The sequence below is a fragment of the Xanthomonas sp. CFBP 8445 genome (assembly GCF_025666235.1).
GTDB classification, from domain to species: Bacteria; Pseudomonadota; Gammaproteobacteria; order Xanthomonadales; family Xanthomonadaceae; genus Xanthomonas_A; species Xanthomonas_A indica.
Genome location: NZ_CP102594.1, coordinates 4,130,882 through 4,186,528, shown reverse-complemented (window position 1 = coordinate 4,186,528; position 55,647 = coordinate 4,130,882). Strand labels below are relative to the sequence as shown.

50 protein-coding genes and 1 riboswitch (2 of these 51 only partly in view) are annotated in these 55,647 nt (G+C 69.9%); of the genes, 21 read left to right on the top strand and 29 right to left on the bottom strand.

The genetic code is table 11. The features are described from left to right. The 6 genes from NUG21_RS17965 to NUG21_RS17940 all read left to right on the top strand — a co-directional run. Positions 1 to 278 carry the 3' portion of a F0F1 ATP synthase subunit delta gene (locus NUG21_RS17965; protein WP_019796080.1) on the top strand. The gene continues 250 nt to the left of window position 1, outside the view, so 278 of the gene's 528 nt are visible here — the last part of the coding sequence; its start codon lies off the left edge, out of view; the stop codon is at positions 276 to 278. 147 nt (positions 279 to 425) lie between these two features. Next, positions 426 to 1,973, top strand: a complete 1,548-nt coding sequence (gene atpA, locus NUG21_RS17960) for a F0F1 ATP synthase subunit alpha (protein WP_026143773.1) — start codon at positions 426 to 428, stop codon at positions 1,971 to 1,973. 116 nt (positions 1,974 to 2,089) lie between these two features. After that, on the top strand, positions 2,090 to 2,953 hold the full coding sequence (atpG, locus tag NUG21_RS17955; RefSeq protein WP_160946285.1) for a F0F1 ATP synthase subunit gamma: 864 nt from the start codon (positions 2,090 to 2,092) through the stop codon (positions 2,951 to 2,953). Between the two features lie 146 nt (positions 2,954 to 3,099). Continuing rightward, positions 3,100 to 4,506 carry a F0F1 ATP synthase subunit beta gene (atpD, locus tag NUG21_RS17950; protein WP_017910295.1) on the top strand — a complete coding sequence of 469 codons (1,407 nt, stop codon included), beginning with the start codon at positions 3,100 to 3,102 and terminating at the stop codon, positions 4,504 to 4,506. Positions 4,507 to 4,649: 143 nt separating this feature from the next. After that, entirely contained in the window at positions 4,650 to 5,072 is a 423-nt protein-coding gene (locus NUG21_RS17945; protein ID WP_019796279.1) for a F0F1 ATP synthase subunit epsilon, read from the top strand. 296 nt (positions 5,073 to 5,368) lie between these two features. After that, the gene (locus tag NUG21_RS17940; protein WP_160946286.1) at positions 5,369 to 5,947 is read left to right on the top strand and encodes a chorismate mutase; all 579 of its coding nucleotides are present in this window, start codon (positions 5,369 to 5,371) and stop codon (positions 5,945 to 5,947) included. A gap of 606 nt (positions 5,948 to 6,553) precedes the next feature. On the opposite strand, the gene NUG21_RS17935 is transcribed toward NUG21_RS17940, so the two are convergent. Then, positions 6,554 to 6,937 (bottom strand): GtrA family protein, encoded by a 384-nt coding sequence (locus tag NUG21_RS17935; protein ID WP_160946287.1) that lies wholly within the window; start codon positions 6,935 to 6,937, stop codon positions 6,554 to 6,556. Between the two features lie 140 nt (positions 6,938 to 7,077). Between NUG21_RS17935 and glmU the strand changes: the two genes are divergently transcribed. Continuing rightward, positions 7,078 to 8,445 carry a bifunctional UDP-N-acetylglucosamine diphosphorylase/glucosamine-1-phosphate N-acetyltransferase GlmU gene (gene glmU, locus NUG21_RS17930; protein ID WP_160946288.1) on the top strand — a complete coding sequence of 456 codons (1,368 nt, stop codon included), beginning with the start codon at positions 7,078 to 7,080 and terminating at the stop codon, positions 8,443 to 8,445. Positions 8,446 to 8,448: 3 nt separating this feature from the next. Further along, on the top strand, positions 8,449 to 8,970 hold the full coding sequence (locus NUG21_RS17925; RefSeq protein ID WP_263391580.1) for a GNAT family N-acetyltransferase: 522 nt from the start codon (positions 8,449 to 8,451) through the stop codon (positions 8,968 to 8,970). A gap of 127 nt (positions 8,971 to 9,097) precedes the next feature. On the opposite strand, the gene NUG21_RS17920 is transcribed toward NUG21_RS17925, so the two are convergent. From NUG21_RS17920 to NUG21_RS17855, 14 genes are all read right to left on the bottom strand, one after another. Then, complete coding sequence (locus tag NUG21_RS17920) at positions 9,098 to 10,453, bottom strand: sensor histidine kinase (protein ID WP_019797852.1); 1,356 nt, start codon at positions 10,451 to 10,453, stop codon at positions 9,098 to 9,100. Beyond that, positions 10,450 to 11,787: a sigma-54-dependent transcriptional regulator gene (locus NUG21_RS17915; protein WP_160946290.1), complete on the bottom strand. Its 1,338-nt coding sequence runs from the start codon at positions 11,785 to 11,787 to the stop codon at positions 10,450 to 10,452. Before NUG21_RS17915 ends, NUG21_RS17920 begins: the two co-directional genes overlap by 4 nt. A gap of 102 nt (positions 11,788 to 11,889) precedes the next feature. Then, positions 11,890 to 13,125 (bottom strand): ABC transporter permease, encoded by a 1,236-nt coding sequence (locus NUG21_RS17910; RefSeq protein WP_160946291.1) that lies wholly within the window; start codon positions 13,123 to 13,125, stop codon positions 11,890 to 11,892. Continuing rightward, positions 13,122 to 14,453 carry an ABC transporter permease gene (locus NUG21_RS17905; protein ID WP_160946292.1) on the bottom strand — a complete coding sequence of 444 codons (1,332 nt, stop codon included), beginning with the start codon at positions 14,451 to 14,453 and terminating at the stop codon, positions 13,122 to 13,124. The genes NUG21_RS17910 and NUG21_RS17905 overlap by 4 nt, the downstream gene beginning before the upstream one ends. Positions 14,454 to 14,489: 36 nt before the next feature. Beyond that, a complete protein-coding gene (locus NUG21_RS17900) occupies positions 14,490 to 15,710 on the bottom strand; it encodes an ABC transporter permease (RefSeq protein ID WP_160946293.1) in 1,221 nt (406 codons plus the stop codon). A 37-nt stretch (positions 15,711 to 15,747) separates the two neighbouring features. After that, entirely contained in the window at positions 15,748 to 17,049 is a 1,302-nt protein-coding gene (locus tag NUG21_RS17895; protein ID WP_263391579.1) for an ABC transporter permease, read from the bottom strand. Positions 17,050 to 17,098: 49 nt separating this feature from the next. Next, positions 17,099 to 18,325: an ABC transporter permease gene (locus NUG21_RS17890; protein WP_263391578.1), complete on the bottom strand. Its 1,227-nt coding sequence runs from the start codon at positions 18,323 to 18,325 to the stop codon at positions 17,099 to 17,101. A gap of 46 nt (positions 18,326 to 18,371) precedes the next feature. Further along, positions 18,372 to 19,667 carry an ABC transporter permease gene (locus tag NUG21_RS17885; RefSeq protein ID WP_263391577.1) on the bottom strand — a complete coding sequence of 432 codons (1,296 nt, stop codon included), beginning with the start codon at positions 19,665 to 19,667 and terminating at the stop codon, positions 18,372 to 18,374. A 13-nt stretch (positions 19,668 to 19,680) separates the two neighbouring features. Beyond that, a complete protein-coding gene (locus NUG21_RS17880) occupies positions 19,681 to 20,922 on the bottom strand; it encodes an ABC transporter permease (protein WP_263391576.1) in 1,242 nt (413 codons plus the stop codon). Then, positions 20,919 to 22,229 (bottom strand): ABC transporter permease, encoded by a 1,311-nt coding sequence (locus NUG21_RS17875; protein ID WP_263391575.1) that lies wholly within the window; start codon positions 22,227 to 22,229, stop codon positions 20,919 to 20,921. Before NUG21_RS17875 ends, NUG21_RS17880 begins: the two co-directional genes overlap by 4 nt. A gap of 12 nt (positions 22,230 to 22,241) precedes the next feature. After that, entirely contained in the window at positions 22,242 to 23,456 is a 1,215-nt protein-coding gene (locus NUG21_RS17870; protein WP_263391574.1) for an ABC transporter permease, read from the bottom strand. 15 nt (positions 23,457 to 23,471) lie between these two features. Continuing rightward, complete coding sequence (locus NUG21_RS17865; RefSeq protein WP_263391573.1) at positions 23,472 to 24,794, bottom strand: ABC transporter permease; 1,323 nt, start codon at positions 24,792 to 24,794, stop codon at positions 23,472 to 23,474. 25 nt (positions 24,795 to 24,819) lie between these two features. Beyond that, entirely contained in the window at positions 24,820 to 25,536 is a 717-nt protein-coding gene (locus tag NUG21_RS17860; RefSeq protein WP_160946301.1) for an ABC transporter ATP-binding protein, read from the bottom strand. Positions 25,537 to 25,664: 128 nt separating this feature from the next. After that, entirely contained in the window at positions 25,665 to 26,933 is a 1,269-nt protein-coding gene (locus NUG21_RS17855; RefSeq protein ID WP_160946302.1) for an efflux RND transporter periplasmic adaptor subunit, read from the bottom strand. A 375-nt stretch (positions 26,934 to 27,308) separates the two neighbouring features. Between NUG21_RS17855 and glmS the strand changes: the two genes are divergently transcribed. Further along, on the top strand, positions 27,309 to 29,141 hold the full coding sequence (gene glmS, locus NUG21_RS17850) for a glutamine--fructose-6-phosphate transaminase (isomerizing) (protein ID WP_263391572.1): 1,833 nt from the start codon (positions 27,309 to 27,311) through the stop codon (positions 29,139 to 29,141). Between the two features lie 120 nt (positions 29,142 to 29,261). Here glmS and NUG21_RS17845 read toward each other — a convergent pair whose 3' ends face one another. Next, entirely contained in the window at positions 29,262 to 30,392 is a 1,131-nt protein-coding gene (locus NUG21_RS17845; RefSeq protein ID WP_263391571.1) for an FAD-dependent oxidoreductase, read from the bottom strand. Positions 30,393 to 30,497: 105 nt separating this feature from the next. On the opposite strand from NUG21_RS17845, the gene NUG21_RS17840 reads away from it, so the two are divergent. Together NUG21_RS17840 and NUG21_RS17835 are read left to right on the top strand one after the other, a co-directional pair. After that, a complete protein-coding gene (locus NUG21_RS17840; protein WP_263391570.1) occupies positions 30,498 to 31,214 on the top strand; it encodes a TetR/AcrR family transcriptional regulator in 717 nt (238 codons plus the stop codon). A 172-nt stretch (positions 31,215 to 31,386) separates the two neighbouring features. Beyond that, positions 31,387 to 31,860, top strand: a complete 474-nt coding sequence (locus tag NUG21_RS17835) for a hypothetical protein (RefSeq protein ID WP_263391569.1) — start codon at positions 31,387 to 31,389, stop codon at positions 31,858 to 31,860. Between the two features lie 294 nt (positions 31,861 to 32,154). Here the strand turns inward: NUG21_RS17835 and NUG21_RS17830 are convergent, their stop codons facing one another. The 3 genes from NUG21_RS17830 to NUG21_RS17820 form a co-directional block, all read right to left on the bottom strand. Next, positions 32,155 to 33,357 (bottom strand): copper resistance protein B, encoded by a 1,203-nt coding sequence (locus NUG21_RS17830; protein ID WP_263391568.1) that lies wholly within the window; start codon positions 33,355 to 33,357, stop codon positions 32,155 to 32,157. Then, on the bottom strand, positions 33,354 to 35,162 hold the full coding sequence (locus NUG21_RS17825) for a copper resistance system multicopper oxidase (protein WP_263391567.1): 1,809 nt from the start codon (positions 35,160 to 35,162) through the stop codon (positions 33,354 to 33,356). The genes NUG21_RS17830 and NUG21_RS17825 overlap by 4 nt, the downstream gene beginning before the upstream one ends. Positions 35,163 to 35,283: 121 nt before the next feature. Further along, complete coding sequence (locus NUG21_RS17820; protein WP_263391566.1) at positions 35,284 to 35,691, bottom strand: CopL family metal-binding regulatory protein; 408 nt, start codon at positions 35,689 to 35,691, stop codon at positions 35,284 to 35,286. Between the two features lie 117 nt (positions 35,692 to 35,808). Between NUG21_RS17820 and NUG21_RS17815 the strand changes: the two genes are divergently transcribed. The 6 genes from NUG21_RS17815 to NUG21_RS17790 all read left to right on the top strand — a co-directional run bounded on the left by NUG21_RS17815 (position 35,809) and on the right by NUG21_RS17790 (position 43,582). Next, entirely contained in the window at positions 35,809 to 36,249 is a 441-nt protein-coding gene (locus tag NUG21_RS17815; protein WP_263391565.1) for a heavy metal-responsive transcriptional regulator, read from the top strand. Continuing rightward, entirely contained in the window at positions 36,246 to 38,684 is a 2,439-nt protein-coding gene (locus NUG21_RS17810) for a heavy metal translocating P-type ATPase (protein WP_263391564.1), read from the top strand. Before NUG21_RS17815 ends, NUG21_RS17810 begins: the two co-directional genes overlap by 4 nt. 34 nt (positions 38,685 to 38,718) lie before the next feature. Beyond that, the gene (locus tag NUG21_RS17805; RefSeq protein WP_184502392.1) at positions 38,719 to 38,934 is read left to right on the top strand and encodes a heavy-metal-associated domain-containing protein; all 216 of its coding nucleotides are present in this window, start codon (positions 38,719 to 38,721) and stop codon (positions 38,932 to 38,934) included. A gap of 122 nt (positions 38,935 to 39,056) precedes the next feature. Continuing rightward, positions 39,057 to 40,160 carry a PLP-dependent cysteine synthase family protein gene (locus NUG21_RS17800; RefSeq protein WP_048492234.1) on the top strand — a complete coding sequence of 368 codons (1,104 nt, stop codon included), beginning with the start codon at positions 39,057 to 39,059 and terminating at the stop codon, positions 40,158 to 40,160. Positions 40,161 to 40,221: 61 nt separating this feature from the next. Beyond that, positions 40,222 to 42,246, top strand: coding sequence for a M3 family metallopeptidase (locus NUG21_RS17795; protein WP_263391563.1), 2,025 nt, complete (start codon positions 40,222 to 40,224; stop codon positions 42,244 to 42,246). A 463-nt stretch (positions 42,247 to 42,709) separates the two neighbouring features. Next, positions 42,710 to 43,582 carry an SH3 domain-containing protein gene (locus NUG21_RS17790; protein WP_263391562.1) on the top strand — a complete coding sequence of 291 codons (873 nt, stop codon included), beginning with the start codon at positions 42,710 to 42,712 and terminating at the stop codon, positions 43,580 to 43,582. Between the two features lie 46 nt (positions 43,583 to 43,628). Here the strand turns inward: NUG21_RS17790 and fabB are convergent, their stop codons facing one another. Together fabB and fabA are read right to left on the bottom strand one after the other, a co-directional pair. After that, entirely contained in the window at positions 43,629 to 44,837 is a 1,209-nt protein-coding gene (gene fabB / locus NUG21_RS17785) for a beta-ketoacyl-ACP synthase I (RefSeq protein WP_263391561.1), read from the bottom strand. Further along, complete coding sequence (gene fabA / locus NUG21_RS17780) at positions 44,837 to 45,352, bottom strand: 3-hydroxyacyl-[acyl-carrier-protein] dehydratase FabA (RefSeq protein ID WP_242159698.1); 516 nt, start codon at positions 45,350 to 45,352, stop codon at positions 44,837 to 44,839. Before fabA ends, fabB begins: the two co-directional genes overlap by 1 nt. A gap of 208 nt (positions 45,353 to 45,560) precedes the next feature. On the opposite strand from fabA, the gene dinB reads away from it, so the two are divergent. Then, positions 45,561 to 46,622 (top strand): DNA polymerase IV, encoded by a 1,062-nt coding sequence (gene dinB, locus NUG21_RS17775; protein WP_263391560.1) that lies wholly within the window; start codon positions 45,561 to 45,563, stop codon positions 46,620 to 46,622. 259 nt (positions 46,623 to 46,881) lie between these two features. Continuing rightward, entirely contained in the window at positions 46,882 to 47,535 is a 654-nt protein-coding gene (gene gph, locus NUG21_RS17770; RefSeq protein ID WP_263391559.1) for a phosphoglycolate phosphatase, read from the top strand. 82 nt (positions 47,536 to 47,617) lie between these two features. Here gph and NUG21_RS17765 read toward each other — a convergent pair whose 3' ends face one another. Genes NUG21_RS17765 through NUG21_RS17755 form a run of 3 tightly spaced genes read right to left on the bottom strand, consistent with a single transcriptional unit; the run spans position 47,618 to position 49,354 of the window. After that, on the bottom strand, positions 47,618 to 48,460 hold the full coding sequence (locus NUG21_RS17765) for an MBL fold metallo-hydrolase (protein ID WP_263391558.1): 843 nt from the start codon (positions 48,458 to 48,460) through the stop codon (positions 47,618 to 47,620). A gap of 14 nt (positions 48,461 to 48,474) precedes the next feature. Continuing rightward, positions 48,475 to 48,801, bottom strand: a complete 327-nt coding sequence (locus NUG21_RS17760; RefSeq protein WP_263391557.1) for a hypothetical protein — start codon at positions 48,799 to 48,801, stop codon at positions 48,475 to 48,477. 7 nt (positions 48,802 to 48,808) lie between these two features. Continuing rightward, positions 48,809 to 49,354, bottom strand: coding sequence for a hypothetical protein (locus NUG21_RS17755; protein WP_019796397.1), 546 nt, complete (start codon positions 49,352 to 49,354; stop codon positions 48,809 to 48,811). 162 nt (positions 49,355 to 49,516) lie between these two features. Here NUG21_RS17755 and NUG21_RS17750 point away from each other — a divergent pair, with 162 nt between their 5' ends. Further along, entirely contained in the window at positions 49,517 to 50,416 is a 900-nt protein-coding gene (locus tag NUG21_RS17750; RefSeq protein WP_263391556.1) for a LysR substrate-binding domain-containing protein, read from the top strand. Between the two features lie 40 nt (positions 50,417 to 50,456). Here the strand turns inward: NUG21_RS17750 and NUG21_RS17745 are convergent, their stop codons facing one another. The 4 genes from NUG21_RS17745 to NUG21_RS17730 form a co-directional block, all read right to left on the bottom strand. Beyond that, entirely contained in the window at positions 50,457 to 50,912 is a 456-nt protein-coding gene (locus NUG21_RS17745) for a GNAT family N-acetyltransferase (protein WP_263391555.1), read from the bottom strand. Positions 50,913 to 51,092: 180 nt separating this feature from the next. Further along, positions 51,093 to 52,964 (bottom strand): TonB-dependent vitamin B12 receptor, encoded by a 1,872-nt coding sequence (btuB, locus tag NUG21_RS17740; protein WP_263391554.1) that lies wholly within the window; start codon positions 52,962 to 52,964, stop codon positions 51,093 to 51,095. A 113-nt stretch (positions 52,965 to 53,077) separates the two neighbouring features. Continuing rightward, positions 53,078 to 53,295, bottom strand: a riboswitch (cobalamin riboswitch). A 25-nt stretch (positions 53,296 to 53,320) separates the two neighbouring features. Then, positions 53,321 to 53,749: a TfoX/Sxy family protein gene (locus tag NUG21_RS17735; protein ID WP_263391553.1), complete on the bottom strand. Its 429-nt coding sequence runs from the start codon at positions 53,747 to 53,749 to the stop codon at positions 53,321 to 53,323. Beyond that, positions 53,746 to 54,228: a free L-methionine (R)-S-oxide reductase MsrC gene (locus NUG21_RS17730; RefSeq protein ID WP_160948164.1), complete on the bottom strand. Its 483-nt coding sequence runs from the start codon at positions 54,226 to 54,228 to the stop codon at positions 53,746 to 53,748. Before NUG21_RS17730 ends, NUG21_RS17735 begins: the two co-directional genes overlap by 4 nt. Positions 54,229 to 54,348: 120 nt before the next feature. Between NUG21_RS17730 and bioD the strand changes: the two genes are divergently transcribed. Then, positions 54,349 to 55,038, top strand: coding sequence for a dethiobiotin synthase (gene bioD / locus NUG21_RS17725; RefSeq protein ID WP_263391552.1), 690 nt, complete (start codon positions 54,349 to 54,351; stop codon positions 55,036 to 55,038). Positions 55,039 to 55,307: 269 nt separating this feature from the next. On the opposite strand, the gene NUG21_RS17720 is transcribed toward bioD, so the two are convergent. Beyond that, positions 55,308 to 55,647, bottom strand: the 3' portion of a protein-coding gene (locus NUG21_RS17720; protein WP_263391551.1) for a phasin family protein. Its footprint extends 38 nt past the window's final position; only the last 340 of its 378 coding nucleotides appear in the window; its start codon lies beyond the right edge, outside the window; it ends in the stop codon at positions 55,308 to 55,310.

Below are 55,647 nucleotides of genomic sequence, written 5' to 3'. Positions count from 1 at the left end.
TGCCGCTGCTGCCGGAGATCGCCGGTCTGTACGACCAGCTGCGAGCCGAGGCCGAGCGCGTGGTGCAGGCCAACGTGACCTCCGCGACGGCGCTGAGCGATGCCGAGGTGGCCTCGCTGAAGGTGGCGCTGAAGCAGCGCTTCGGCCGCGAGGTCGAGATCACCACGGCGGTGGACGCTTCGCTGATCGGCGGCGCGGTGATCGACGCCGGCGACGTGGTCATCGACGGTTCGTTGAAAGGCAAGCTCTCGCGTCTGCAGTCCGCACTGGCCCACTAAGAAACGGGAATGGCGAATAGAGAGGAGAGAACCCGGCCCGGCGGCGACGCCACCCGCGATTCCCGATTCCCCATTCCCGATTCTCAAAGAAGCTAACCACACGTCGCCATCCGCCGTTGCGCGATGGACGATCCGAAGGAAACCAAGATGGCAACCACGCTCAACCCCTCCGAAATCAGCGAACTGATCAAGAACCGCATCGAGCAGGTCAAGCTGGCCGCGGAGTCGCGCAACGAAGGTACGGTCACCAGCGTGTCCGACGGCATCGTGCGCATCTTCGGCCTGGCCGACGTGATGCAGGGCGAAATGATCGAACTGCCGAACGACACCTACGCCCTGGCGCTGAACCTGGAGCGCGACTCGGTCGGCGCCGTGGTGCTCGGCGACTACGAGAACCTGCGCGAAGGCGACGTGGCCAAGACCACCGGCCGCATCCTGGAAGTGCCGGTGGGCAAGGAACTGCTGGGCCGCGTGGTCAACGCGCTCGGCGAGCCGATCGACGGCAAGGGCCCGCTGGGCACCAGCCAGACCGCGCCGGTGGAGCGCGTGGCGCCGGGCGTGATCTGGCGCAAGTCGGTCGACCAGCCAGTGCAGACCGGCTACAAGTCGGTCGACGCGATGATCCCGATCGGCCGCGGCCAGCGCGAGCTGGTCATCGGCGACCGCCAGACCGGCAAGACCGCCCTGGCCATCGACGCGGTGATCAACCAGAAGAACACCGGCATCAAGTGCGTGTACGTGGCGATCGGGCAGAAGGCCTCGACCGTCGCCAACATCGTGCGCAAGCTGGAAGAGAACGGCGCGCTGGCGCACACCATCGTGGTCGCCGCGACCGCCTCCGAATCGGCGGCGATGCAGTACATCAGCGCCTACGCCGGCTGCACCATGGGCGAGTACTTCATGGACCGCGGCGAAGACGCGCTGATCGTGTACGACGATCTGTCCAAGCAGGCCGTGGCCTACCGCCAGATCTCGCTGCTGCTGAAGCGCCCGCCGGGCCGCGAAGCCTACCCGGGCGACGTGTTCTACCTGCACAGCCGCCTGCTGGAGCGCGCCGCGCGCGTGTCCGAGGAGTACGTGGAGCAGTTCACCAAGGGCGAGGTCAAGGGCAAGACCGGTTCGCTGACCGCGCTGCCGATCATCGAGACCCAGGCCGGCGACGTGTCCGCGTTCGTGCCGACCAACGTGATCTCGATCACCGACGGCCAGATCTTCCTGGAAACCGACCTGTTCAACGCCGGCATCCGCCCGGCGGTGAACGCCGGTATCTCGGTGTCGCGCGTCGGTGGCGCCGCGCAGACCAAGATCATCAAGAAGCTCTCCGGCGGCATCCGCATCTCGCTGGCGCAGTACCGCGAGCTGGCGGCGTTCGCGCAGTTCGCCTCGGACCTGGACGAAGCCACCCGCAAGCAGCTCGAGCGCGGCCAGCGCGTCACCGAGCTGATGAAGCAGAAGCAGTACATGCCGATGTCCATCGCCAACCAGGCGCTGTCGATCTACGCGGTCAACGAGGGCTACCTCGACGACGTGCCGGTCAACAAGCTGCTGGCGTTCGAAGAGGGCCTGCACGCCCACTTCGCCAACACCCAGGGCGAGCTGATCGCCAAGGTCAACGACACCGGCGACTGGAACGGCGACATCGAGGCCGCGTTCAAGAAGGGCATCGGCGAGTTCAAGACCACGGGTAGCTGGTAAATCAGTTGCAGGGAATCGGGAATAGAGAATAGGGAATCGTAGGAGCGGGATCCGGGCTTGCCCATTTCCGATTCTCCATTCCCCATTCCCACGAAGCGAGCAAAGCGAGCGAGAGCATGGCAGGCGGACGCGAAATCAAATCCAAGATCAAGAGCGTGCAGAACACCCGCAAGGTGACGCGCGCGCTCGAGATGGTCTCGGCCTCCAAGATCCGCAAGGCGCAGGATCGGATGAAGACCTCGCGTCCGTACGCGCAGGCGATGAAGCAGGTGATCGGACATCTGGCGCAGGCCAGCACCGACTACACCCATCCGTTCCTGGTGCAGCGCGAGTCGGTCAAGCGCGTCGGCTACATCGTGATCTCCTCCGATCGCGGCCTGGCCGGCGGCCTGAACAACAACCTGTTCCGCAAGATGCTGGGCGAAGTGCGCCAGTGGCAGGACCAGGGCGCGGGCGTGGACGTGGTCACCATCGGCCAGAAGGCCTCGGTGTTCTTCCGCCGGCTCAAGGTGGACATGGTTGGCAGCGTCAGCCACCTGGGCGACCAGCCGCGCGTGGAGCAGCTGATCGGCGTGATCAAGGTGATGCTGGATGCGTTCACCGAAGGCAAGCTGGACCGCGTGTATCTGGTCTACAACCGCTTCGTCAACACGATGACGCAGAAGGCCAGCTTCGACCAGCTGCTGCCGCTGCCGGCGGCCGAGAGCCAGGTCGCGCACCACGACTGGGACTACCTGTACGAACCCGATGCCGCGAGCGTGCTCGAGCACGTGATGACGCGCTACATCGAGTCGCTGGTGTACCAGGCGGTGCTGGAGAACGTGGCCTCCGAGCATGCGGCGCGCATGGTCGCGATGAAGGCGGCCAGCGACAACGCCAGCAAGCTGATCAGCACCTTGCAGTTGGTCTACAACAAGGCGCGTCAGGCCGCGATCACCCAGGAAATTTCCGAAATCGTCGGCGGCGCGGCGGCGGTGTAAGTGCCGGGATTCGGGATTGGAGAATCGGGATCGGCAAGAGCAGCGAAGCGCGCTTTTGCGAATCCCGAATCGCGAATCCCCAATCACGAAATCCATGGGATGGCGCAGGCCATCCGGACAGAACTAAAGCTAACCGGAGCAGCAAAATGAGTCAGGGCAAGATCGTTCAGATCATCGGCGCGGTCGTCGACGTCGAATTCGCGCGTGCCGATGTGCCGAAGGTGTACGACGCACTGAAGGTCGACGGCACCGCCATCACGCTGGAAGTGCAGCAGCAGTTGGGCGACGGCGTCGTGCGTACGATCGCCCTCGGCTCCACCGACGGCCTCAAGCGCAACCTGGTCGCCACCAACACCGGCCGTGCGATCTCGGTGCCGGTCGGCGCCGGCACGCTGGGCCGCATCATGGACGTGCTGGGCCGCCCGATCGACGAGGCCGGCGACGTGCAGGCCACCGACCATTGGGAAATCCACCGCGCGGCGCCGACCTACGAAGACCAGTCCTCGGCCACCGAGCTGCTGGAGACCGGCATCAAGGTCATCGACCTGATGTGCCCGTTCGCCAAGGGTGGCAAGGTCGGCCTGTTCGGCGGCGCCGGCGTCGGCAAGACCGTCAACATGATGGAACTGATCAACAACATCGCCAAGGCGCACTCGGGTCTGTCCGTGTTCGCCGGCGTGGGCGAGCGTACCCGCGAGGGCAACGACTTCTACCACGAGATGAAGGACTCCAACGTCCTGGACAAGGTGGCGATGGTGTACGGCCAGATGAACGAGCCGCCGGGCAACCGCCTGCGCGTCGCGCTGACCGGCCTGACCATGGCCGAGTACTTCCGCGACGAGAAGGACGCCTCGGGCAAGGGCAAGGACGTGCTGCTGTTCGTCGACAACATCTACCGCTACACCCTGGCCGGTACCGAAGTGTCGGCGCTGCTGGGCCGCATGCCGTCGGCGGTGGGCTACCAGCCGACCCTGGCCGAGGAAATGGGCGTGCTGCAGGAGCGCATCACCTCGACCAAGTCCGGCTCGATCACCTCGATCCAGGCCGTGTACGTGCCCGCGGACGACCTGACCGACCCGTCGCCGGCGACCACCTTCGCCCACCTCGACGCCACCGTCGTGCTGTCGCGTAACATCGCCTCGCTGGGTATCTACCCGGCGGTGGACCCGCTCGACTCGACCAGCCGCCAGCTGGACCCGAACGTGATCGGCCACGAGCACTACGACACCGCCCGCCGCGTGCAGTCCACCTTGCAGAAGTACAAGGAACTGAAGGACATCATCGCGATCCTCGGCATGGACGAACTGTCCGAAGAGGACAAGCAGGCCGTGTCGCGCGCGCGCAAGATCGAGCGCTTCTTCAGCCAGCCGTTCCACGTGGCCGAGGTGTTCACCGGTTCGCCGGGCAAGTACGTGTCGCTGAAGGACACCATCCGCGGCTTCAAGGCCATCGTCGACGGCGAATACGACCACCTGCCGGAGCAGGCCTTCTACATGGTCGGCGGCATCGAGGAAGCGGTCGAGAAGGCCAAGAAGATGGCCGAGAAGGCGTAAGAGCCGGGATTCGGCATTCGGGATTAGGGATTCGCAAGGCGGCATCGAGGAGAAGGGGTTCGAAGTGAGGGCGAGCGGTGCGACCGTCTTGGCTAATCTCGAATCCCCACTCCCCAATCCCGCCTCGCGCCAGCGAGGTAACCATGAGCACCATCCGTTGCGACATCGTCAGCGCCGAGCATGAGATCTACCACGGCGACGCCACCCTGGTGGTCGCGACCGGCGAACTGGGCGAGCTGGGCATTGCGCCCAAGCACGCGCCGTTGATCACCCGGCTCAAGCCCGGCAAGGTGGTGGTGACCACCCCGAGCGGCGAGCAGCTGGATTTCGCCATTTCCGGCGGCATCCTCGAGGTGCAGCCGCAGGTGGTGACGATCCTGGCCGACACCGCGATCCGCGCCCAGGACATCGACGAGGCGTCGGTGCGCAAAGCCAAGGAAGAAGCCGAGCGCCTGCTCGCCAACCGCGGCGAAGGCATGGACGTGGCCGAGGCGCAGGCCAAGCTGGCCGAAGTCACCGCGCAGTTGCAGGCGCTGGAGCGTCTGCGCAAGAACCTCAAGCACTGAGTTCCGTGCCACGCGGCCGGTGGCCGCATGCGCGACGACAACGCCGGCGCTTGCCGGCGTTGTCGTGTCTGCAGATGTGGGGCGCTCCCCGTTTACGCGCGGCGTCTGCACGCGCGCCGGATCAGCGTCGCGGAATGCGACGTGGCGCACGGCGCTGGCTTGCTGGTCGCTGACTCGGCTGCGATGTCATGCGACAAGACGCGGGCGTGGTCATCGTCCGGTCCGTGGACTACGGCAAGATGGCGGCCCGATCTGCGGCCCATCCCCCATCCGCAGACGGTTACCGGAGAATCGAGATGAGCCTGTCCGCTTCCGTTCCTCGTCCCTGCGTCCATGCGCTGACCGCCATGCTGGCCGGCGCCATGTTGATGGGATGCGCCTTGCCCGCGCGCAGCGCCACCCCGTTGGAGCCGCTGCTGGACCGTATCGTCGAGCGCAATGCGATCGGCGACCAGGTCGCGTTGAGCAAGTGGGACAGCGGCAAGCCGGTGCTGGATGCCACGCGCGAGGCCGCGGTGCTGGCCAGCGTGCGCGAGCAGGCGCCGGCCCATGGTGTGGACCCGGACGATGCGGCGCGCTTCTTCGGCATGCAGATCGAATCCAACAAGCTGGTGCAGTACGAACTGCTGTCGCGTTGGCACCTGCGCGGCCGCGCGCCCAACAGCCCGCGCCCGGACCTGACCGCACTGCGTGCGCGCCTGGATCAGTTGCAGGGCGAGATGCTGGATGCGCTGCAGGCCAGCGCCGCAGTGCGCCAGTCGCCCGACTGCCCGGCCACGACCGCGCGCGCGGCCGAGGCCTATGCGTTGCGCTGGCAGCTGGATCAACTGCACCGCACCGCGCTGGTGCGCAGCCTGGGCGATTTCTGCCACTGAGGCGCGGAGAGCCTGGCCGGCGACGTCTGGCCTGGGTCGGAGCGGCGGAGTTGGTTTGGCGCTCCGCGCTCCTGATGTGGGTCCGACGGCCGGGCTCCACTCGTCGCGACCGAAGTCGCTCCCACAGGGATACTCCTGGCGTCCGCTGGGCCTGTTGTGGGAGGGCTTCAGCCCCGACAGCCGTCGACGCTGATCATTGCCCGGTCTTGGTTCTTCTCGGCTGAAGGCAGCTCCCGTAGCGATAGAAGGCACGCTCGTAGGAGCGGCTTCAGCCGCGACACGCTCTACCCGTAACGCCCTGTCGCGGCTAAAGCCGCTCCTACGGTGCACCATGGTGATTGGCGGAAAAGGTGGAGGGAGGCGACCTGAAGCCGCTCCCATGGGAGCATTGCTGTGTCTGGTTGGTCTTCTGCGCGAGGAGTGTTCAGTCCAGCAGCTTTCGACGTCGGCCTTTGCCCGTTCTTTGCTCGTCGCGCCTGAAGTCGCTCCCACACGGATGCTTCCGACATCCGCTGGGCCTATTGTGGGAGGGGCTTAAGCCCCGACAGTCGCCAGCGAGGATCGCGTCAATCGGAGACGCCTTTTTGCCTGCCGCGCATGCCAGCGCTAGCGATAGACCAGCTGTCGGCCCAGGAAGAACGACACCACCGCCAGCATGCCTTCGACCAGCGGTTTGGCCAGCCAGGCCAGGCGCAGCCCAAGCGCGTGCGCGCACAGCGCCACCAGCCAGGTGCTGAGCGCGGTGAGCACGAGCCACATGGCCATGAAGCGGCCGAAGCGGCGCCAGCCCAGGCGCGCATCGTCGCCGTTGGCGAAGGTGATGCGGCCGTTGAGCCAGAACCCGAGCAGGGCGCCGCAGACGCGGCCCAGCACGTTGCCCGGGACCGTGGGCATGCCGGCCGCGGTCGCGGCGACGAACACGCTCCAGTCGACCAGCAATTGCAGCAGGCCGATCAGCAGGAACTGGCTGCCCTGGCGCAGGAGACCCATGAACATCCGCAGGAGAAGACGATCGCGCATGCTAGCGCTTGCCGCGTCGATGTGCAGCCCGCCGCGCGTGCTGCGGCCGTGACGGCAAGCGCGGCCGGCACCCTCTAGAATTCGTCGTCCACCCGCAACGGAACCGCCCCATGAGCCTGCCCCTGCATGTCGTGATCCTCGCCGCCGGCGCGGGCAAGCGGATGAAGTCGGTCAAGCCCAAGGTGCTGCAGCCGATCGCGGGCCGGCCGATGCTGGCGCATGTGATCGAGACCGCGCGCCACCTGCAGCCCGATGCGATCCACATCGTCCATGGCCACGGCGGCGAGGAAGTGCTGGCGGCCTTCGCCGACCAGCCGGATCTGCTGTGGGCCGAGCAGGCGCAACAGCTGGGCACCGGCCACGCGGTGCAGCAGGCGATGGCGGCCGTGCCCGACGCGGCCACGGTGCTGGTGCTGTACGGCGACGTGCCGCTGATCCGCGCCGAGACCCTGACCCGCTTGCTGCATGCGCCGGGACGCGTGGCGGTGCTGGTCGCCGAACCGGAGGATCCCACCGGCTATGGCCGCATCGTGCGCGACGCCGCCGGCAAGGTCGCGGCGATCGTCGAGCAGAAGGATGCCGACGACGAGCAGCGGCGCATCCGCACCATCAATACCGGCATCGTCACCGCCGAATCCACCGCGCTGCGGCGCTGGCTGGCGCAGCTGCGCAACGACAACGCGCAGGGCGAGTACTACCTGACCGACGTGTTCGCTGCCGCCGCCGCCGAGTTCACCCCGGCGGAAATGGTGCTGGTGGCCGATCCGATCGAGGCCGAGGGCGCCAACGACCCGTGGCAGCTGGCGCAGCTGGAACGCGCCTGGCAACTGCGCGCGGCGCGGGCGCTGTGCGAACAGGGCGTGCAACTGATCGACCCGAGCCGCCTGGACCAGCGCGGCCGCGTGCGCGCCGGCCACGACGTGCGCATCGACGCCAATGTGATCCTGGAGGGCGAGGTGGAACTGGGCGATGGCGTCAGCATCGGCCCGTTCGTGCGGCTGAAGGACGTGGTGCTGGGACCAGGGACGGAGGTGCGCGCGCATTGCGACCTGGAAGGCGTGGTGGCCGAGGGCGCGGTGCAGATCGGCCCGTTCGCGCGGCTGCGCCCGGGCACGGTGCTGGCCGACGGCGTGCACATCGGCAACTTCGTCGAGACCAAGAAGGCGGTGCTCGGCGTCGGCAGCAAGGCCAATCACCTGACCTACCTGGGCGATGCCACCATCGGCAGCGGCGTCAACATCGGCGCCGGCGTCATCACCTGCAACTACGACGGGGTCAACAAGTCGCAGACATCGATCGGCGATGGCGTGTTCGTCGGCTCCAACAGCGCGCTGGTGGCGCCGCTGGAGATCGGCGAGGGTGCGACCATCGGCGCCGGCTCGGTGATCACCCGCAGCGCGCCGGCCGGCAAGCTGAGCGTGGCGCGGGTGCGCCAGGAAACGGTCGAGGGCTGGAAGCGCCCGGGCAAACGCGACTGAGGCATGGCCGGACGCATTCGTTTGGCGCGCGAGCAGGAGCTGGCGCGGTTGCTGGAGATCGAGCGGGGCGCCGGCGCCCTGTTGCAGGGCCATGCGGCACAGGCCGTGTTCGCGGCGCACACGCTGGATGCGCAGGCGCTGCGCGCGGGGCTTGCACGCGGGCAGCTGTGGGTGGCGCTGGACGAAGACGGCCGTTGCGCCGGCTATCTGCTCGGCGGGCGGCTGGACGACGGCTTCCATGTGCAGCAGATGGATGTGGACCCCGATGCAGGCCGCCGTGGTCATGGTCGTGCGCTGCTGCGGCATGCGCGCGCGGCCGCGATGGAGGCCGGCTTCCCGTGCATGCTGCTCACGACCTTGCGCGATGTGCCGTGGAATGCCCTGTTCTACGCCAGCGAAGGCTTCGCCGAGCTGCCGCCTGGGCAATGGGGGCCGCAGTTGCGCGCCACCTGGCAACAGGAAGCCGCGCTCGGCTTCCCGATGCACCTGCGGGTGGCGATGCGTTGCCCGTTGCCGTCGCCCTGAGCTTCGCGGCCGGCTCGCCGCTTCTCAGCTCGCCGCAACCGCTGCATTCCTAGGGAGCCGGATCTTCCATCCCGAATCCCCAATCCCCAATCCCCAATCCCCAATCCCCAATCCCGGCCCAAAAAAATCAGCCGCGCTCCCCCTGCGGCAACTGCACGGTCACGCATAACCCGCCTTCGTCGCGGTTGTGCAGCGACAGGCGGCCGCCGTGGGCCTCGACGATCTCGCGGGTCAGGGCAAGGCCCAGGCCGGTGCCGTTGCGCTTGGTCGAATAGAACGGCATCAGGGCGTTGTGCAGTACCGCCTCGTTCATGCCGCTGCCGCGGTCCAGCACTTCCAGGCGCAGCCAGTCCGGGCGGGTGGACACGCGCACGCGCACGCCGTCTGCCGGCGTCTGTCCTTCCGGCAGGGATTCGTGCGCGTTCTTGACCAGGTTGAGCAGGGCCTGCTGCAGTTGTGCCGGATCGACGCGGCTGTGCAGGTCCGGCGCCTCGAGTTCCAGCGCGAACGGGATGTGCTGCTGCAGCCCGGCCAGGAACTGCGCCCAGTGCACGGTCTGCAGCTGCGGCTGCGGCAGCTTGGCGAAACGCGCGTAGCCGCGGATGAAGCCTTCCAGATGCCGCGCGCGTTCCTCGATGGTGCCGAACACCTCTTCCAGCCTTTCCACCTTCTGCCGCCGCACCAGCTCGGCACCGGAGTGCGCCAGCGAGGCGATCGGCGCCAGCGAGTTGTTGAGCTCATGGCTGATCACCCGGATCACCTTCTTCCAGGTGTGCACTTCCTGGCGACGCAACTCGGCGGTGAGCAGGCGGATCAGCAGCAGCTCGTGCGGGCGGCCGTTGAGATGGAAGCGGCGCTGCGACAGGTGGTAGATCTGTTCCTCGTCCGGATCCTCGTCGCCGCCTTCGATGGCGAACAGGCTGTCGCCGCCGCGCGAGATCGCTTCGCGCAGCGGCGCCGGCACGCCCAGCAGCAGGTCGTCCAGGCGCTGGCCTTCCAGCTTCCAGCCGCTGTGCAGCAGCTTGCGCGCGGCCAGGTTGGAGAACACCACGCGGCGCAGGCCGTCGCCGCCCTTGGAGGTGAGCAGCATCGCCACCGGGGTGTTCTGCACCATGGTGTCGAGCATCAGTTCGCGCTGCGCCAGGCCCTGGCGCTGCTCGCGCAGGATCTCGCCGAGCTGGGCGTGTGCGGCGACCATCTCGCCGAGTTCGTCGTCGCCGCGCCAGTGCACGCCGAAGTTGTATTCGCCGTCGCGGTAGCTGCTGACGGTGCCGGCCAGGGCGCGGAACAGCGAGCGCATCGGCGCGGTGGCACGGCGCAGGGTCCACCACATCAACAGCAGCAGGGCCAGCGCCGAGGCTGTCACCACTTCCCAGCCGCGGTCCATCCAGTAGGCCAGCAACCACGGCAAGGCGGCGGCCAGCGCCAGCACCGGCAGCAGGCGCAGGAACAGCATGACGGTGAAGGAGCGGCGCAGTTTCATTCGCGCGGGATGCCGTAGCGGTCCATGCGCCGGTACAGCGCCTGCCGGCTCATGCCCAGTTCGGCGGCGGCCTGGGCGATGACGCCGTGCGCACGGCCCAGTTCCGCCACGATGCGCTCGCGATCGGGTTCGGCGGCGGCGGTCACGCGCGGCGCTGCCGGCTTCGGCAGGTTGAGGTCGGTGGCCTCGATCTGTGTGCCGCCGGCCAGCAGTTCGGCGCGCTGCACCACGTTGCGCAGTTCGCGCACGTTGCCGGGCCAGGCGTGGCGCTGCAGCGCCTGGCAGGCGCCGGCCGACAGCGGCTTGTCGCCGGACAGGAAGTGCTCGGCCAGCGGCACGATGTCGCCGGGGCGCTCGGCCAGCGCCGGCAGCGACAGTTCCACCGCGTTGAGCCGGTAGTACAGATCCTCGCGGAACGTGCCCTCGCGGATCATCGCGGTCAGGTCGGCATTGGTGGCGCTGATCACCCGCACCTTGACCTGCCGCTCGCGGTTGGAGCCCAGGCGCTCGAAGCGGCCGGTCTCCAGCACCCGCAGCAGCTTCATCTGCCCGGCCAGCGACAGGTTGCCGATCTCGTCCAGGAACAGGGTGCCGCCGTCGGCGGCCTCGAACTTGCCCTCGCGCACCTTGTTGGCGCCGGTGTAGGCGCCGGCCTCGGCGCCGAACAGCTCGGCCTCGATCAATTCGGCCGGGATCGCGCCGCAGTTCAGCGCCACGAACGGGCCGCGCCGCACCGAGGAGTTGGCTTGGATGATCTGCGCGATCTTCTCCTTGCCGCTGCCGTTGGGGCCGGTGATCAGCACCGGCAGTTCCGAGCGCGCGACCTGGCAGGCCAGGGCGATCGCGCGCTCGCTGGCGGGGTCGGCGAACACCGCGCCGCACAGGTCGTAGCGCTGCGCCAACTGCTGGCGGTGGCGGCGCTCGCCGTCGCGGCGGCGCTCCAGTTCGCGGCGGGTCTCGGACAGTTCCAGCAGGTTGTTGACCGTGGTCAGCAGCTTGCGGTCGTCCCAGGGCTTGGCCAGGTAGTCGGCGGCGCCGGCCTTGACCAGTTCCACCGCGCTGCTGAGCTGGGTCCAGGCGGTCAGCAGGATCACCGGCAGGTCCGGGTGGCGCGCGCGGATCGCATCGAACAGGGCCACGCCTTCCTCGCCGGAGGTGGTGTCGGCGGTGAAGTTCATGTCCTGCAGCACCAGGTCGATGTCGCCCTCGCTCAGGCGCTGCAGGCCGGCCTGCGGGCTGTCGGCGTAGACGGTATCGATGTCGTGCAGGGAGAACAGCACTTCCAGCGCGGTGGCGACTGCGGGGTTGTCGTCGATGATCAGCAGGCAGGGCATCGTGCACCTTGGGCGCGGGCGGGCGCGCTGGCGAAGAAAAACGGACCAGGCGGCATCATCGCAGTCCGCGCGCGGCTTGTCGTGCCTGCGTGCATCGGCGCCTCAGACACTGCGCGTGGCCACCGCCGGCGGCACCGCGGCGGCGCGGCGGGCGGGCGCCAGGATCGCCAGTTGGCCGAGCAGCAAGAGCGTTGCAGCGACGGTCGGCAGGTAGCCCAGCGGCAGGCGTGGCAGATCGTAGCGCTGCAACAGCGCTTGATTGAGCAGCACCGCCAGCACCATGCCCGCGGCGCTGCCGGCGCTCACGATCAGCAGGTTTTCGGTCTGGAAATGGCGCAGGATGTCGCGACGGGTCGCGCCGATGGCGCGGCGGATGCCGATCTGGCGCGTGCGTTGCTGCACCCAGAAACTGGCTAGTCCGCCGATGCCCAGGGCGGTCACGAACAACAGGCCGGTGGTCGCCGCGAGCAGCAACCCGATCATGGTGGCATCGCGCTGGAAATAGCGCTGCCGCAGCTGGGAATAGCTGCGGCGCCCTTCGGCCGGAATCAGCCGCAGCGGTCCTGCCTGTGCCAGCGCGCCGGCCGCTGCGGCCAGGATCCGTTCGCGGTCCTGCGGCGCGCTGCGCAACAGGTATTGCACCTGGTTGCCCGCGGGCAGCTGCGGCGACAGCGCGGCCAGATGGTCGACCGCTGCGCCGCGCAGCGTCGTGCGCAGCAGATCGTCGACGACACCGACGACGATGGCGCCGTGGACTCCGCCATACAGCGTTTTGCCGACCGCAGGTTGACCTGGCCACAGTTGCCGCGCCAGCGCGCGGGTGACGATCACGGCGCTCGGTGTGGCGGTGGAATATTCGTCGGCACGGAAGTCGCGGCCAGCGACCAGGTGCGCGCCCATGGCCTGCACGAAACCGGGCGAGCCGGAGTAATACGTGGCCTGGATGCACCCTGTATTGTCCATCGACTGCTGCGCCATCGCGCGGTCCAGCGTCTGCCGGTCGGGGCAACCGCCATAGTCGTTGGCGCCGCCGGACAGCGGCAGGCTGAAGCCGATCGCGGCGGCCGCGGTGACACCGGGAATGCTGCGCAACGCCCGCAGATCGGATTGTTGCTGGGCCAGCGCGTTGCCATCGCTCTGGACGCCGCGCACCGAGATCAGCGAAAGTTCTTCCTCGGGCAAGCCGCTGGAGACCCGCAGACGTTCGATGCGCCCATCGATCAGGAACACGGCGTTGGCGACGAAGGCGCAGGTCAGCGCGACCTGCAGCGCCAGCAGCGCGGCGGTCAGGCGGTGATGCTGCAGGCTGGAGAGGATGGGACGGATTGGCAGATTCATGTCAGGTCCTTGATCTGCAGGGCGGGGTCGATCCGGCTGGCCCGCCAGGCGGGCAGCAGGCCCGCCAGCAGTGCGGCGATCACCGCCAGTGCCACGGTGGCGAGCAGCATTTGCAGGTCCATCCGCGCCAACCTGGCGTAGTCGTCCGGGCGCTGCCGCACGCTCCACAGACCCAGTTCGGCGATGGCGATGCCCACTGCGCCACCGAGCAGTCCGATCAGCGCGGCCTCGCTGCCGAACTGCAGGAACACGTGGCCGCGGCGGGCACCGAGCGCGCGCCGCACGCCGATCTCGCCGCCGCGGCGCAGGAATTTCGCCAGCAGCAAGGCGATCACGTTGACCAGGCAGATCCACAGGAAACCCAGCGCCAGCAGCGTCTGCAGGCGCACATCGTCGGGCACCATCCGCAGGTGGCGCAGCCAGTCCATCAACGCATACAGGCGCGCCCGCTCCGGCGGCCGCTGGAAGCGGCCGCTGGCGTGCTGTGTCGCGGCGTAGTCGTAGAGCAGGCGCTGGTAGGCGGCGACCTGCTGCGGCGTGTCCAGGCGCACCCAGAACTGCAGCCAGCTGGTCGACGGATCCTTGCGTCGCGCCGCGTCGTCGCCGTTGAAGCTGTTCCAGCTGCTGATGTTGCTGTTGACGTCCAGTGCCAGTTCCATCGCGGTCGACAGGGGCAGGAAGAAATCGTCGCGCTGGCCGAAACTGCCCTTGCTGCCAGGGTCGGCGTAGAACAGCGGTTGCGGATCCCATTGGCCGGTCACGCCGATCACCTGGAAGCCGATGCGCTTTTCCCCCAGCGCCACCCGCTGGCCGATCGGATCGCGCGCGCCGAACAGGGTGTTGGCCAGGGTGCGGCTCAGCACGATGACGCGGGCGTGGCTTTGGTCGTCCGCCGCGCTCCAGCCGTGGCCGCGCTGCAAGGGGATGCCGAACAGGGCGAAGAACCCGGCGCTGGTGTAGCGGCCGCTCAGGTCGAGCGGCGCTTGCGCCGCGCGCGGCGGCCACAGCAAGACCTGTCCGCCGGCCATCGCCGCCTGCGGCGTGGCGGGTGCGGCGCGTAGCAGCGCCATGGCGTCGGGCCATGTGAGGTTGTCGGCCGGATCGCCCCACTCGTGGTTTTCTGGATAGCTGGACGGCAACGGATCCAGGTGCGGGGTGTAGAGCGCATCGCTCTTGCCTGGCAGCGGATCGCGCGACATCACGTGCAGCACCGTCAGCATGGTCATGCTCGCGCCGATGCCCAGGCCGATCGCCAGCACCATCAACGCAGTGGCGACCGGCGTGCGCAGCAGGCTGCGCCAGGCCAGCGGCAGGTAATAGTTCAGCATCCCGCGTCTCCTCGCTCGATGGGGGGCCGCGCTCGCTCAGACACTGCGCGTGGCCACCGCCGGCGGCACCGCGGCGGCGCGGCGCGCGGGCGGCAGCACCGCGAGCTGGCCGAGCAGCCACAGCACCACCGCGCCGACCGGCAGGTACCACAACGGCAGCCGCGGCAACTCGTAGGCGCTCATCAGGTACAGGTTGGCGGCGTAGGCCAGCAGCATGCCGAGCACGATGCCGGTACTGGCGAGCAGAAAGTTCTCCAGCTGGAAATGCCGCAGGATCTGCGTGCAGGTGGCGCCGAGCGCACGGCGGATGCCGATCTGCTTGGTGCGCTGCTGCACCCAGAAACTGGTCAGGCCGACGATGCCCAGCGCGGTGACCAGCAGCAGCGCCGCGCTCACGCCCACCAGTAGCCAGGCCATCGCCTGGTCGCTGCGGTAGTAGTCCGCGCGCGCCTGCTCCAGGGTCTTGGCGCTCCTGACCATGCGCCGTGGGCCCTGCTGCTGCAGCACCGCCTTGGCCTGCCGCAGCACCGCCTCGCGTTGCGCCGGGTCGCGTACGCGCAGCAGGTAGGTGCTCCTGGAGGAGGCCACGTTCACCGGGAACAGCATGGCGAAGTCGTACTGGGACTCGGCGCCCATGTCGCGCGGCTGCACCAGGCGCTCGACCACGCCAACCACGCGATGTTCGCCGAACACATAGAGTTTGCGGCCGACCGCGTCCCGGCCGGGGAACAGGCGCTGCGCCAGCGCCTGGCTAAGAATCACCGCCGGCGGCGCGCGCTTGTCGACGGTGCTGGTCAACTGCGCTTCGTCGACGAATTCGTCGGCGCGGAAACCGCGTCCGGCGATCAGGCGCAGCCCCAAGGTGTCGAGCAGATGCGCATCGCCGAAGTAGTGCACGGCATGCAGGGTGCTGCGCTCCTGGTCCGGCTGCAGTGACACGCCGCTGTAGCCGATCGAATCGCCGAACAGCGCCATGTTGATGCTGCTGGCATCGCGCACGCCGGGAATGCGCCGCAGCGCGTCCAGATCGGACTGGGTCAATGCGGCGCTGTTGCCGTCCTTGACCACGCTGCGGGTGCGCAGTTGCACCAGCTCCTGCTCGGCGACGCCGCTGGGCCGGTGCATGCGCTCGAGCCGTTGGTCGATCAGGAACAGCGCATTGCAGACCACAGCGCAGCTGAAGGCGATTTCCAGCACGATCAGGCTGGCCGCGACGCGGTGGTTGCGCAGGCTGGAGAGAATGGGATGAAGGGACACGGCGGGAGTCCTGGCTGAGAGGGGCGCACGCGGCGCGTCATTGCGACTTGAGTTGCAGGGCGGTGGGCACGCGCATCGCCTGCCAGGCCGGCAGCAGGCCGGCCAGCAGGCTGCTGCCCAGGCTCAGGCCAAGCGCGAGCAGCAGCATGCGGCCATCCAGGTGCGCCAGCGACGCGTACTCGGCCGGCTGCTGCCGCACTAGCCAGGTGCCAATCCAGGCCAGCAGCAGGCCGGCGCTGCCACCGGCCACGCCGATCGTCGCTACCTCGACCAGGTGCTGGGCGAAGATCGCCCGGCGCGAGGCGCCCAGCGCGCGGCGCACGCCGATTTCGCCGCTGTGGCGCAGGAACTTGGCCAGCATCAGGCCGGCGGTGTTGAGCAGGCAGATGCCCAGGAACGCCAGCGCCAGCCACACCTGCAGACGCACGTCGGAGGGCACCGCGTGGTTGCGGTCCAACCAGGTCATCACGTCGCTGAGGCGGATGTCCGGCGGATGGCTGAAGCGGCCAGCATCGCGCTGCTGTTGCGCATACGCTTGCAGCGCGTCCAGGTAGGCGACGCGTTTGCCGGGGCTGTCCAGTTCCACCCAGTACTGGATCCAGGCGCACGGCGCGTTTTCGCTGGTCTTGCCATCGGCCGTGTCGCCCCAGCAGGACATCGAGCCGCTGACGTCCAGGTCCAGGTCGCGTGCGGTGGAGAACGGCACGAAGACGTCCTCGCTGTTGCCGTACTCGGTATTGGTTAGGTCGTAGAAGCGCGGATTCATGTTCCAGTCGTCCATCACCCCAACCACCCGCAGCGTGCTATCGCCGAGCTGCAGTTCGCGGCCGACGCTGTCCACGTCGCCGAACAGTTGCGCGTTGAGGCGTTGCGAGATGACCACCACGCGCGCGCGCCGGGCATCGTCGTCCGCGGTCCAGGCGTGGCCGTAGCGCATCGCCACCGCGAACATGGGGAAGAAATCGGCACTGGTGTAGCGCGCTTCGGCGCCGAACGGGGTCTGCGCCGCTTGCGCAGGGATCACGGTCACGCCGCCGGCCGACATCATCGCCTGGCGGTCGCCGCGCCGGTCGCGCAGCAACGTCTCGGCATCGCGCCGGCTCAGTTGCTGTGGATCGGTGTCGTTCGGATCGTAGTGGTCGTCCGGCTGAAGATTGAGTTCGACGTTGAACAGCTGCGCACTTTTGCCGGGAATGGGATCGGCCGCCAGCACGTGGAACACGGTCAGCGTGGTCATCGACGCGCCGATGCCCACCGCCATCGCCAGCACCATCAGGGCGGTGAGCAGGCGATTGCGACGAAAACTGTGCAGCGCCAGTTTGCAGTAGTAGCCGAGCATCGTGCGTCCTGATGAAAAAAGGCCGGCCGAAGCCGGCCAAGGGGATGGGTCAGGTGCTGCGAGTGGCGACGGCCGGCGGCACGTCGGCGGCGCGACGCGCCGGCGCGAACACGGCGAGCTGGCCGAGCAGCCACAGCGTCACCGCACCGATTGGCAGGTAGGACAGCGGCAGCCGCGGCAGTTCGTACTTGCCCATCAGCCATTGGTTGATGGCGTAGGCCAGCAGCATGCCGAGCACGATGCCGGTGCTGGCGAGCAGGAAGTTCTCGGTCTGGAAGTAGCGCAGGATCTGCCCGCGGGTGGCGCCGAGCGCGCGGCGGATGCCGATCTGCTTGGTGCGCTGCTGCACCCAGAAACTGGCCAGGCCGACGATGCCCAGCGCGGTCACCACCAGCAGCGCCACGCAGACCGCGCCGAGCAGCCACACCATCGCGCGGTCGCCCTGGAAGTAGGCGTCGCGAATCTCGCTGTAAGTCTGCTGCTTGAGCACCAGCCGGCTGCTGTCGACCTTCATCAGCGCCGCGGTGGCCGCGTTCAGTACTTCCTGGCGCCGTGACGGGTCGGTGACCCGCAGCACGTACAGCCCGTCGGTGTAGTTCAGGCGAAACGGCAGCAGCATCGCGTAGTCGATCTCGGCCAGGCCGCTGGTGGCGGTGGGCCGCGCCAGGGTCTCGACGATGCCGACCACGCGGGCGCCCACCGGTCCGGTGTAGACGGTCTTGCCCAGCGCGTTCTGCTCCGGGAACATCTTTTCGGCGGTGGCGCGGTTGAGGATGATGGCGGTGCCTTTCTCCTGGATCCGCTTGTCGGTCTGGGCGGCTTCCAGATCCATGTATTCGTCGGGGGCGAAATCGCGCCCGGCCACCAGCTTCAGGCCCAGGGTCTTCAGCGTGCCTTCCTCGGCCATGTACTGCGCCGCGTTGAGCGTGGGCCGCTCCTGGTCCGCGGTCAGCGACAGGCTGGTGTTCCAGGAGTAGTGCACGAACGGCACCTGGTTGAGCAACGTGGCGCTGCGCACGCCGGGCACCGCGCGCAACGCGGCCAGGTCCTCGCGGGTGCGCGCGGCGGCGTTGACCTGCTGGCCGATCCCGCCCAGCGAGATCGTCACCAGTTCCGACTCGGCGATGCCGCTGGGCCGGTGCAGGGTCTCGATGCGGTTGCCGATCAGGAACAGCGCGTTGCAGACGATCGCGCAGGCCAAGGCGATCTCCAGCACGATCAGCGCGGCGGCGGTCTTGTGCCGACGCAGGGTGGACAGGATGGGGCGGATATCCATGGCGATGACCTTGTGAGGATGCGTGGAAGGCGCAGGGCGCGCAGGATCAGGACTTGAGCTGCAGGGCGGGGGCGACCTGGATGGCGCGCCACGACGGCAACAGGCCGGCGAGCAGGCTGGCGCCCACCGCCATCGCGAAGGTCAGCGCCAGCATGCTCGGATCCAGATGCGCCAGCTTGGCGTAGCTGGCCGGCTGCTGGCGCACGGCCCACAGCCCGAGCGTGGCCAGTCCCAGGCCGGCCATGCCGCCGGCCAGGCCGATGGCGCCGGCCTCCACCAGGCATTGCGCGAAGATCGCCCCGCGCGAGGCGCCGAGTGCGCGGCGCACGCCGATCTCGCCGCTGCGGCGCAGAAACTTGGCCAGCAACAGGCCGACGGTGTTGAGCAGGCACACCAGCAGGAAGCCCATCGCCAGCCACAGCTGCAGGCGCACGTCGCCGGGCACCACTTCGTTGTGGTCCAGCCACTGCATGACGTTGCGCAGGCGCACGTTGTTGGGGCGCTGGAAGCGGCCGGCGGCGCGCTGCTGGGCCGAATAGTTCTCCAGGTAGGCCTTGTAGTCGGCGGCCTGCGCCGGGCTTTCCAGTTCCACCCAGTACTGCACCCAGGTGCAGGGCGCGTTGAGCGCGGTCTGGTCGCCGTTGCTGTCGCCGAAGCAGTTCATGCTGCCGTTGCGGTCCATCTTCAGGTCCATCGCCACCGAGAACGGCAGGTAGGCCTGTTCGTCCGACCCGTAGGTGTTGGTGACGTCGTAGAAGCGCGGTTTGGGGTCCCAAGCGTCGAGCACGCCGACGATGCGGAAGGTGTTCTGGTCCACGCGCAGTTCGCGGCCGACGCTGTCGGCGCCGTCGAACAGTTTCTCGTTGAGCGTCTTGCTGATGACCACCACGCGGTCGTGGCGCTCGTCTTCGGTGCCGGTCCAGCCGTGGCCGTACAGGAACGGCGTGTCGAACATCGGGAAGAAGTCCGCCGAGGTGAAGCGCACTTCCGACTTGAACGGTTTCAGGCCGCTCTTGCGCGGTTCGATCGCCACGCTGCCACCGGTCATCAGCGCCTGGCGCTTGGCGCGCTTCTCGCGCAGCAGGGCCTCGGCATCGAAACGGGTGTTCTGCGAATCCGGTTCCTCGCCCGGCTGGTAACCCGACTTGGGCTGCGCATCCACCTGCACGTAGAACAGGCGGTCGCTCTTCTGCGGGATCGGGTCGCCGGAGAGCACGTGGAACACGGTCAGCGTGGTCATGCTGGCGCCGATCCCCAGGGCGATGGCCAGCACCATCAGCGCAGTGAGGACGGTGTTGCGGCGGAAGCTGTGCAAGGCGAGGCGGACGTAGTAGCCGAACATGGGAACTCCGGGGTCAGGCGCTGCGGGTGGCGGTGGCGGGCGGGACGGCGGCGGCGCGCAGGGCGGGGCCGAGCACGGCGCACTGGCCGAGCAGCCACACCGCGACGATGCCGGTCAGCACGGTGGGCGAAGACAGCCGCTCCAGTTCGAAGCGCTGCATCAACCACTGGTTCATGACGTAGGCGAGCACCGCGCCGAGCAGCGCGCCGCCGCCGACGATCAGCAGGTTTTCCAGCTGGAAGTAGCGCAGGATGTCGCCGCGGGTGGCGCCGAGCGCGCGGCGGATGCCGATCTGCCGGGTGCGCTGCTGCACCCAGAAGCTGGCCAGCCCGCCGATGCCCAGCGCGGTGACGGTGAGCAGGATCAGGATGATCGCCAGCAACATGCGCGCCACCGCACTGTCGCTCTTGAAGTAGTCGGCCCGCAGCTCCTGCATGGTGGCCACGCGCTGCTGCACGTAGGTGGGGTTGGCGCGCTGCATCGCCGCCGCCGCAAGCGGCAGCACCCGCGCCAATTGCCCCGGCTTGCTGCGGATGACGTAGCCGCCGCCCCAGCCTTCGCTGCCGACGTGGATCTCGCTCAGTAGCGCATCGGCATCGTCGTCGTGCCCGGTGATCTCGCCGCGCAGCGGCGCCATCACCCCGACGATGTCCAGCCGCACCGGCTGATTGAAGGTGCTGGTGTAGAGCGTGCGGCCCAGTGGAGAGACCCCGGGGAACAGCTTGGCGGCCAGCGAGGGCGTGATCAGCGCCGGTAGGCGACGCTCGATCTCCGGTGGCGCGCCGAACAGGGCCGAGGCGCCAGGCAGTTCCGCATCGCGCAGGTCGCGGCCGGCGACGATGCGGATGCCCAGCGTGCGGTTCAGGCCCTGGCTGCCGAGGAACAGGCTGGCACGGGCAACCGGTTGCGTGGCCTGCGGCTCCAGGAACAGCTGCGCCTGCGCCGGGCCCCACAGCGGCGGCGTGCCGAACGCCGCTGCTTCCACGCCCGGCACCGCCTGCAGGATGTCCAGGCTGCGGCCGACGCTGCTGACGCTGCCCGGCTCGCCGATCACGCCGATGCTCTGGATCAGGCCGATGTCCTGCTCCATCACCCCGGTGGGCGTGTGCACGCGCTGGTAGGTGCGGGCGATGATGAACACCAGGTTGCACAGCACCGCCAGGGTCAGGGCGATCTGCAGCGCCATCAGCACCACCGCGGCGCGATGGCTGCCCAGCGCGGACAGGATGGGGCGTACCGGAGGCAGCGAGGTCATAGCGATTTCACCTGCAGGGCGGGGGCGATGCGCGAGGCGCGCCAGGCCGGCCACAGGCCGGCGGCCAGCGCCGACAGCGTGGCCACGGCCAGGGCGATGCCCAGGATCGCGGGATCCGCATGCGCCTGCTGCGCATAGGCCACCGGTTGCTGGCGCACCAGCCACAGGCCGATCCAGGTCAGCGGAATGCCGAGCAGTCCGCCCAGGCAGCCGATCAGCGCCGACTCGGCCAGGCATTGCGCGAACACCGCGCGGCGGCTGGCGCCGAGCGCACGGCGCACGCCGATCTCGCCGGCCTTGCGCATGAACTTGGCGACCAGCAGGCCGACCGCATTGAGCAGGCACACCAGCAGCACGCCGAAGGCGATCCAGGTCTGCATGCGTACCGTGGCCGGCACCACCCGCTTGTAGTCCAGCCACGCGACCAGGCTGCGCAGGCGCGTGTTGGGCGTGCGCTCGAAACGGCCGAGCTGGCGCTGCTGCGCGCTGTAGGCGTCCAGCGCCGCGCGGTAGCGCCGCACCTGCTCCGGCGTGTCCAACCGCACCCAGTACTGCACCCAGGTGCATTGCGCGGCCTTGGGGTCGTGCAGGCCAGCCTCGCCATCCTTGCCCCAGCACTGCATCGGCCCGTAGCCGTAGTCCTGCGGCAGGTCTAGCCAGGTCTCGAACGGCATGTACAGCGCCTCCGGCGGCGTGTACGCGCCGGAGTTGAGATCGTAGAAGCGCGGCTGCGCATCCCAGGCGTCGATCACCCCGATCACCCGGAACGGGCGGGTGGCGATGGTCAGGGTCTTGCCGACGCTGTCCGCACCGCCGAACAGCGCGTCGTTGAGCTGGCGGCTCAGCACCACCACCGGCGCGCGCTGCGTATCGTCGCGATGGCTCCAGCCGCTGCCGTAGAGGAAGCGCATGCCGAACATGCCGAACAGATCGGCCGTGGCGGCGCGGGTGGTGAGCATGCGCAAGGGGCTGTTGGGCACGGTCTGGCGCACCGGCAGCCAGTTCCCGCTGGTCATGGTCTGCGCCGGCGCCGCCTGCGCCCGGTACAGCGCGGTCGCGTCCTGCCAGGTCAACTCGTCCGGCGGCTCGGGGTCGGCACTGGGCAGGTTGCGCGGACGCGGATCCAGCTGCGGGTGGAACAGCGTGGCGCTGCGCCCGGGCAAGGGATCGCCGGAGAGCGTGTGCAGCACCGTCAGCATGGTCATCGACGCGCCGATGCCCAGCGCCACGGCCAGCACCATCAGCGCGGTGAGGATGCGGTTGCGGCCGAAGCTGCGCAGCGCCAGGCGGAGGTAGTAAGCGAACATGCGGACTCCGGGTCAGGCGCTGCGGGTGGCGATGGCGGGGGCGACCGCGGCGGCGCGCAGGGCCGGGCCGAGCACGGCGAGCTGGCCCAGCGCGCACAGCAGCAGCGCGCCCACCGGCAGGTAGCTGGCCGGCAGCCGTTCCAGTTCGAAGACGTGCATCAGCAGCACGTTGCCGCCGTAGGCCAGCAGCATGCCCAGGGCCACGCCGGCGCCGACCAGCAGCAGGTTCTCGGTCTGGAAATAGCGCAGGATGTCGCGGCGGGTGGCGCCGAGCGCGCGGCGGATGCCGATCTGCTTGGTGCGCTGCTGCACCCAGAAGCTGGCCAGGCCGACGATGCCCAGTGCGGTCACCAGCAGCATCGCGACGATGATCGCGATCAGCAGCCCGGTCATCGCGCGATCACTCTGGAAATACGTCTGCTGCAGTTCGTCCAGCGGCTGGCTGGCGGCGTTGTCCAGCACCGCCTCGGGCACCGCCCGTGCCACCGCCGCGCGCGCCTGGGCCAAGACCCGCGGCAGATCGCGCGGATCGGCGCGCAGCACGTAGGTGCCGGACTGCGCGGCCTCGCGCACCGGGATCACCACCGACCAGTCGCTGCCGATCACGCCGTCCTCGCTGCGGCCCGGATCGGGGCGCGCCAGGTGATCGAGCGTGCCGATCACGCGAAAGTGGCCGCCGGCCCAGAACTCCTTGCCCAGCGGATCCTGGCCCGGCCACAGGTGCGTCGCCAGCGCCCGCGTGATCCACACGCCGGCCGCGACCGGGATGCCGTTGTCGAGCGGCTGGTAGTCCGCGTCGCCGAACGCGCGGCCGCTGTCCGGCTTCAGCGCCAGTGCGGCGACCGCGCCCGGGCTGAGCATGTAGAAGTGCGGCACGCCGCCGACCTGGGTGCAGTCCTGGTCCAGGCACAGCCCGTTGTTGAACGCCGGTGGCGCGAACGGAACCGTGTTGATGGCGCCGGCCGCGCGCACGCCGGGCGTGCGCCGCACCGCATCCAAGGCGCGGGCGTTGACGTCGGCATCGTTGCAGCCGTCGCAGCCGGACAGCGTCACCAGGCCCAGTGCGGCTTCGTCGATGCCGCTGCGCAGGTGCACCAGTTGCAGGCGGTTGCCGATCAGGAAGAAGGCGTTGCACAGCACGGCGCAGGCAAGCGCCACTTCCAGCGCGATCAGCGTCGCGGCGACGCGGTGGCGCGACAGCGCGCTGAGGATGGGAGTGATCTGCATCGTCGCGTCCCCCGCTTACAGACTCTTGAGTTGCATGGCTGGCGCGATACCGCTGGCGCGCAGGGCGGGGAACAGGCCGGCCGCGAGGCTGCAGGCGATCGCCAGTGCGAAGGTGCCGGCGAAGGTCGTCAGGTCCAGATGCGCCAGGTCGGCGTAGGCGGTGGGCTGCTGGCGCACGCTCCACAGGCCGAGCAGGGTCAGCAGCCAACCGCCGATGCCGCCGATCAGGCCGATCACGCTGGCCTCGGTCAGGCACTGCGCGAAGATCGCGCGGCGCGAGGCCCCCAACGCGCGGCGCACGCCGATCTCGCCGCCGCGGCGCAGGAACGTGGCCAGCAGCAGGCCGACGCTGTTGAACAGGCACAGGCCCAGGAACGCCAGCGCCAGCCAGCTCTGCAGGCGCACGTCGCCCGGCACCACGCGGTTGTGGTCCAGCCATTGCGGCAGCGACAGCAGGCGTGCGGTGTCGGCGCGGCCGATGCGTCCGGCGGCGTGCTGCTGCGCGGCGTAGTCGGCCAGCAACCGGCGGTAGTCGGCGACCTTCGCCGGCGTGTCCAGTTGCACCCACAACTGCAGCCACACGCACGGGGCGCTGCGCAGGTCCATGTTGGCCTCGGGCTTGCTGAAGCAGGTCCACGGCTGGATGTGGCCGTCGTTGACCTCCAGGCTGCTGGACAGCGGCATGAACACGTCCTGCGTGCGTCCATAGAAGCTGGCGGTATCGCCATGGGCGAAGCTGCCGCCGGCCAACGTGTAGAACAGCGGCGACGGCCGCCACGGTGCCAGCACGCCGACGATGCGCACCGCGGTGCCGCGCACCAGCAGGCTGCGGCCGACGCTGTTGCGGCCCTGGAACAGCTTGGCGTTGAGGTCGGACGAGATCACCGCCACCCGCGCCCGATCCTGATCGTCGCGCGCGCGCCAGCCGCTGCCGTAGGCGAACGGCACCTGGAACATCGGGAAGAAATCGGCCTGGGTCATCAGCAACTGGGTCATGAAGGGCGGGGCGGCGCTGTCCGCCGCATGCACCTTGATCTGGCTCTCGGCGACCATGGCCTGGCGATCCGCGCGCCCGCGCTTCCACAGGTCCATGGCCGAGGGGTAGTCGAGCTTGTCGTACGGCGTCTGGTTGGCGCCGTTGCTGGGGCGCGGATCCAGTTGCGCGAAGAAGATCTGCTGGCTGCGCCCCGGCAGGGGGTCGCCGGACAGCAGCCGCATCACCGTCAGCGTGGTCATCGCCGCGCCGATGCCCACCGCGATGGACAGCGCCATCAGCGCGGTAAGCACCGGGCTGCGGCGCAGGCTGCGCCACGCTTGCTGGAAGTAGTAGCCGAGCATGCCGGTCCCTGCCCCGTCGTGCCGCTCAGCGCACGGCCGCGGCGTCGCTGCCGCCGTGCGCCAGCACCGGTTCGCGCTGCAGGTCGGTGGCCTGGCCGTCGACGATGTGCACGTTGCGCTGGGCGCGCGCGGCCAGTTCCGGATCGTGGGTGACCATGACGATGGTCGAGCCCTGCGCGTTGATCTCCTCCAGCAGTTCCATCACCCCACGCGCCATCTGCGAGTCGAGGTTGCCGGTCGGTTCGTCGGCCAGCAGCAGGCGCGGGCTGCCGGCCAGGGCGCGGGCGATCGCCGCACGCTGCTGCTGGCCGCCGGACAGTTCGGACGGATAGTGCTTCATGCGCGAACCCAGCCCGACCCGGCTCAGCGCCTCCTCGATGCGTTGCTTGCGCTCGGCCGCGCCCATGCCGCGGTAGCGCAGCGGCACGTCGACGTTGTCGAACAGATTGAGATCGGGGATCAGGTTGAAGCCTTGGAAGATGAAACCGATCTTCTGGTTGCGCATGCGCGAGCGCGCATCGTCGTTGAGGTTGCTGACATCCTGGCCATCGAGCAGGTACTGCCCACTGGTGAAGGTTTCCAGCAACCCGGCGATGTTGAGGAAAGTGGTCTTGCCCGAGCCCGACGGCCCGGTGACGGCGACGAACTCGCCCTCGCGGACATGCAGGTCCAGCGAGCGCAACGCATGCGTCTCGACCTGTTCGGTGCGGAAGACCTTGGAGACGGCGCGCATTTCGAGCATGGCATGAGTTCCTGTGGTGGTGGAGCGGGGATTGGAGATGGGGATGTCGGGATTCGAGCGCGGTGGCCAGGAAAGGGAAAACGAGAGGGGCTTACGAATCCCCAATCCCGACTCCCCAATCCCGGCTTTCAATGCACCGTGACCTGCGGTGCGTCGCCGAACAGATCGCTGCCGGAGACCACCACGCGGTCGCCCGGCTGCAGGCCCGAGCGCACTTCGACTTCGCCCAGGCTGGTGACGCCCAGTTCGACCGGGCGGCGCACCGCCGAGTCGCCGTCCATGACGTAGGCGTAGCGGCCGCCGGACTGCTCGACGAACGGGCCGCGCTCGAGCTTGAGCACGTTCCTGCGGGTGTCCAGCAGCACCCGCGCGCTCATGCGCTGGCTCTGGCGCAGGCCCGGCGGCTGCTTGTCGGTGAAGCGGATGCGCGCGTTGACCTCGCCGTTGACCACTTCCGGCGACACCGCCGAGATCGCCCCGGCGAACGGTTCGCCGGCGCCGCTGGTCAATTGCGCCGGCATGCCGATCGCCAGGTCGCGGGCGAAGCTCTCCGGCACCTTGATCTCCAGTTCGAACTTGGACAGATCCACGACGCTCAGCACCGGCGCGTTGGCGGCGACGTTGGTGTGCTGCGAGACCTGCACCTGCCCGACCTGGCCATCGAACGGCGAGCGCAGGGTCAGCAGGTCGACCTGGCGCTGCACCTCGGCCACCACCGCGCGCTGGCGCTCGGCGAGCAGGCGCTTGTTGCGCGCGTCCAGCGACGCGCCCTGCGCCTGCAGGCCGGAATCCTTCTGCGCGTGGCTCATCGCGATGTCGGCCTTCTTCAGCGTGTCCTGGGCCTTGGCCAGTTCCACCTGCGGCACCGCGCCGCCTGCGTAGCCGCGCTGGTAGCGCTCCAGGTCGCGGCTGGCGGCCTGCCGCTCGATCTGCGCCTGGTCGATCAGCTTGCTGGCATTGGCGCGGGCCAGGGTCGCGTCCAGGTCGGCGCGGCCGGCCTCGGCCTGCAGGCCGGCCAGGGTCGCCTCTTCCTGGGCCAGCTTGCTGCGCAATTCGGGGCTGTCGATCTCGGCCAGTTCCTGGCCCTGCTTGACCACGTCGCCGGCGACCACCTTCAGGGTCACGGTGCCGCCGGAGATGGCGTACAGGGTCGGGCTGTTGGCGGCGATCAGGCGGCCGTCGGCGGAGATGTCGCGGACCAGGTCGCCGCGGGTCACCGTGGCGATGCGCACGCGTTGCGCGTCGAAGGAGCGGCTGCCGGCGATCCAGCCGCGTGCGGCGAAGGCGATGCCCAGCAGCACCAGCGCGACGATCAGCCCGGGCCACAGCCAGCGGCGCCAGGCCGCGGAGCGGGGGCGGGCGAGAACCTGGTCCTGGGCGGAGGTGTCACGGATCATCGGTACGATCGCAGCGGTGAGGACGGGAACTCCAAAGCACGGTGCGTGCCAACTGCAAGCCATTGAATTGCATGGAGGTGGCCGGCGCGGACAGGTGTCCGGGTGTCCGCGGACACGTTCGCGGACACTGGGGCGTGTCATCCATTCCCGAGCATCGCGGCCCTTCGGGTTGGGCGTGGCAGGCGCGTAGCCGGCGCCGCGGGGCTTGACCTGACGGCCAGTCAGGCGCTGCGCCCCGCAACGCCGGCTGCGCGCCTGCAGACCCAACGCGGCATGTTCGGGAACTGGTGACTGCCCTAGGTCCGGTAGCGGACAGCGGCGAGACATTCAGCGGACTTGGCTAGAATGGCGGACTTTTCGGCGAAGGACGTGGCTATGTGCGGTATCGTCGGTGCGATTGCGGATCGCGATGTGGTTCCGGTCCTGATCGAAGGGCTGAAACGCCTGGAATACCGGGGCTACGACTCGGCCGGCATCGCCGCCATCGCCGACGGGCAGGTGCGCCGGGTGCGCCGCACCGGCCGCGTGGCCGAGACCGAGAGCGCCGCGCTGGCCGAGGGCCTGCACGCACCGCTGGGCATCGGCCACACCCGCTGGGCCACCCATGGCGGCGTCACCGAGGCCAATGCGCATCCGCACGTGAGCCATGGCGACCTGGCCCTGGTCCACAACGGCATCATCGAGAACCACGAACAGCAGCGCGAGCGCCTGACCGCGCTGGGTTACGTGTTCGAGTCGCAGACCGACACCGAGGTCATCGCCCACCTGATCCATCACTACATCGCCCAGGGCCGCGACCTGCTCGGCGCGTTGCAGGCGGCGGTGAAGGAGCTGACCGGCGCCTATGCCGTGGCCGCGGTCAGCAAGTCGCGCCCGGATCTGCTGGTGTGCGCGCGCATGGGCTGCCCGCTGCTGATCGGCCTGGGCGAGGGCGAGAACTTCATCGCCTCCGACGTCTCGGCGGTGATCCAGGCCACGCGCCGGGTGATCTTCCTGGAAGAAGGCGATACCGCCGAGCTGCGCCGCGACGGCGTGCAGGTGTACGACGCGCAGGACCAGCCGGTGCAGCGCGAGCCGCACGTCTCGGATGTGTCGCTGGCCTCGCTGGAACTGGGCCCGTACCGCCACTTCATGCAGAAGGAAATCCACGAGCAGCCGCGCGCGCTGGCCGACACGCTGGAGGCGCTGTTCGACGCCGGCGGGTTCGACACCGCGCTGTTCGGCAGCAAGGCCGAGGCGCTGCTGACCGACGTGGACGCCGTGCAGATCCTGGCCTGCGGCACCAGTTACTACGCCGGCCTGACCGCGCGCTACTGGATCGAAGGCATCGCCGGGCTGCCGTGCAGCGTGGAGATCGCCAGCGAGTACCGCTACCGCGACGCCTGCGCCAATCCGCGGCAACTGATCGTGACCATCTCCCAGTCCGGCGAAACCCTGGACACGATGGAGGCGCTCAAGTACGCCAAGTCGCTGGGCCATGCCAAGACCCTGTCGATCTGCAACGTGCCCGAGAGCGCGATCCCGCGCGCCAGCGCGATGGTGCTGTACACCCGCGCCGGCGCCGAGGTCGGGGTGGCCTCGACCAAGGCCTTCACCACCCAGCTGGCGGCGCTGTTCCAGCTCACCTGCGTGCTGGCCAAGCGCCGCGGGCGGCTGAGCGCGGAGCAGGAGGCCGACTACCTGGAACAGTTGCGCTACCTGCCCGGCAGCGTGCAGCACGTGCTCAACCTGGAGCCGCAGATCGCGGTGTGGGCCGAGCGTTTCGCCGACAAGCACAACGCGCTGTTCCTCGGCCGCGGCCTGCACTACCCGATCGCGCTGGAAGGCGCGCTCAAGCTCAAGGAGATCACCTACATCCACGCCGAGGGCTACCCCGCCGGCGAACTCAAGCACGGCCCGCTGGCGCTGGTCGACGCCAACATGCCGGTGGTGGTGATCGCGCCCAACGACACCCTGCTGGAGAAGGTCAAGTCGAACATGCAGGAAGTGCGCGCACGCGGCGGCGAACTGTTCGTGTTCGCCGACCAGGACAGCAACTTCAACGAATCCGAAGGCGTGCACGTGATCCGCACGCCGCGCCACGCCGGCGTGCTCAGCCCGGTGCTGCACACCGTGCCGGTGCAGTTGCTGGCCTACCACACCGCGCTGGCGCGCGGCACCGACGTGGACAAGCCGCGCAACCTGGCCAAGTCGGTGACGGTGGAATAAGCGCGTCCAGGCGCGTTCGGCGCGCCAGCGACGGCTGGCGTGCGCGGGCGCCATGACGGTGCGAGGTGGACGGCGCCATGGTGATGTCCGCCGCAGCGCCGCTCGGGATGTCGCTGGCGGCTACGTGGCGATGCTGTTGAAGAAGTCGACCAGGCTCTGCGGCGCTGCGTCGTCGAAGAACAGGGCGAGGTTGCGCTGGGATTCGCGGGCGAACGGCGCGCTGCGGGCGAACAGCTGGGTCTCGTACCCGGACAGTGCGGCCTCGATCGCGCCGGGATGCGCGGCGATGGCCTTGCCCAACTCGGCACCATCGTAGAGCGCGAGGTTGGCGCCTTCGCCGGCGAACGGCGACATCAGATGCGCCGCGTCGCCGAGCAGGGTCACGCCGGGGATGCGTTCCCAGCGATGCTCGACCGGCAAGGCATGGATGGGACGCAGCACCGGCGGTGTGTCGCTGGCGGTGATCAACGCCGTCAGCGCCGGCGCCCAACCGGCGAACTCCGCGGCGATGCGCGTCATCGCGCTCGCCGGCACGGCCATGTCGATGCCGTCGAACCACGCCTGCGGCCGGACCAGCGACACGTAGACATGCAGCGTGCCGTCGGCATAGCGGTGCGCGAACAGGCCCTTGCCCGGTGCGACCGCCATCAGCGTTCCGTGGCCGACCAGCTGCGCGCTGGCCGGATGCCGGGTATCTGCGTCCAGCAGGCGGGTCTCGACGAAGGTGGTGCCGCTGTAGGCGGGCACCGCAGCGGACAGCAATGGCCGCACCTTCGACCAGGCGCCGTCCGCGCCGACCAGCAGGTCGGTGGTCACCGTGGCGCCATCGCCGAAGAGCAGCCGATGCCGCCCATCGGCGAGCGGCGACACGCCGGCGAGCTTGCAGCCCCAGCGCACCGCGCCGTCAGGAAGCGCATCGAGCAGCAGGCGGCGCAACTGCCCACGATCCACCTCCGGCCGATTGCCGGCGCCGGTGTCCGGCCGCTCGATCAGGAGGGTGCCATCGCGGTCGACGACCCGTTTCGCATCCGCGCCGGGCAGCACCAGCGCGCGGAACTGCGGATACAGCCCGGCGTCCTTGAGTGCCAGTTGGCCGTTGTAGTCGTGGATGTCGAGCAGGCCGCCCTGCGGGCGAGCATCGGCCGAGGCCTCGGCTTCGTAGAGGGTCGCGGCGATGCCGTGGAGGTGCAGGACGCGGGCGAGCGCAAGCCCGCCCAGTCCGGCGCCGATGATCGCGATGGGTGTGTGCATCCGGAACCTCGAGGGAGCGGTGCGTGCAGCGATGCGCGCGGTACGTGGTGATGGAACGTTGTTCCATCATCTTGGAATGGCGTTCCATCCGTGTCAAGATCGGCCATGGCCAAGCCACGCCCCAGCCCGTCCCGCCGCGATGCCGCGTTGTCGCGCGAGCAGATCGTCGACGCGGCGATCGTCCTGCTCGATCGCGACGGCGAAGCCGGCCTGACCTTCCGCGCGCTGTCCGAACGGCTCTCCACCGGACCGGGCGCGCTCTACGGACACATCGCCGACAAGCGCGATCTGCTGACGGCCGCCTGCGACGCCGTCATCGCGCGCAGCCTGCCGTCGGCACCCGCAGGCGCCACGCCGCAGGCGGCCATCCGCACGCTGGCCCTGGCCATGTTCGATGTGATCGATGCGCATCCCTGGATCGGGTCGGCGCTGTGGCAGGCGCCGGGACAGTTGCCGATCGTGCGCATCATCGAAGCCCTCGGCCAGCCGCTGCGTGCGCTCGGTGTGGCCGACACGGCACAGTGGGCGGCGGTGTCCGCCTTGCTCAACTACATGCTTGGCGTGAGCGGGCAGAACGCGGCCAATACCCAGCTGGCGCTCACCCAGGGCCTTGTCCGCGACGAGACCCTGGCCGCAATGGCGAGCACGTGGTCGCGGCTCGATCCGCTCGCCTATCCCTTCGTGCGCAGCATGGCCGGCGCACTGCAGACGCACGACGACCGTCTGGATTTCATCGCCGGGATCGACCTGATCCTCGCCGGCATCGTGGCGCAGCGCGATGCGCTGGCGACCGGCGGCGGCCGCAAGCGCCGCGGGTCCTGAACGATCCGGGCACCGAGCGCTGCGCGAGGTGGCACCTAGCACGCAGCTGCGAGCGCCGCATGACGCCGCTGATCACGACGCGAACGCTGGCACTTGTGCGTGGACATTGCCAGCAGTGTGGCCCGGGTTATGCATAAGCTTCCTGCGAGGGTTCCACCACGCAGGAGGACGCATGTACGAGTCTTTCAGACAGGGGGCGCCGGCCGAGCTGTGGCAGGCGCTGGTGCACGAGGCCGGGCAGCGCCTGGGCCGGCCGCTGGACGAATCGCGCGAGCACTATCTGGTGTTCGTGCTGCTGCGCTACCAGCGCGATGCGCAGTTGCTGGCGCGCATCCAGGCACTGGCCTGGCTGCATGCGCAGGAGCAGGTCGGGCGCGCCCGCGCCGATGCCTTGCGCGAGGTCGGTGACGGTTGCCTGCTGATCGCCGGGCTGTTCCCGGGCGTGGCGGCGCGGCGCCGGGTCAGCGTGGACTATTTCATCGATCTCGGCCGCGGCGCCTATGCCGAAGTCGCCGAGAGCCGGGACAGCGATGCGGGGTTGTTCGCGCAGCTTGCGCGCAGCTACCGCGAGCTGGTCGGCACGCTGGGAGCGTTGCGCCCGCCACGGCGCGAGGTGGAGGCGCTGCAGGCGGCGCTGCACGCGTGAGCGGTCGCGAGGCGCGTCGCCCGCCTTTCGCCGTCCATGCGGGATGCGCTGTGCCGCGACTCGGTTCGGTGTGTCGTAGGAGCGGCTTCAGCCGCGACGGGCATTCCCGGTAACGCCGGTCGCGGTTGAAACCGCGCCTACAAATGCACAGCCGTTCGCCGTGGCTGGGTGGTGGCGATGGACGCACATGCACCTGGCGCATCGCGAGCGTCGGTTTGGCGGCGATGCCTGCGTCCTGCGGCGGCGCATTTTCCGCGCCGCCGTTCGCCATGTCCTACGGCGCGCCGCTGCCGCTCAGAACCAGAACCGCAGGCCGGCGACCCAGCGCGTCTCGCGTGCCGCTTCGCCGTCGGCGCGGCGCAGGTCGGCGGTATCGCCAAAGCTGCGGACGTGGTCCACGCCGATGTAAGGCGCGAAGCGGCGGGTGACCTCATAGCGCAGGCGCACGCCGCCTTCGACGGTGGTCAGCCCGCTGCCGGCGCGATGCGCCGCATCGTCGCGCGCGGCCAGTTCCGCCTCCAGGCGGGGCTGCAGGATCAGGCGATTGGTCAGCAGCACGTCGTACTCGCCTTCCAGGTGCAGGCTGGCCTGGCCGCCTTCGCCGACGTAGAGCATGGCCGACACCTCGAACTTGTACGGCGCCATGCCCTGCACGCCGAACGCGGCCGAGGTCCGCGCGCGACCGGGCGCGAACGCCTGCCTGGCGCCGACCAGCACGTCCCACCACGGCGAGATCGCGTGGCCATAGGCCAGTTCCAGCGTCGACGCCGTGGTGCGGTCGCCCTCGTGCTCGCCGTCGCTGCGCAGCCACAGCCGGTCGATGTCGCCGCCGTACCAGCCGCGCGCTTCCCAGGCCTGGCCGCTGCCGTGCGCGTTGTCCCAGCCCTCCAGGCGGTCGACCAACAGGTAGCCGGTGCGCGACGCGCCATGCGCCATGCCGTGGTCGCGCAGCACCGGGAATGCGGCGGCACGGTCGGCGGCGGTGATCGGCGGGATGGGTTCGCGCGGCAGCGGCGTGCCGGCACGCGCAGGACACTGGCACGCGCTCGCGGTCGGTGCCGGCGCGGTGGGCATCGCATGGCCCATGCCGTCGTGATCCATGCCGTCGTGTGCAGCATGTGCGTGTTCGCGGTGATCGCCCTGCGACGGCGGTACTGCCTCGTGGTCCATCGTGGCGTGGTCCATGTGCTCGTGCGACAGGGCGTCGGCGTGCTCTGCCGTGGTCTGCGCGACAGGCGCGCCGTGCATGGCCGGCGCCTGCGTGGCATGCCCCATGGCTGCATGGTCCATGGCGCCGTGCATTGCCGTGTCGGGTTGTGCCGCCTCCGCGTTCGCCATGGGCATGGTGGCAGTGGACGCCGGGCAGGCGCAGCGCGCTACCGGTACGTCCGTGCCGTTGTCGGCAGCGTGGACATGCTGCGCATACACCGGCGCGTGCGCGAGCAGCAGCGCCAGAGCGGTGGCCTGCGCGAGCGGCGACAAGTGGAAACGGTTCATGCGTCCACCCGCACTTCGCGCATCATGCCGCCGTCCATGTGATAGAGCAGGTGGCAGTGGTAGGCCCAGCGGCCCAGCGCGTCGGCGCGCACGCGGTAGCTGCGGCGCGTGCCCGGCGGCATGTCCACGGTGTGCTTGCGCACCTGGAAGCGGCCGGCGGCGTCCTCCACGTCGCTCCACATGCCGTGCAGGTGGATCGGGTGCTGCATCATCGTGTCGTTGACCAGCACGATGCGCAGGCGCTCGCCGTAGTTGAGCCGCAGCGGTTCGGCGCTGGCAAAGGGAATGCCGTCGAACGACCAGGCGAACTTCTCCATGTTGCCGGTCAGGTGCAACTGGATCTCGCGCCCCGGCTCGCGTCCGTCCGGATCCTCGAACAGGCTGTGCAGGTCGGCGTAGGTCAGCACGCGGCGGCCGTTGTCGCGCAGGCCGATGCCCGGGTCGTCCAGCCGCGGCGCAGTGGCGGAGGACTGCATGTCCACCAGCGGATTGCCGCGTTCGCTGCGCGGATGCGCAGGTGCGGCGGCAGGCGCATGCGCGGCGTGCTCCATGCCCGGCATGGCGGCCATGTGCATGTTCGCGCCACAGCTGCCCTCCATGCCGTGCATGGCCGTGCCCGCGCCGTGGTCCATGCCGGCGTGTCCGGCCATCGCATGGCCCATGTCCTGCATGCGCAGCAGCGGGCGCGGATCGTTCGCCGGCACCGGCGCCTGCAGCCCCTCGCGCACGGCCAGGGTGCCGCGCGCGTGGCCGGTGCGGCCCATGTCCTGGGCGAATACCGTGTAGGCGTCCTGGCCGCTGGGTTCGACCAGCACATCAAAGGTCTCGGCGGCGGCGATGCGGAACTCGTCCACGCTCACCGGATGCACGTACTGGCCGTCGGCGGCGACCACGGTCATCTTCAGCCCGGGGATGCGCACGTCGAAGTAGCTCATGCTGGAGGCGTTGATGAAGCGCAGCAGCACCTTTTCGCCGGGGCGGAACAGCCCGGTCCAGTTGCCGGCCGGGGTCATGCCGTTGAGCAGGTAGGTATAGGTGTTGCCGTTGACGTCGGACAGATCGGTGGGGGTCATGCGCATGCGCCCCCACATGCCGCGGTCGGCGAGGGTGGCGCGCAGCCCATCCTCGCGCGCGTCGCGCAGGAAGTCGCCGACGGTGCGCTGGTACAGGTTGTCGTAGGACGGCATCTGCTTCAGCCGCCGGAACAGCGCCGCCGGGTCCAGGTCGGTCCAGTCCGACAGCAGCAGCACGTGTTCGCGGTCGTAGCGGTACGGCGGCGGCTCGCGCGGGTCGATGACGATGGCGCCGTACAGCCCGGCCTGCTCCTGGTGCAGCGAATGGCTGTGGTACCAGTAGGTGCCGGACTGGCGCAGGGCGAAGCGGTACTGGTAGGTCTCGCCGGGGTAGATGCCGTCGAAGCTCATGCCTGGCACGCCGTCCATGTTGGCCGGCAACAGCAGGCCGTGCCAGTGCACCGAGGTCTGGGTGTGGCCGGGCAGGCGGTTGGCCACGCGGATGGTCACCGTGTCGCCTTCGCGCCAGCGCAGGAGCGGCGCCGGCACGCTGCCGTTGACGGCGATGGCGGGGCGCTCGCGCCCGGTGAAGTTGACCCGTGTGCTGCCGATGCTCAGGTCCAGGTCGGTGCTGTGCAGCACATAGGGCGAGGCGCCGTTGCGCGCCAGTGCGCTGGCCTGGGCGTGGCGCAGCGGCAGCCCGGTGAGGCCGGCGGCGGCGCCCAGCGCCAGTCCGGTGACGAAGCGGCGCCGCGACGGCAGCGCCGGCAGGCCGGAAGAAGATGCGTTCATGTGCGATGTCCGTAAGCGGATGCGATGCGCCAGGCAGCGCCGATGGCGGCGCTGCAGGCACGGGCGCGGCAGCGCCTGTACGCCGCCGCCAGGAGGCCGCCTAGGGGGCGGCCGCATGCGCTCAGGCGCTGGGAGGACGTTCCAGCCGCGGCAGGCCGGGCGCGCCGTGCGCGGCCTGGGGCGCGGCGGCGACCAGGTGGCGGGGCATGCGCGGCAGTGCCAGCGGCATCGCCAGCAGCGCCGGCAGCGGTTGCGCGTGCGGGCATTGGCAGCCTGCCATGCCGCCGCAGCCGCCATGCTTGCCGGCATGGTCGTGGCAGTGGCCGTCGTGATCCGCGGGCGGCGGTGGCGCCTGCTCGTGACAGGGCATCGCCGAATGCGCTGGCGCCGCGCTGGCGACCGTGACAGCCGTGTCGTGCATCGAGGTGCCGTGCGCCGCCATGCCCGGCATCGCCATGGCGGCCGCGGTGCCGTTGAGCAGCAGGCTCAGGCACAGCAACAGGCGCATCAGGACGGCGAAGGTCGGCACAGGCAGCAGCGTGGCGGCGGGTAGCCACAGAGGATACCGAAGCCGGCGTGGGCGGCAAGCGACTGCGGCGCGGCGAGGCTTGACTCTGGACCCGACTCCAGGGAGTAGGGTGTGCGCATGCGATCCGACCCCGCCACCGCCCGCTTCACCATCGGCGCGCTCGCCCGCCAGGCCGACGTCACCATCGATACCGTGCGCTACTACGAGCGCCAGGGGCTGTTGCCGCCTGCGCCGCGCCGCGCCTCCGGCTACCGCGAGTACGACGCCGCGGCGGTGCAGCGGGTGCGCTTCATCCGCCGCGCCAAGGAGCTGGGTTTCTCGCTGGAGGAGATCGGCGAGCTGCTGGCCTTGCAGGACGACCAGGTGCACGGCGTGGAGGGCATCAAGCAGCGTGCCAGTGCGCGCCTGCAGGCGCTGGACCGGCGCATCGCCGAACTCACGGAGATGCGCGACACCCTGGCCGCCCTGGTCGAGGACTGCCCCGGCCGCGGCGTGCCGGACGCCTGCCCGATCCTGGGCGACATCCGCGGCGATGCCGCCGGCGATCCGCCGCGATGAGCACGGACCGGACCACCGCCTCGCTGACCCTGCCGGTGCAGGGCATGACCTGCGCCGCCTGCGCGGCTGGCGTGGAGAAGGCGCTGCAGCGCCTGCCCGGGGTGGCGGCGCAGGCCAGCTATGCCGGCGCGCGCGTGCAGGTGGACTACGACCCGCAGCAGGTGGACCTGCCGACGCTGCGGCAGCGCATTGAGCAGGCTGGCTACGCCGTACCGACCCAGACCCTGACCCTGGAACTCAGCGGCCTGCAGTGCGCCTCCTGCGTGGCGTCGATCGATGCCGTGTTGGCCAAGACCCCGGGCGTCCTCAGCGGCCACGCCAACCTGGCCTCGGCCAAGGCGCGGGTGGAGATCCTGCCGGGCGCGGTCGCGCCGGCGGAGCTGATCGCGCGGATCGCACGCGCCGGATTCGGTGCGCGTGTCGCCGAGGCCATGGACGCGGCGCAACTGGCCGAGCGCGAGCGCCGCGAGCGTCGTGCCTGGCGGCGCGAACTGGGCATGTTCGCTGCGGCGGTGCTGCTGACCTTGCCGTTCTGGGGGCAGATGCTCGGCATGCTGGACGGCGACGCCCTGCGCGGTGCGCATGCCGAGCCGTTGCCGCGCTGGCTGCAGCTGTTGCTGGCAACGCCGGTGCAGTGCTGGATCGGCGCGCGCTTCTATCGCGCCGGTTACCGCGCGCTGCGCAACGGCAGCGCCAACATGGACGTGCTGGTCGCGCTGGGCACCGGCATGGCCTATCTGTACAGCGCCGTGGTCACCGTGGCCGGCCTGCACGGCCAGCACGTGTACTTCGAGGCCAGCACCAGCGTCATCACCCTGGTGCTGCTCGGGCGCCTGCTGGAGGCCCGCGCCAAGCGCCGCACCACCGCGGCGGTGCGCGCGCTGCTCGACCTGGCGCCGACCACCGCGCGGGTCGAGCGCGACGGCGCCATCGTGGAGATGGATGCGGCGGAACTGGCGGTCGGCGATGTGTTCGTGGTTGCCGCCGGCGAGCGCGTGCCGGTGGATGGCGAGGTGCTCGACGGCCACTCCAGCGTGGACGAGGCGATGCTCTCCGGCGAGGCGCTGCCGGTGGCCAAGGCGCCGGGCAGCCGCCTGCATGCGGCTACGGTCAACCAGCTCGGCCTGTTGCGCGCGCGCGCCACCGGCGTCGGCGCCGACACCTTGCTGGCGCAGATCGTGCGCATGGTCGATGCCGCGCAAGGTTCGCGCGCGCCGATCCAGCGCCTGGTCGACCGTATCGCCGCGGTGTTCGTGCCGGCGGTGCTGGCCATCGCCGCGATCACCCTGGGCGCGACCTGGGCGCTGGGCGGCAGCTTCGCCGACGCCCTGGTGCACGCGGTGGCGGTGCTGGTGATCGCCTGCCCATGCGCGCTGGGCCTGGCCACGCCGACCGCGATCATGGTCGGCACCGGCGTCGGCGCACGCGCCGGCATCCTGATCCGCGATGCCGAGGTGCTGGAACGCGCCCGCGCACTGACCGCGCTGGTGGTCGACAAGACCGGCACCCTGACCCTGGGCCAGCCGCAGGTGACCGCGGTGCTGGTCGCCGACGAGGCCGAGTCCGTGCCGCTGTTGCGCCTGGCCGCCGCGCTGGAGACCGGATCGGCGCATCCGCTGGCACGTGCGATCGTGCAGCGCGCCGCCGACCTGGGGGTGCGCACGGCCGCGCCGGCGCCGCGCGCCGATGCGGTGCAGACCCTGCCGGGGCAAGGCGTGCGCGGCCGCGTGGACGGGCGCGAGGTCGCGCTGGGCGCGCTGGCGTGGCTCGACGGCCTGATCGCCGCGCCGGCCGACCCGACGCTGCGCCGCCAGGCCGAGGCGGCGCAGGCGCAGGGCCACAGCGTGGTCGGCGTGGCCGTGGACGGCGCCGTGGCCGGCTATATCGCCATCGCCGATCCGCTGCGCGAAGGCGCTGCCGAGGCGGTGGCGCGGCTGCAGGCGCGCGGCATCGCGGTGACCATGCTCAGCGGCGACAACCGCCACGCGGCGCAGGCGGTGGCCGCGCGGCTCGGCATCGCCCAGGTGCAGGCCGAGGTGCTGCCGCAGGACAAGGCCGCGCATGTGCGCGAGCTGCAGGCCGTGCCGGGCGCGCACGTGGGCATGGTCGGCGACGGCATCAACGACGCCCCGGCGCTGGCCGCGGCCGATGTCAGCTTCGCCATCGGCAGCGGCTCGGACATTGCGATCGAAGCGGCCGACGTGGTGCTGATGCACGGCGACCTGGCCGGCGTCGCCGCCGCCATCGACCTGTCCGCGGCGACCGTGCGCAAGATCCGCCAGAACCTGTTCTTCGCCTTCGTCTTCAACGGCCTGGGCATCCCGCTGGCCGCGTTCGGCCTGCTCAACCCGGTGATCGCCGGCGCGGCGATGGCGCTGAGTTCGGTCTCGGTGCTGGGCAACGCGCTGCTGCTGAATCGCTGGCGGGCGCCGTGAGCGCGGACTCGATTTCTTCTTCCTGGAGCCTGACATGCAACATCTCGATCTTCTCGTCCACGGCATGAGTTGCGGCGGCTGCAGCGCACGGCTGCAACGGGTGCTGGACGCCTGCCCGGGCGTGGCCGCCAGCACGGTGGTGCTGGAGGGCGGGCGCGTGGGCATCGACTACGACCCTGCGCGCATCGACGTGGCCGCGCTGGAGCAGGCGATCGCCGACGCCGGCTTCAGTGTGGCCGCCGCCGGCTGAGCACCGCCGCTGGGCCGTGCGCCGCGCCGGGTGAACGCCGGCGTGGCGACCTGCGCGGCGCATGGTCCTGGCGCCCGGCCGGGCGTGTATCGTGGGCGCGGTTTCTCCGCTCCCGCACCGCCATGACCCATCGCGCTTGGGTGGCCGCCGCCATCCAGAAGATCGAAGCCGACTTCAACCGCTCGGCCGACACCCACCTGATCCCGCTGGACCTGCCGGGGTTCCCCGGCATCGACCTGTACTTCAAGGACGAATCCAGCCATCCCACCGGCAGCCTCAAGCACCGCCTGGCGCGCTCGCTGTTCCTGTACGCGCTGGCCAACGGCTGGCTGCGCGAGGGGCGGCCGGTGATCGAGGCCTCCAGCGGTTCCACCGCGGTGTCCGAGGCGTACTTCGCGCGCCTGCTGGGGTTGCCGTTCATCGCGGTGATGCCGGCAACGACCTCGCCGGAGAAGATCGCCGCGATCGAGTTCCAGGGCGGGCGCTGCCACCTGGTCGGGCGCGCCTGCGACCTGCATGCCGATTCGGTGCAGCTGGCGCGCGAGACCGGCGGCCATTTCATGGACCAGTTCCTCTACGCCGAACGCGCCACCGACTGGCGCGCCAACAACAACATCGCCGAGTCGATCTTCCGGCAGATGCAGGAGGAGCCGCATCCGATCCCGGCGTGGATCGTGTGCAGCCCCGGCACCGGCGGCACCGCGGCCACGCTTGGCCGCTACGTGCGCTACCGGCGCCATCCCACCCGCATCCTGTGCGCGGACCCGGAGGTGTCGCTGTTCTTCGACGGCTACCGCGAGGCGCTGGCCGGGCGCGACTACGCCGGCCTGGAAAGCACCGGCGGCTCGCGTATCGAAGGCATCGGCCGGCCGCGGGTGGAGCCGAGCTTCATCCCCAGCTGCGTGGATGCGATGGTCAAGGTGCCCGACGCGCTGAGCCTGGCGGCGATGCGCTACGTCAGCGCGCGCCTGGGCCGGCGCGTGGGCGGCTCCACCGGCACCAACTTCGTCGGCGTGCTGCAGGCGGCCACGCGCATGCGCGAGCAGGGCCGCAGCGGCGCCATCGTCACCATCCTGTGCGACAGCGGCGAGCGCTACGTGCACAGCTACTACCGGCCGCAGTGGTACGCCGAGCACGGCATCGACGTCGAACAGGCCGACGCGCAGCTGGCCGCGGCGGTGGCCGGCGCCGGCTTGCCGCCGTTGCCTTGTGCCGCGCTGGACTGACCGCCATCTGTCTTCCATGGCCGGCCGCGCCGGTCCTTTCCCCGCTACCGAGAGTTCCGCGATGACCAATCCCCTGCTCGATTTTTCCGGCCTGCCGCGCTTCGATGCGATCCAGCCCGAGCACATCGGCCCGGCGATCGACACGCTGCTGGCGCAGGCCGAGGCCGCCGTGGCCGCCGCCGAGACGGTGGCGCCGGTGCGCTGGGACAGCTTCGTGGCGCCGCTGGACGATGCCACCGAGCGCCTGTGGCGCGCCTGGGGCCAGGTGAGCCACCTGCAGGCGGTGGTCAACACGCCGGCGCTGCGCGAGGCCTACAACGCCAACCTGCCCAAGGTGACGCGCTTCTCCAGCGCGCTGGGGCAGAACCTGGCGCTGTTCGCGCAGTACCGCACGCTGGCGCAATCGCCGGAGGCGGCCACGCTCGGCCCGGCGCAGCGCAAGGTGCTGGACAACGCGCTGCGCGACTTCCGCCTGGGCGGCGCCGAACTGGGCGAGGCCGACAAGCAGCGTTTCGCCGCGATCCAGGAAGAACTCTCGGCGCTGTCGGCCAAGTTCTCGCAGAACGTGCTCGACGCCACCGACGCGTGGTCGCTGCTGATCGACGACCCGGCGCGCTTGGTCGGCCTGCCCGAGGACAGCATCGCCGCCGCGCGCGCGGCGGCCGAACGCGACGGCCAGGAAGGCTGGAAGCTGACCCTGCAGATGCCGTGCTACCTGCCGGTGCAGATGTATGCCGAAGACCGCGCGCTGCGCGAGACGCTGTACCGCGCCAATGCGATCCGCGCCTCGGAGTTCGGCGATGCGGCGCTGGACAACAGCGCGGCGATCGGCCGCATCCTCGCCCTGCGCGGCGAACTGGCCGCGCTGCTCGGCTTCGCCAGCTATGCCGAGTATTCGCTGGCGACCAAGATGGCGCAGGATCCCGCCCAGGTGCTGGAGTTCCTGCACGACCTGGCCGCACGCGCCAAGCCCTACGCGCAGCGCGACCGCGCCGAGCTGGAAGCGTTCGCGCGCGAGCACCTGGGCCTGGATACGCTGGAAGCCTGGGATCTGGCCTACGTCAGCGAAAAACTGAAGCAGGCGCGCTACAGCTTCTCCGAGCAGGAGGTGAAGCGCTACTTCACCGAGCCCAAGGTGCTGGACGGCCTGTTCGGCCTGATCCACGACCTGTACGGCTTGCGCGTGGAGGCCGACAGCGCGCCGGTGTGGCATCCGGACGTGCGCTTCTTCCGCCTCAGCGACGCGCAGGGGCGCCTGGTCGGGCAGTTCTATCTGGATCTGTACGCACGCGAAGGCAAGCGCGGTGGCGCCTGGATGGACGACTGCCGCAACCGCCGCGAGCGCGCCGACGGCGTGCAGACCCCGCTGGTGTACCTGGTGTGCAACTTCGGTCGCGGCAGCGACGGCAAGCCGGCCACCTTCACCCACAACGAGGTCACCACCCTGTTCCACGAGATGGGCCATGGCCTGCACCAGTTGCTGACCCGGGTCGGCGAACTGGGCGTGGCCGGCATCAACGGCGTGGAGTGGGACGCGGTGGAACTGCCCAGCCAGTTCATGGAGAACTTCTGCTGGGAATGGCCGCGCCTGCAGGCGATGACCGCGCACGTGGACAGCGGCGAGCCGCTGCCGCGCGCGCTGTTCGACAAGATGCTGGCGGCGAAGAACTACCAGAGCGGCATGTTCACCGTGCGCCAGCTCGAGTTCGCGCTGTTCGACATGCAACTGCACCACAGCTTCGATGCGCAGACCGACAGCGTGCTGCAGTTGCTCGAGCGGGTGCGCGACGCAGTCGCGGTGAACCGACCGCCGGCGTGGAACCGCTTCCCGCACCAGTTCAGCCACATCTTCGCCGGCGGCTACGCGGCCGGCTACTACAGCTACAAGTGGGCCGAGGTGCTCAGCGCCGACGCCTACGCGGCGTTCGAGGAAGCGCCGGACCAGTTGGCGGACACCGGCGCGCGCTTCCTGCGCGAAATCCTCTCGCGCGGCGGCAGCCGCCCGGCGCTGGAGAACTTCACCGCCTTCCGTGGCCGCGCGCCGGAACTGGAGGCGCTGCTGCGGCACAGCGGCATGGCTGGATAAGCCGGGATTGGGGATTCGGGATTCGGGATGACCAGGCTGCGCCTGTTGAAAGCCGGGATTCGGGATTCGGGATGACCAGCCTGCGGCCATTGAGAGCCGGGATTCGAGATTTTCCTGCGCAGGCGTAGTGGTTGCGATTGCACTGTGGGAGGGGCTTCAGCCCCGACGGGCTTTCCCGGGAAAGCCCGTCGGGGCTGAAGCCCCTCGCACAAAAGCAGCTGCTTTTTATCGGCGCACTGGATCGCTTTGCAGCGGTTGTGCTCCGCGGACACGCTACCGTCCCGATTCCCGATTCCCGATTCCCGATTCCCGGCTTTCAACAGCCGCAGTCTGGTCATCCCGAATCCCCAATCCCGAATCCCGAATCCCGGCTCCTCCGTGCTAGAACAGGCACAGCGGCACAGCGATGTTCGCCGCCGCGATCGCGGCGCAGGAAACCGCCGCACTGCACAAGGAGGGCCGCATGAAGCGAGCAGGGTGGTGGACGCCGTTGCTGTTGAGCATGGCCGCGCCGGCGCCGGCGCTGGCGCAGGACGGCAGTGGCACGGTGCGCATCGGCCCCAGCCTGCGTGCCGGCCCGGCGCCGGAGTATCCGCGCGTGGCCACGCCGGTCACCGACGACGCGCTGCGGGTGCATGGCTGCACCCGCGACTGGGCCTGGTGCGATGTCAGTTGGCGCGAAAAACGCGGCTGGCTGCCGGCCGGCGCGATCGATTTCAGTGCACAGGAACAGGGCATCGCACCCGGCGTGCCCACCGTCGGCTTTGCGCTGGACCGCTATTGGGACACGCACTATCGCGGTCAGCCGTGGGCGCGTGAACGCGCGCGCTATCGGCCGCTGGAAAGCGCAACGGCCGCGGCCGGCCCGGCGCAGATTCCGGCCCCGTTGCAGCGGCAGTTGGCGCCGCAATGGCGGGCGCCGCCACCAGCGGCGTCTGCCTCCGACGCCGTGAGCGCCACGCCGGCATGGACGCCGCCCGGCGAGCGGATGCATCGGATCCCGCCGCCGGACGCGCTCAATCCCCGCTACAACAAGGAACTGGCGAAGGAGTTGCAACGCCAGGACAGCGACCGCCGCCAGCGCGAAGCGATGGGACTGCAGCCGGTGCCGCCCCCTGCGTCCGCGCCGTCGGCATCGCCGGCGTGGCCGCCATCGCCAGCGACCATCCAGTGGGTCGAGCGGCATCCGCCGAAGCCGAGTTCGCCGCCACCACCACCACCACCACCACCACCACCGCCACCGCCACCGCCACCGCCATCAGCGCCACCGGCCAAGCCGGAAGCGCACAAGGACGACGACACCGGGCGTCGCGACGTCAGGCAGCTGGAGCGTTGAGGCGCGGCACGCTGCCGGTGCCGGCAGCGTGCGCGCGTAGCCCCGCTCAGGGCTTGGCAAACACCAGCGCGGCGTTGGTGCCGCCGAAGCCGAAGCTGTTGGACATCACCGTGCGCAAGTCCGCGTCGCGGCTTTCGCGCACGATCGGGAAGCCCTCGGCGCGCGGATCCAGCGTGTCGATGTTGGCCGAGCCGGCGATGAAGCCGTCGCGCAGCATCAGCAGGCAGTAGATCGCCTCGTGCACGCTGGCCGCGCCCAGCGAGTGCCCGGACAACGCCTTGGTCGAGGACAGCGGCGGCACCGCGTCGCCGAACACCGCGCGCACCGCGTCCAGCTCGGTGACGTCGCCGAGCGGGGTCGAGGTGCCGTGGGTGTTGAGATAGTCGATCGGCGCGTCCACGCCCTGCAGCGCCATGCGCATGCAGCGCACCGCACCTTCGCCGGACGGGGCGACCATGTCGGCGCCGTCGGAAGTCACGCCGTAGCCGACCAGTTCGGCATGGATGCGCGCACCGCGCGCCATCGCGTGCTCGTAGTCCTCCAGCACCAGCATGCCGCCGCCGCCGGCGATGACGAAGCCGTCGCGCGCGGCGTCGTAGGGCCGCGAGGCCACCGCCGGCGTATCGTTGAAGCCGGTGGACAGCGCGCCCATGGCGTCGAACATCAGGCTCATGGTCCAGTCCAGTTCCTCACCGCCGCCGGCGAACATCACGTCCTGCTGGCCGTGGCGGATCAGGTCCGCCGCCGCGCCGATGCAGTGCGCCGAGGTCGCGCACGCGGCCGACAGCGAGTAGCTGACGCCCTTGATCTTGAATGCGGTGGCCAGGCTGGCCGACACCGCCGAACACATCGTGCGCGGCACCATGTACGGGCCGACCTTGCGCACGCCGCGGTTGCGCAGCAGGTCCGCCGCTTCCACCTGCCAGTGGCTGGAGCCGCCGCCGGAACCGGCGATCAGGCCGATCCGCGGATCGCTGATCGCCGCTTCGTCCAGGCCGGCGTCGGCCAAGGCATCGCGCAGCGCCAGATAGGCGTAGGCCGAGGCGTCGCCCATGAAGCGCTTGAGCTTGCGGTCGATGGTCGCGTCCAGGTCCAGTTGCACATCGCCGCCGACCTGGCTGCGCAGGCCGAACTCCGCCGCCTGCGCGTTGTAACGGATGCCGGACCGGCCCTCGCGCAAGGCGCGCGCCACGCTGTCCAGATCGTTGCCCAGGCACGACGTGATGCCCATCCCGGTAATTGCCACGCGCCGCATCAGAATGCCTCCGTCGAAGTGAACAGGCCCACGCGCATGTCCTTGGCGGTATAGATCTCGCGCCCGTCCACCGACATGCGGCCGTCGGCCACCGCCATCACCAGCTTGCGGTTGATCACCCGGCTGATGTCGATCTCGTACACCACCTGCTTGGCGGTGGGCAGCACCTGGCCGGTGAACTTCACCTCGCCCACGCCCAGCGCACGGCCACGACCGGGTGCGCCCAACCAGGTCAGGAAGAAGCCGGTCAGCTGCCACATCGCATCCAGGCCCAGGCAGCCGGGCATCACCGGATCGCCGATGAAATGGCAGCCGAAGAACCACAGGTCCGGACGGATATCCAGTTCGGCGCGGATCACGCCCTTGCCGTGCGCGCCGCCGGTCTCGTCGATGGCGACGATGCGGTCGAACATCAGCATCGGATCGTTGGGCAGGCGCCCGGCATTGGCGCCGAACAACTCGCCGCGTGCGCTGGCAAGCAATTGCTCGCGCGAATAGGAGGACAGACGACTCATGAGCGGAACATTCCCAGGCGAGACAGTCGAGGCGCGCAAGAGTGCATGAGCGTCGCGCGTTCAATCAAACGTTTTATCCGTACGCACGCGTAGTGTCGGCAGCGGCGACGGCGCGCGCACTGCGCCGGATCAAGGCGCGCGTTCTCAATCCGTGCGCAGTGCCGGGCTTATCATGTGCACACCGTTCGCAGGCGTAGGGTTGGGGTCAATGCGCAAGATCATTCACGTCGACATGGATGCGTTCTACGCGTCCGTGGAGCAGCGTGACGATCCGGCGCTGCGCGGCAAGCCCGTGGTGGTGGCCTGGCGCGGCATGCGCTCGGTGGTGTGCGCCGCCTCCTACGAGGCACGCGTGTTCGGCGTGCGCTCGGCGATGCCGGCGCTGCGCGCCGAGCGGCTGTGCCCGGACGCGATCTTCGTGCCGCCGGATTTTGCCCGCTACAAGGCGGTGTCGCGGCAGGTGCGCGAGATCTTCCAGCGCCACACCGACCTGATCGAGCCGCTGTCGCTGGACGAAGCCTACCTGGACGTCACCGCGCCCAAGGGCGAACTGCGCACCGCCACCGAGATCGCCCAGACCATCCGCGCGCAGATCCGCGCCGAAACCGAATTGACCGCATCGGCCGGGATCGCGCCGAACAAGTTCCTGGCCAAGATCGCCTCGGACTGGCGCAAGCCCGACGGCCAGTTCGTGATCCGTCCGCATCGCGTGGACGCGTTCCTGACGCCGTTGCCGGTGAACAAGGTGCCCGGCGTGGGCAAGGTCATGGAGGCCAAGCTGGCGGAACTGGGCATCGCCACCGTCGGCGATCTGCGCGGGCGCAGCGAGGCGGAACTGGAGGCGCGCTTCGGCAGCTTCGGCCTGCGCCTGTACCAGCGCGCGCGCGGCATCGACGAACGCCCGGTGGAGTCGGACCAGCCGGTGCAGTCGATCTCCTCCGAGGACACCTTCGCCGAAGACCTGGCGCTGGAGGCGCTGGAGCCGGCGATCCGGCAACTGGCGGAAAAGACCTGGAACGCCACCCGTCGCACCGAGCGCATCGCGCGCACCGTGGTGTTGAAGCTGAAGACCGCGCAGTTCCGCATCCTCACCCGCAGCTTCACCCCGGAGCAGCCGCCCGAATCGCTGCAGGCCTTGATCGACATCGCCCTAGCGCTGCGCGCGCGCGTGGACCTGCCGGCGTCCACCCGCTACCGCCTGGTCGGCGTGGGCCTGTCGGGCTTCCACGAGCGCGAGCCCGGGCAGGCGCAGGGGCAGCTGTTCGGTTGAGGGAGTGGGGACCGCTGTGGTCGCCCAGGCGACGTGTCTGGAAGGCAGCTCATGCGTATCGCGGGGTTAGCGGCGCGCTGATGCGGCGCTTCCGATGCAGACGGATGAAGCCACGGGGAATCGCGCTCACGTCGCGCGGACCGTGCTGCCGCGTCGCGGTGTCGTCCTCCACGACGATGCCAGGTCGGTGCCACGTCGTCGCGCCGACGATGCAAACGCGCACCTACAATGCGCACCTCCTCTCCCACGCGGATACGCAATGACATTTCCGTACGCATTGGTGGTGTTCGACCTGGACGGCACGCTGGTCGACAGCGGCGCCGACATCGCCGAGGCGCTGAATCGCACGCTGGCCGACTTCGGCCTGCCGCGCGTGCCGGAGGCGACCGTGCTCGGCTGGATCGGCGAGGGCGTGCGCAAACTGGTCGAGATCGCCTGGCGGCACGCCGGCGACGCCACGCCGCTCGACACGGTGATGCCGACCTTCATGCGCCACTACGCCGAATGCCTGTTGCGCAGCCCGCGGCTGTATCCGGGGGCGGCCGAGGCGCTGGCGCAGCTGCGCGCGGAAGGCGTGACCCTGGCGCTGTGCACCAACAAGCCGGCGGCGATGGTGCCGCCACTGCTGCAGCATCTGGGCGTGGCCGCGCTGTTTTCCGCGGTGCTGGGCGGCGACAGCCTGCCCGAGCGCAAGCCCAGCCCGGCGCCGTTGCTGCACCTGGCGCAGCAGTTCGGGCAGCCGCCGGCGCACTGCCTGATGGTCGGCGATTCGCCCACCGACCTGCAGGCCGGCCACGCCGCCGGCATGCCGGTGGCGCTGGTGCGCTACGGCTATCCGCGCGACCTGGATCTGGCCACCGCCGACGTGGTGCTGCTGATGGACGATCTGCGCGAGCTGCTGACGCTGCGTTGACGCCGGCGGTGGAACGCGGCTGGCATGGCATGGCCGCTGCCTGCGTGTCGATGGACATCGGCCGCAGGTCGCCATCGACCGGTCACGACCGAACGCTGGCGATTGCGTAGCCGATGCCGCGGCGTTCGATCTGGGCGAAGCCGGCCTCGCGCAGATGCATGCCGGCGATCGGCAGCCGCTCCGCGCTGACCAGGTCCAGCAGCGCCGCGCGGGTCGCGGTGGCGAGCTGCGGATCGTGGTCGAAGACCACCGCCACATCCGGGCGCGGGATCTGGATGTCGGGGAAATGCACGATGTCGCCCCACACCAGCAGGCCGCTGCCGCCGGAATCGAGCCGATAACCGGTGTGCCCGGCGGTGTGTCCCGGTAGCGGCAACGCGTGCATGCCGGGCAGGATTTCGCCGTCGTCGAACCTGCGCAACCTGTCGCGATAGGCCGCAAACACCTGCCGCGCGAGCAGGAAGTTGCCGCGGGCACGTGCGGGCGCGCGGCTCAGGTTGGCGTCGTCCTGCCAGTACCCGACTTCGCGATGCTGCACGAGCAACTCCGCATTCGGGAACGCGGCGTCTCCGGATGCCTCGATCAGCCCGCCGACATGGTCGGGATGGGCGTGGGTCAGCAGTACCGCATCGATCTGCGCCGGCTGCAGCCCGGCCAGCGCCAGGTTGCCGCGCAACCGGCCGGCGCCGTCGCGGAGGCCGCCGGCGCCGGCATCGATCAGTACGGTGCGGCCGCCGATGCGCACAACGTAGCAGTTGATGTGCACCGCACTGGGCTGCAGCACCCGCGCGGCCTGCTGCATCTGCAGCGCATCGGCCGCGGCGATGGGCGACAGGATCTCCAAGCCGGTGGCGAGATAGCCATCGCTGAGGGCGGTGACGCTGACATCGCCGAGCTGCAGGTGCGGAAACGTGGGGATGGACATGCGGATCCCGGGGCTCAGTTGCGTGCGTGCAGTTCGGCGGGCGCGTGGCCGACGCAGCGGATGCGTGCGGTGGCGCCGGTCGCACCGCGGATGGCGTCGTCGATTGCGGCCATGAACCGCTGCATGACCGCCGGCGTGCGCGCGTCGGCGCGTCGGTAGCGCAGTTCCGCGAACACCGGGTGGCCGCGACCGTGCCGGACCGGCACATAGATGATGTGCACGTTCTGCACCGCGGCCAACAGCACCTCCGTGCACAGTGCGGTGCAGTGGTCGGTCAGCGCGGCCAGCACCGGATCGGCCGGCATGGCCTGCGCGGGGATGAAAAGGGTGAGGTTCGGCATCGTGCGCCTACTGCGGCAGCGTGCGGGCGATGCCGCGGGCTGCGACCAGTTGCGCGGTCATTGGCGCATAGGCCTGGAGATCCTGCGCCAGCTCGCCGATGGCCGGCAGCCGGGCGCGGCCGCACCTGGCGAGCCAGCGCTGCGCCGGCACCTTGTCCAGTTCCACCGCATGCAGGCCATGCGGCGCGAGACCGAGCCGCAACAGCGATTCGGGGCCGTCGGCGCTGACCAGCAGCACCTCGTCGCGCGCCACGGCCGGCGCGCGCTCCAGGCCGTCATAGAGATTGCGGTGCCAGTCGGCGATGTGGCGTTGCCAGCGGGCGAAGTTGCCGCCGCCCTTCTGCCGGTATTCCGCGCCGCTGAGGACGTGCAGGCCGTCGATGGCGTGCAGCGCAAGATAGGTCGGACCGCCGTCGCGAAGGGCCTTGAAGCGCTGCGAACTGCGAAAGCCCTCGACCGAGATCAGCGCCGGCAGTTTTTCCCGGCTGTAGAAGTCGTTCCATTCCGCTTCGCTGGCGGGATCGGCGAAGCTGCATTCCACGGTGTAGAGCATCGGATCGTCCTGGGCCGGAACGGTGCGTGCCGGCGTGTCATGGTTGAGGATGACTCATCCTAGTCCGGTGTTTTCCGCGTTGATATCGATATTCGGTCACCCTTCCGTGACTGCATGTCATGCTCGGGCTGGTAAAGTGCGCCGCCTGCTACCGGAGCCGACATGCGCCGCAAGATCCCCAGCCATTCCGCGCTCATGGCGTTCGAGGCGGCGGCCCGCCATGGCAGTTTCGCGCGCGCGGCCGAGGAACTGGTCCTGACCGAAGGCGCCATCAGCCGCCAGATCGGTCGCCTGGAAAGTTTCCTCGGCGTGGTCCTGTTCGAGCGCGTCGGCAATCGCGTGCGGCTGCTGCCGAACGGCCGGCGCTATGCGGCGCAGGTCCGCGAGACCCTGGACCGGCTGGAGCGCGACAGCCGCGATCTGATGGGGCGGCCGCGCGACGGCGCGAGTCTCGATATCGCCGCGCTGCCGACTTTCGCCATGCGCTGGCTGATTCCACGGCTGGGCCGCTTCCAGGCGCGGCATCCGCAGATCACCGTGCATCTGGCCGAACGGATGGAGCCGTTCGTGCTCGTTGGCAGCGGCTTCGATGCCGCGCTGCATTTCGAGCACCCGGCCTGGGCGGGGATGCGCGTGCAGCGCCTGCTGCACGAAGTGCTGGTGCCGGTGTGCCATCCGCGGCTGTTGCACGGGAAGGACGCGACCAGCGCGCTGGATGCGCTGCCGCGGCTGCAGCGCCGGCAGAATCCGGATGCCTGGCAACGCTATGCGCAGGAGTCCGGGATCGCCCTGAGCCACCCCGCGCGCGGCGCACGCTACGACCTGCATGCCATGGCGATCGAAGCCGCACTGGCCGGCCTGGGGGTCGCGCTGGTGCCGCGCCTGTATGTGGAAGCCGAACTGGCCGACGGCCGCTTGCTGTGTCCGTGGCCCGCGGCCACCTCGATCGCCAAGACCTTCTGCCTGGTGCTGCCGGAGCCGGTGCAACTGAGCGATGCGCCGCTCCAGCGGTTCGTCGACTGGCTGCTGGAGGAGGCGCGCGCCACCGCCGCTGCGCACTGACCGCGACGAGAGCGGCGTCGCCGATGGCGGCGCGAACCGCTCAGTGCGGCAGCCGATACTCCAGCACTTCATCGCCCAGGGCGTCGATCGCGCCGGTCGGGCGCCAGCCGAGGTGGCGATAGAACCCATGCGAGCGCAGCGCCGGGTCGGCCGCGCAGCCCAGAAACAGGCGTGCGAAGCCCCAGCGGCGGAAATCCTCGATCATCCGCGCCAACAGCGCCTTGCCGATGCCGTGGTTCTCCCATTCGGGCAATAGGGCCAGCACCATGATCTCGCCGCTGTGGCGGTCGCCGAAGCAGTAGCCGACCATGCGCCCGGCGACCTCGGCCACGTGCCCGGGCACGCTGCCATCGGCGATCCACGCCTGCCAACTGCCCGCATCGATCCCGAGCGCGGCCAATTGCTCGGCGGAGAATGCGTTCTCGCGGGTGCGTGCGCGCAGGTCGATGCAGGCGGCCGCATCGGCGGGAACGGCAGGGCGATAGACGACATGCATGCTGGCAATCCGTTGCATCGGCCGGCACTGCCGGTGGGTGCGCAGCATGCCATGTGCACGCTGCGCACGCCTGCAAGCAGCCGCGTCACCGCCCCTGCAGGAGCGGCTTCAGCTACGAACGGAGCGTTCCTGGTGATCCCCGTTCGCGGCTGCGGTCGCTCCTGCAGCGCGCTGCGTGAGTCAGCGCGCCGCCGGCGCGTAGCGCAGGGTCAGCGCGTATTCGCGGCCCGGCTGGTTGTACCAGTTCACCGTCTGATAGTCGCGATCGAACACGTTGCTGGCCTTGGCCTGCAGCGTCCAGTCCGGGGTGAACGCGTATTCCGCGCGCAGGTCGACGGTGCCGTAGCCGGCCAGACGCACGCGGTTGGCCGCGTCGTCGAAGCGGTGGCCGCTGCCGAAGACGGTGACGCCGAGCTTGACCGGGCCGATGCCGCGGTCCACGTCCAGGCGCGCGGTGTTCTGCGCGCGGCGCGCCAGCCAGTTGTCGCGGTTGTCGCCGTCGCTGCGGTTGCGCGGATCGGTGTGGCTCAGCTGCGCCGACAGTTCCCAGCCGGCCAGCAACGCATAGCCGGTCAGTTCGGCGCCGCGGATGCGCGCTTCGTCCACGTTGACCGGCAGGAAGCTGACCGCGTCGTAGGAGATCAGGTCCTTGACCCGGGTCTCGTAGGCGTTGAAGGTCCAGTTCCAGCTGTCGGCATACTGCGCGATGCCCAGGTTGCCGCTCTTGGAACGCTCCGGCTTCAAGTCCGGATTGCCGGCGAACGGGTAGTACAGGTCGTTGAAGGTCGGCGCCTTGAAACCGGTGCCGACACTGGCAGTGAGCTTGAGGCCGTGCGCCAGCGCCAGGCCCCAGCCGAGGCTGCCGGTGGTGTGCTCGCCGAACTGTTCGTTGTCGTCGCTGCGCACGCTGGCCTGCACCTGCTGCACGCCGAAGCGGCCCTGGTACTCGGCGAAGACGCCGGTGTTGTCGCGGCTGTCGACGTCGAAGGCGGTGGTGCTGGCGACGTGCTCGCGCTGCCAGTCGCTGCCGACGCTGAGCAGGTGGCCTTCGGCCAGGCTGATGTCGCCCTGCAGCGCGGCGGTGTCGCGGCGGCTGTCGAAGGTGCTGATGAAGCTGCGGGTGCGCGCGCCCGGCGCACGGTAGTAGCTGTCGGCATCGTCGACGTTGCGGCCCAGTTGCGCGGCCAGGTGCAGGCGATCGGAGGGGGTCCAGTCGAGCTTGCCGCTGAACACCTGCTGGGTGTTGTCGGCCTCGTTGCCGGCGAACAGCGCGTCGCCGTCGTACTCGTTGCGGCTGTCGATGTTCAGCGCCTGGCCTTCGACGCGCAGCGTGTCGGTCAGGGCGTAGCCGCCGCGCGCGGTCAGCGAAACGTTGCGGTAGCCGTCGCGGTCGGGCTGGTCGACGAAGCAGCCGGCGAACAGCGTGGCCGAGCCGTTGCAGGCATTGATGCCGTCGGTCTTCTGGTAGCCGCCCTGCACGGCCAGCCAGCCGCGCTCGCCGCGGTTGCTGAAGCCGGCGCCGGCCTCGCGCAGGCCGTGGCTGCCGCCGCCCAGGCTCAGGTTCTGCTGGAAGCCCTGGCCGCCGCGGCGGGTGAAGATCTGGATGACGCCCCCGATCGCGTCGGAGCCGTACAGGCTCGAACGCGGGCCGCGCACGATCTCGATGCGCTCGATCTGGCTCAGCGGCAGGTCCTGGAACGCGGCCAGGCCGGCGCTGGCCGAGCCGATGCGCACGCCGTCCACCAGCACCAGCACGTGGTCCGATTCGCTGCCGCGCAGGTTCAGCGTGGTCAGCTTGCCGAGGCCGCCCTGGTTGGAGATGCCGATGCCGGCGCGGCCCTGCAGCAGCTGCGCCAGCGAATCGGCCTGGCTGCGCTCGATCTCGGCGCGGTCGATCACCTGCGCCGGGACCACGCTGTCCTCCACCGAGATCTGGGTGCGGGTGGCGGTGACCAGGACCTGGTCGAGGTCGGTGGCGGCATCGGCGGCGTGGGCCAGCGCGGGCAGGGACAGGGCGGACGCGATCGCGACCGAAAGCAGGCGGGACGACATGGGTGGCAACTCCGGCGCGCGGCTGCGCGCTGTGACGGCAAGGAAGTCGCGAACGGAAGGTGCAAGCGGACGGCGCCGGACGCGGCGCGGCACGCCGCGACGCCCTCCGCATCGCAACCAGTGAACTGCAAGGCCGGTCTCCGGGCTGGCGATCGGGGAGGCGGACCTCCCGGCTGCGACGCCTTCCCATGCCCAGGCACAGTGGCGCAGGTCGTCAGCGCGGATCGCTTACCGTTGCGGGGGCAGCGCCGGCCTTGTCGCAAGACGCACCGGCTTCCCGTTTCAACCCGCTGGCCGGAGCCGGCGGGTCACCTTGAAGCGGCGCGATTGTACGCGATCGCCGCTGCCTGCGCGGCTCAGTCGGCGTGGGGGCCGTGGCCGTCGTCGTCGCCGTGATGGTCGCTCACCGGCGCCTCGTGCGGGTCGGGCGCGTAAGCGCCGTCGGCGTCATCGTCGCCGCGTGCGTCGTCGCGGTCGAAATGGGTGGTCGCCACCGGCCCGGCGACCGGCAGGCCGCGCTGCGCCGGCAGCGCCGCCGTCGCGGTTTCCAGCTCGCCCAGCAACTGCGCGCGCCGCGCTTCGGACAGTTCCTGCCAGTGGCAGCCGCTGAGCGCGCCTTCCAGCGAGTACAGCAGGTTGAGGCTGGGCTTGAAGCCGGCGCGCTTGACCTTGACGAAGGCACCGACCGCGCCGGCCGCCTCCAGGTCCTGCTGCGTGCGCACGCCGACCTGGCGCAGCCACGCCGCGCTCTTGGGGCCGATGTTGCGCAGCTTGGTGGTGCTCATCGCAGGCTGTCGACGAAGACCTGGGCGATCGCTTCCAGCCCGCGCTGGTCGTCGGCGTCGAAGCGGGCCAGGTCGGGACTGTCCAGGTCGAATACGCCGACCAGCGCGCTGTCGCGCAGCAGCGGCACCACCAGTTCCGAACGCGAGGCGGCATCGCAGGCGATGTGCCCGGGGAACGCCTCCACGTCGTCGATGCGCTGGGTCTGGCCGCTGCTGGCGGCCGCGCCGCACACGCCCTTGTGCAGCGGAATGCGCACGCAGGCCGGCAGGCCCTGGAACGGCCCGACCACCAGTTCCTTGCCGTCGTAGAGGTAGAAACCGACCCAGTTCAGCCGCGGCAGCGCGTGATACACCAGCGCCGCCAGGTTGGCGGCATTGGCGATGCGGTCGGGCTCCCCGGCAACCAGGGCACGGGCCTGGTCGAGCAACTGGGCGTACTGTTCCGGCTTGCTGCCGGTGAGCGAGGACGAGGCGAACATCGCCCGAGTCTAGCAGCGCGCTGGGTCCGCCGGCACCGCCGCGGCTGACGCGCGCGGCGCGCCCGGCTATCCTGCGCGCCGCCGCGCGTCCCGCCGGCCAACCGACAGGGTTTCGTTCGCATGGCTGTTCCCGCCTTCTACGTCACCGGCACCGATACCGGCATCGGCAAGACCATCGCCAGCACCGCGCTGCTGCATGCCCTGCGTGCGCGCGGCCAGCGCGCGGTGGGCATGAAGCCGGTGGCCAGCGGCTGCACGCGCGAGGCCGAGGGCTGGCGCAACGAGGACGCACTGGCCCTGCAGGAGGCCAGCGCACCGCGCCCGCGTTATGACGATCTCAATCCCTACGCGCTGCCGCTGCCGCTGGCGCCGGAACTGGCCGCCGCCGACGCCGGCGTGCAACTGGAACTGGCGCCGATCGCGGCCGCGTTCGAACGCCTGCGCGCGCAGGCCGACGTGGTGGTGGTGGAAGGCGTGGGCGGCTGGGCGGCGCCGCTGTCGGCGACCCTGGACCAGGCCGATCTGGCGCGCGCGCTGCGGTTGCCGGTGGTGCTGGTGGTCGGCCTGCGCCTGGGCTGCCTCAACCACGCCCGGCTCAGTGCCGCGGCGATCGCCGCCGACGGCCTGCAGTGCATCGGCTGGATCGGCAACGAGATCGACCCGGCGATGGAGCGCATCGACGACAACATGGCGATGCTGCGCACGCGCCTGCCGATGCCGTGCTGGGGGCGGTTGCCGTACCGGCCGCAACCGCAGGCCGAGCAGTTGGCGGCGCAGTTGCAGCCATGGATGGGCATGTCGCCGGGCTGATCGACTACCGGGCGGGTTGTGTGGGAGGGACTTCAGTCCCGACGCCTCACCAATGAAGCACCGGTGCAGCAGCTTTTCCGACAAAGAAAGACACGGACGCCGGGACGCACGCGATCGACCAATCCCGAATCCCCACTCCCACATCCCACACACAAAAAAAGGCCCGGTAGAGGGAGGGATCTACCGGGCCTGGGGGTTGCACGGGGGGAGGGACCCGTGCAGACCGAGGGTGCGTCGGGCGGCGGACCGCAGCGACGTCGAATCGGGTCTTACTTGGCGGCGGGCTTGGCCTTGGGTGCGGCCTGCTCGGTCGCCGCCTCGAACTGGTGCTTGGCGAGCTGGCCGATGGCCTCGGAGGTCTTCAGGCCCAGGCCGAACACTTCCTGGTTGGCCGTGGCCAGCCGCTCGAAGTTGTCGCGGGCGATCTGCAGGCCCTTCGGCCACAGCGCCTGCACGGTGCCCAGGTCGCGCGCCTCGGTCAGTTCGCCGAGGAAGCCGGTGGTGGCCGACACATTCTTTTCGAAGGTCTTCAACTGCACGCCGAACACGCTCTCGGCGCTCTCCAGCGCCAAGCGGTTGGCACGCGCCGCGGTGGCGGCGAACTGCTGG

Bases quoted from the DNA above. Each gene is read 5' to 3' on its own strand.
- atpA (WP_026143773.1), top strand. From the start codon at position 426: ATGGCAACCACGCTCAACCCCTCCGAAATCAGCGAACTGATCAAGAAC.
- atpG (WP_160946285.1), top strand. From the start codon at position 2,090: ATGGCAGGCGGACGCGAAATCAAATCCAAGATCAAGAGCGTGCAGAAC.
- atpD (WP_017910295.1), top strand. From the start codon at position 3,100: ATGAGTCAGGGCAAGATCGTTCAGATCATCGGCGCGGTCGTCGACGTC.
- NUG21_RS17945 (WP_019796279.1), top strand. From the start codon at position 4,650: ATGAGCACCATCCGTTGCGACATCGTCAGCGCCGAGCATGAGATCTAC.
- NUG21_RS17940 (WP_160946286.1), top strand. From the start codon at position 5,369: ATGAGCCTGTCCGCTTCCGTTCCTCGTCCCTGCGTCCATGCGCTGACC.
- NUG21_RS17935 (WP_160946287.1), bottom strand. From the start codon at position 6,937: ATGGGTCTCCTGCGCCAGGGCAGCCAGTTCCTGCTGATCGGCCTGCTG.
- glmU (WP_160946288.1), top strand. From the start codon at position 7,078: ATGAGCCTGCCCCTGCATGTCGTGATCCTCGCCGCCGGCGCGGGCAAG.
- NUG21_RS17925 (WP_263391580.1), top strand. From the start codon at position 8,449: ATGGCCGGACGCATTCGTTTGGCGCGCGAGCAGGAGCTGGCGCGGTTG.
- NUG21_RS17920 (WP_019797852.1), bottom strand. From the start codon at position 10,453: ATGAAACTGCGCCGCTCCTTCACCGTCATGCTGTTCCTGCGCCTGCTG.
- NUG21_RS17915 (WP_160946290.1), bottom strand. From the start codon at position 11,787: ATGCCCTGCCTGCTGATCATCGACGACAACCCCGCAGTCGCCACCGCG.
- NUG21_RS17910 (WP_160946291.1), bottom strand. From the start codon at position 13,125: ATGAATCTGCCAATCCGTCCCATCCTCTCCAGCCTGCAGCATCACCGC.
- NUG21_RS17905 (WP_160946292.1), bottom strand. From the start codon at position 14,453: ATGCTGAACTATTACCTGCCGCTGGCCTGGCGCAGCCTGCTGCGCACG.
- NUG21_RS17895 (WP_263391579.1), bottom strand. From the start codon at position 17,049: ATGCTCGGCTACTACTGCAAACTGGCGCTGCACAGTTTTCGTCGCAAT.
- NUG21_RS17890 (WP_263391578.1), bottom strand. From the start codon at position 18,325: ATGGATATCCGCCCCATCCTGTCCACCCTGCGTCGGCACAAGACCGCC.
- NUG21_RS17885 (WP_263391577.1), bottom strand. From the start codon at position 19,667: ATGTTCGGCTACTACGTCCGCCTCGCCTTGCACAGCTTCCGCCGCAAC.
- NUG21_RS17880 (WP_263391576.1), bottom strand. From the start codon at position 20,922: ATGACCTCGCTGCCTCCGGTACGCCCCATCCTGTCCGCGCTGGGCAGC.
- NUG21_RS17875 (WP_263391575.1), bottom strand. From the start codon at position 22,229: ATGTTCGCTTACTACCTCCGCCTGGCGCTGCGCAGCTTCGGCCGCAAC.
- NUG21_RS17870 (WP_263391574.1), bottom strand. From the start codon at position 23,456: ATGCAGATCACTCCCATCCTCAGCGCGCTGTCGCGCCACCGCGTCGCC.
- NUG21_RS17865 (WP_263391573.1), bottom strand. From the start codon at position 24,794: ATGCTCGGCTACTACTTCCAGCAAGCGTGGCGCAGCCTGCGCCGCAGC.
- NUG21_RS17860 (WP_160946301.1), bottom strand. From the start codon at position 25,536: ATGCTCGAAATGCGCGCCGTCTCCAAGGTCTTCCGCACCGAACAGGTC.
- NUG21_RS17855 (WP_160946302.1), bottom strand. From the start codon at position 26,933: ATGATCCGTGACACCTCCGCCCAGGACCAGGTTCTCGCCCGCCCCCGC.
- glmS (WP_263391572.1), top strand. From the start codon at position 27,309: ATGTGCGGTATCGTCGGTGCGATTGCGGATCGCGATGTGGTTCCGGTC.
- NUG21_RS17845 (WP_263391571.1), bottom strand. From the start codon at position 30,392: ATGCACACACCCATCGCGATCATCGGCGCCGGACTGGGCGGGCTTGCG.
- NUG21_RS17840 (WP_263391570.1), top strand. From the start codon at position 30,498: ATGGCCAAGCCACGCCCCAGCCCGTCCCGCCGCGATGCCGCGTTGTCG.
- NUG21_RS17835 (WP_263391569.1), top strand. From the start codon at position 31,387: ATGTACGAGTCTTTCAGACAGGGGGCGCCGGCCGAGCTGTGGCAGGCG.
- NUG21_RS17830 (WP_263391568.1), bottom strand. From the start codon at position 33,357: ATGAACCGTTTCCACTTGTCGCCGCTCGCGCAGGCCACCGCTCTGGCG.
- NUG21_RS17825 (WP_263391567.1), bottom strand. From the start codon at position 35,162: ATGAACGCATCTTCTTCCGGCCTGCCGGCGCTGCCGTCGCGGCGCCGC.
- NUG21_RS17815 (WP_263391565.1), top strand. From the start codon at position 35,809: ATGCGATCCGACCCCGCCACCGCCCGCTTCACCATCGGCGCGCTCGCC.
- NUG21_RS17810 (WP_263391564.1), top strand. From the start codon at position 36,246: ATGAGCACGGACCGGACCACCGCCTCGCTGACCCTGCCGGTGCAGGGC.
- NUG21_RS17805 (WP_184502392.1), top strand. From the start codon at position 38,719: ATGCAACATCTCGATCTTCTCGTCCACGGCATGAGTTGCGGCGGCTGC.
- NUG21_RS17800 (WP_048492234.1), top strand. From the start codon at position 39,057: ATGACCCATCGCGCTTGGGTGGCCGCCGCCATCCAGAAGATCGAAGCC.
- NUG21_RS17795 (WP_263391563.1), top strand. From the start codon at position 40,222: ATGACCAATCCCCTGCTCGATTTTTCCGGCCTGCCGCGCTTCGATGCG.
- NUG21_RS17790 (WP_263391562.1), top strand. From the start codon at position 42,710: ATGAAGCGAGCAGGGTGGTGGACGCCGTTGCTGTTGAGCATGGCCGCG.
- fabB (WP_263391561.1), bottom strand. From the start codon at position 44,837: ATGCGGCGCGTGGCAATTACCGGGATGGGCATCACGTCGTGCCTGGGC.
- fabA (WP_242159698.1), bottom strand. From the start codon at position 45,352: ATGAGTCGTCTGTCCTCCTATTCGCGCGAGCAATTGCTTGCCAGCGCA.
- dinB (WP_263391560.1), top strand. From the start codon at position 45,561: ATGCGCAAGATCATTCACGTCGACATGGATGCGTTCTACGCGTCCGTG.
- gph (WP_263391559.1), top strand. From the start codon at position 46,882: ATGACATTTCCGTACGCATTGGTGGTGTTCGACCTGGACGGCACGCTG.
- NUG21_RS17765 (WP_263391558.1), bottom strand. From the start codon at position 48,460: ATGTCCATCCCCACGTTTCCGCACCTGCAGCTCGGCGATGTCAGCGTC.
- NUG21_RS17760 (WP_263391557.1), bottom strand. From the start codon at position 48,801: ATGCCGAACCTCACCCTTTTCATCCCCGCGCAGGCCATGCCGGCCGAT.
- NUG21_RS17755 (WP_019796397.1), bottom strand. From the start codon at position 49,354: ATGCTCTACACCGTGGAATGCAGCTTCGCCGATCCCGCCAGCGAAGCG.
- NUG21_RS17750 (WP_263391556.1), top strand. From the start codon at position 49,517: ATGCGCCGCAAGATCCCCAGCCATTCCGCGCTCATGGCGTTCGAGGCG.
- NUG21_RS17745 (WP_263391555.1), bottom strand. From the start codon at position 50,912: ATGCATGTCGTCTATCGCCCTGCCGTTCCCGCCGATGCGGCCGCCTGC.
- btuB (WP_263391554.1), bottom strand. From the start codon at position 52,964: ATGTCGTCCCGCCTGCTTTCGGTCGCGATCGCGTCCGCCCTGTCCCTG.
- NUG21_RS17735 (WP_263391553.1), bottom strand. From the start codon at position 53,749: ATGAGCACCACCAAGCTGCGCAACATCGGCCCCAAGAGCGCGGCGTGG.
- NUG21_RS17730 (WP_160948164.1), bottom strand. From the start codon at position 54,228: ATGTTCGCCTCGTCCTCGCTCACCGGCAGCAAGCCGGAACAGTACGCC.
- bioD (WP_263391552.1), top strand. From the start codon at position 54,349: ATGGCTGTTCCCGCCTTCTACGTCACCGGCACCGATACCGGCATCGGC.